Below are 43,422 nucleotides of genomic sequence, written 5' to 3'. Positions count from 1 at the left end.
ATTACTGAAGAATTTGAACTGAATGAATCCCCCTTCAGCTTGGGTGAGGAAGAGGATTCGGAATCTCCTGCCACTCTCTACGTTGAGATGGAGATGACGGAAGTGTCGGTACTAGCTGACGACGGGCTAGACCTGCCAGACTCATCAATGGGCGAGGAAGAGGATTTTGGTCTGGGAGAACTCTCTCAAAGCATTGAGAATGAACTAGAACTCGCCGAGTCAGCCGTAAGCGACGATGACTCCCTAGATTTTGGAGGTCTATCAGATACGAATGAAGATGAGTTTAACCTCGAACAACTGTCTGATGACGACAATGACAATATAGACTTCGGAGATATCTCTGCCAATGGTGACGAAGATTTAAACTTCGGAGACATCTCTGCCAATGGTGACGAAGACTTGGATTTCGCCAACCTATCTACCAATGATGATGAGGACATGGATTTTGAAGGTATGGCTCAAAATAATGACCAAAACACCCAAGACGATCCCAGCTCATTGTTAGAAGATGTCTGGCAAGACATCAATGAAGCAAGCTGGCAGAACAATCAGTACTAAAGACATGGGCGATCGATTCGAGTCACTGCCAAGCGGCTGTTTTGTCCATTGAGATTACGACTGTTGTATTCTTTGAGAACATTTTACGGACGCTGGGACTAGCGTTTATTAGCTGTGGAGGATACTCGGTTACGAGTCCTGCGAAGCAGCAAACTCTCAATCGTGAGTTTGGGAAGCCCTTGGTACAATCTTTGATTTACTGAGGGAGGATGTCACAGAAAGCTCTTAGGCAAGAGTTTTAGACAAACAATGCAGTTTCAGGTGTTAGAAACTTCATCTTCTGAATGGGGCACTTCCCCTATCTGTTGGCGGATGATTTTTGGCTAATTGTTTTTAGCTATGAACAATTAGCCACGAACAATTAGCAAGTCAGTATTCCAATGCCCACCCGTCCCCTTTGGACGCCACTTCATTCCAAGCTGCATCAAACCCTGCGGCACAGGAAATTACTACCACCGCAGCAGCTTGTTCTAATTGCCGTCTCCGGTGGGCAAGATTCCCTTTGCTTGAGCAAACTGTTGCTAGACTTGCAGCCGAAATGGGGTTGGCAACTTGCGATCGCCCATTGCGATCACCGTTGGCAACTTGATACCGGATTAGCCGCCCATGTTGAACAATTAGCTCAACGCTGGGCAGTACCCTTCTATCTGGCAACCGCTACCGAAGTCACCGAAACCGAAGCCGCCGCCAGAAAATGGCGCTATCAAGCCCTAAGCGCGATCGCCTCATCCCATGGCTATCTAGTAATTGTCACAGGACATACAAAAAGCGATCGCGCTGAAACCCTCCTCTACAACCTCATACGCGGTGCTGGAGCCGATGGCTTACAAGCCCTTACCTGGCAACGGCAACTCGCCCCTAGAGTTCAACTCGTGCGCCCCCTCCTAGAAGTTAGCCGTCAGGAAACCTGGCAATTTTGCCAGGAATTGCAGCTTCCTATTTGGGAAGACGCCTACAACCAAAACCTCAAGTATGCTCGTAACCGCATCCGCAACGAGTTACTGCCCTATCTTCAAACCCACTTCAACCCACAAGTAGAAACCGCCCTAGCTCAAACAGGGGAACTACTCCGGGCAGATGTCGAGTATCTTGAACAGGAAGCGCAAGTCCTAAGAGAGCAGGCAATGCCCCCCAATGCTCAACCAGGGCAAATCAATCGCCGCGTCTTACAAGGTGCTCCCCTTGCCCTAAAACGCCGCGCTATTCGCCAATTCCTTCAGGACACCCAAACCACCGCTCCTACCTACGAGCAAATCGAAGCCGTTACCGCTCTAATTGCCGCCCCTAATCGCTCTCAAACCTCATCCTTTCCAGGCGGAATGACAGTCATTGTCGAAGGCGACTGGCTCACCGTGAGGTCGGGGCAGTAGGGGAGTAGGGGAGCGGGGGAGCGGGGGTGCAGGGGTGCAGGGGCGCAGGGGCGCAGGGGCGCAGGGGTGCAGGGGCGCAGGGGCGCAGGGGCGCGGGGGAGCAGGGGATAACTACACTCACCCTTCATACTTCATACTTCATACTTTCTTGCCTACTCAGGACTCAGCACTCAGGACTCAGCACTTTCTAAGAGGCGGCAAACTCTGGCGACTGGATCGCGCTGTTGATGGTTTGCCGCATTTCTGCGATCGCTGTTAACTGATAGTCACCCGTTTCTTGAATGCGATTGAGGGCTTCGGTGATCGCTTCTAGCTTCTGCTGCATCGCATTGAGGTGATCCTGCACGGGTTGGAGCATCTCTTGATAAAGATTGATCTTCCCCCAACGCTCCGCGATCGCGGTTCGCTGATTTTGCCACTCTTGCTCCAACGTTTGCAGTTCGTTGCGTTTTGTCTCCTGTTCAGCCGCTTGCTGATTAATCATCTCTTGGGCTTGTTGAATACTGGAGCGCATTTGTTCAATTTCGCGTTCTAATGACCCAATATCCTCTATCTGCTGCTGTCGTTGAGCTTCTACCTGGCTCAAAACAGGTTCCAAATCAATACTTTTTTGGTTATTGGGAGCGCTACTCTCTGCTATCCCTTGCCGACGACGCAAAACATGCAGGTGTTGATTGAGAACTTCTTCTCGCTCCCGCAGGTTTCGCCGTTGACCAACCAGGGTTTCATCTAGCATCTGGTAACAGTCTTGTTCTTCTGCGAATTCTGTTTCCAGGCTAATGCGGTCATACTCACTGGCTTGGTCGATCTTAGCTTGTATTTCTTCAACCGCCTGACGCTGGAAGGTTAACTCTTCTTCCTGGTCATTGACAAAGCGCACAACCTTTTCTAGATCTTGCTGCAAATTTTGGACGAGTTCCTGTAACTCTCCCAGGGGCATTTTTTCTAGCGCTTCTAAGTCAACCTTCTGAGAAAGCCTGACATCGGCAGACGTCGTCGCTAAACGGGTGAGTTCCTGATACAGTTCCTCCTTATTCTGCAACTGAAGGTTGAGCAGATGCGCTGACTCTTGCTTCATCCCTAGGGCATTTTCCTGCACCCTTAGTTCTGTCTTCGCCTGCTCTAAGGAAGCCTGTGTCTGCTGCACCTCAGAGGAGCGCCTTTGTATCTCCTCGCCTTGTTGATCAACCGTTGCTTGCAACTGCGCCGCCTCATTTTGCTGCTGCTCTAGCTGTTGCCAATGACCATTGAGCGTTGATTGCTGCTCATCGAGCGCGTTAAAGGCTAGGTTGAGTTGTTCGCGGACTGCATCTGTTGGCGCTACCGCCGACGAGAGGCGATCGAGCAGTTCCTGTATCTTTGTCGATTGTTCACCATTGAGTCCGGCGGAGGATTGAACGTCCTCTTTGAGTTCGTCAAAGCGTCGCTGCTCTCCTCTTAGGTGCTCCCAAGCCCCTTCTAGCTCCTGACGGTTGCGCTCAATCTCTTCGTGTAGTCGGGCAATTTCCTCTTGCGTACCATCTAGTTCTTGACGTTGCTGCTCGAGCCGCTCAAAGTCCTCCTCCATGGTTTGCATCTGTTCTAGACGCGCTTCCATTTCCATTTCGCGGCGGTTCAGCTCTTGACTTTGATACGTCAACGACTGCTTCCACTGTTCGATTTCTTCTTCTTGGGTTTTCGACTTTTCTAGCAGACGAGAGAAATTTTGTAACATACTGACTAACCGTCCCCCGGCTAGCTCAATCTCTCCCTGAATTTGCCGATTCCCTCCCAGGTTGACCAAGACGAGCGACCCACCATTAAAGTTGTTGGCTTCGTCGGAGGCAACTATCTCGTCGCCCTGCACGGCACTCCAACTTTGGTCAGTTCGCTGACAAGCCAGCAGTTTGAGTTCGGCTTTACTGCTGCTCATAAACCCAGATTTCTGCTTTTGTACTTCTGCTAGATACAGCACACTGATGGTCCTCGCTTAGGTGTGACTTGCGGCTAATTTTTGGCTAAACCCATAGCTAGAGTTTAGTCGGTTTTAATAAATCCAGTTTAAAAAGACCGTTTTCACAAAACAAGAAAGCTGCTCATAATTTAACTAAGCAACGCTCGCTTCACGATTTCATTACAATCAACGACAAACAGCGATCACTTGACAATGCTTTTAGCAAATACAAACATCCCCAGGAAGCTACCCCTCACCCTCAAGGGTAGCTGTGCTTACCTAGCTGATAGCACCCCCCAAAGGACAAGCGCCAGTTGCTGCCCTTACAGATCGCACCCTGTTTGACTCGCTTCCCTACAACCCCTAATCTCTATGTTATTGCTGTCATCCTAACCTGTGCATACCCGGTTAGGAAAGGGCAGGGCGACAGAGATTAGTCAGATGAGTATTTGCCCAGCCATAGGTTCAAAAGCTGTGATTGGGGGTAGCGGTCGCCTTCCTCAAACTTAGTGACTGATCAGGGGTTGAAGTGTGAAAGAAAAGACAGATACTAGCCACAAGTACCAAATCTTCATTTAAACTACATAATATTGGAATTTCACACGTCAAATATTTCTGTGAAAACCTTGAGCCACTTAAAGCGTGCCTGTAACTCTTTCAACCATTGAGTTTGGCATTGTTTAAATCTTTAAGGATAGAGAATTAAGCAGGGTTGCCGTGAGTTGTGAAAGACATTTTTCGGCAATCAATGGGGGGTTTGACTGCGGATTTACCTCTTGTCAGTTAGAACCGGAAAGTCATTAATTATTCAGAGGAGCGAAATGACGCCAAAACGCACTCTTAAAGATGATACTTGATTCCCTAAACCTCAAGTCAAGGTACGCTTCAACTCGTTCTCTACCACAGCAAGGCATACAGTCTAGGAGGTTTAACCCTCACGAGCATCTAGTTTGATGAGTAATAAGCGCAAATTTTCTGGAAGAATTTTTATGTTAGCCAATTCTAGGCTAAAAATCTGAAGCCATTGACACCGCAGCCAAGGGCTGTGAGTTCAGTCAAATAATTTTGAGGAGCACGTTTTCTTGACATGCAGGGAACGTTAAACGAAATTGATATCCGCAGCATCTTGCAACTGATCGAGCTAGGTCAGAGGACAGGCGAGTTGCTGGTGGAGGCGTATGGCTCCAACGCCCATAGCGCTCTGAGCGAGGTCAGCCTCCAATCAATAAGCCCCCACTCTCTAGCACGGGAGGGAAGCGATCGCCGTCCAGGGCCCTTTTGGTTGGTCTTCTTCCTGAATGGGCGAATTGCCTACGCTGCCGACAGCGAGAGCAGTTTGTCGCGATTGCAAGACCATTTGCGTCGTTACAAAGTGAATACCGCCCTGAACAATCTAGAATTGTCAGCGATCGCCACAACCAACGCCCCAGAATACGGCTACCTCTGGGCACTCCTAGAAAAGCATATCCTCACCCCCGCCCAAGGACGCAGCATTATCGAAAGCATGGTGCGGGAAACCTTGTTTGACCTGCTCAGTCTGCACCAAGGAAATTTTGTATTTGAAGTCAGCCCCGCCCTAGAACCTCAGCTCACCACCCTAGAGATACCCTCCCTAGTCACCAAGATCATGAAACAAGTGCAGGAATGGAAACAACTCCATCCGCACATTCAGTCTCCCCAGCAGTGTCCCTTAATAACAGATGTACCGCAGCTTCAGGCTGCCTTACCGGAAAACATCTTTCGTCTACTCAATCGCTGGCTCAATGGGAAAACCTCTCTACGTCAGCTTTCCCGCTACCTCAATCGTGACATTCTCACGGTAGCAAGGGCGATTTATCCTTATGTCAAACAGGGTTCGGTACAACTACTGAGTGAAACCTCCGACGACCCCCCTGACCTGCGTGGAAGATGGCAACTTACAAAAGCCACACAAGCCCCTCGCGTTGTCTGTATTGATGACGACCTAGCTATTGGCAAGATGGTGGAGTGTATCCTGCAAGCCAAAGGCTACGAAGTGACCTCAATCCAGAATCCCCTCGAAGCCCTCAGCCGAGTCTTTCAACTCCAACCCGACTTGATCGTTTGTGACCTTGCCATGGCTAAATTAGATGGATACGAAATTTGTGGAATGCTGCGCCAGTCTACAGCGTTTCGGCAGACTCCGATTATCATGCTGACCGGGAAAGATGGCTTTATTGACCGAGTTAGAGCCCGGATGGTAGGGTCAACGGACTACTTAACAAAGCCCTTTGGAGAAAATGAGTTATTGATGCTACTAGAAAAATATATTGGTCTGGGCGCAAGCGCGATCGCTAATCCGAATGCCGAGGTGTTAAATCAATAAATTACAAACAGACAAGATCGCTAAGTCAACCCCGGCTTAGGGAAGGATAAGAGATACTTTAATCATTATCAGGTTGAAGCATGAACCCAGCAGGGATCGTTTCCATTCACACCGATCGGCCTTGCCACTCAAGTAAAAAGTTATGAGTACAGTTTTGGTTGTAGAAGACAGCCTTGCACAACGACAGATGATCTCAGACCTCCTCAAAGGCAGCGGGTTGACAGTCACTGTCGCCAGTGATGGTGTGGAAGCCTTAGAACATATTCAACGTTCTAGCCCTGACGTTGTGGTTCTAGATATTGTGATGCCTCGAATGAATGGTTACGAGGTATGTCGGCGTCTTAAAGCTGACCCAAAAACTCAAAATGTCCCAGTCGTGATGTGTTCTTCCAAAGGGGAAGAATTTGACCGTTACTGGGGCATGAAGCAAGGTGCAGATGCTTACATCGCCAAGCCCTTTCAGCCTACCGAGCTGATTGGCACAGTAAAACAGTTACTACGGGGATAAACATTCGTCTTCGTTTCTAGTTTTAGCAATAGACGAATGCCTGAAGGAGAAAAAATGGTTGGTAACCCGGACTTCTTAACTGGTCGTGGTCAAGATCAAGCCCCAGAATTTCAGGAACTAGAAAGCCCTGAAGGTGAATTACACCTGCGCTTTTTTGTCCCTTCTGGTAACGAATTTGCTTTACCTGCGATTGGCATTCGAGAAGTCATTGCTCAACCCCCTGAACGAATCACAGCCATTCCGAATGCATCCCCCTTGCTCTTGGGGACACTCAACATTCGCGGACGAGTGATTTGGGTTTCAGATCTTGGTCAGTTTTTAGGGGATATGGCAGTGTTGAATACAGATAGACCCGACATTTGTATCATTGCCGTTGAAGACCAAGATACGATGCTGGGGTTAGCAATCGACCGAATTGTTGGGATGGATTGGCTAGATGCCGATCAGGTGCAGGCATCAACTAATGTTCCAGACAGTATGGCTCCTTTTTTACGGGGCGAATGGATATTAGAGCCAGAAACCAATAAATATCTACGATTACTCGATCATGTCGCAATTCTTCGGTCAGCGCGGTGGGCAGCATGAAAAATAGACAAAAGTAAAAGGGCAAGTATAGAGAACTTTTTACGTTTGACTTTTTTGGGGAAGGCCAATGGCATCAAGTACAGATTTTGCTCAGGAATACGGACAAGCCGAAAAGGCTTACATGCAGTGCAATTATGAACAAGCCGCCACAATTATCGATCGATTAATTGAGGATTACCCAGACGACCCTAGTGCGCGACTTTTGCGAGGGCACATTTACTGCTACGGACTTCAGCAGTACGATGTGGCGCAAGAGCAGTACGAGTTGGTGCTGAATTTGACCTCTGATACCGAATTCATTAACTACGCCAACAATGGCCTAGAATATGCCCTGTCAAACCAGGGAGAAACTGGGGCTGGCAACGTAGTTGAGGAAGAGTATGCCGAGGCAGATGATTATGGGGATTATGGTAATTATGAGGAGGCGGCTCAGGAGACTGACGACCCCTACGGGTTGAGTAACGATGCTAATTTGGAAGATTGGCAACAACTAGATGCCAATGACGCGGGCAATAATTTGGACTTGGGCAGTCTTGATTGGAACGACAGTATAGAAGAGCCTGATTATACCGCCGGGTTTGAGGAGCCGCTTAACAATCCCTTTGGCACGGCAGCGGAAGACTATGGATTGGTAGAGGAAGAGTCAACCGAAAATCATGAAGACCCCTTTGTCTTAGGTGCAGAAACCGATTACGGGGACTACGAAAATTTAGAGGGAGATTCAGCTAATTTTCAGTTCTCTGACGACATTAATGAGTTTGACCCTAATGCAGGAGCAGACGAATTTTTCCCCGATGCCGGACTAGATGACTCAGAAGGGGCAACCTTTGTGATGCCGCCCCCCAGCAATGAGTTTAATCCAGCCCCAGCTGAGGAAGATTGGGATGGGGACTTTGATCCCCAAGCCTCCGTTGCTGAGGATTATTATTCCTCAGGTGAAGATTACTCGTCTTCTGGAATCGAGACGCCTGCCGCCAGCGATGAGGAGGACGAGCCGTTTCATTCCAATTATCCCGTTTTTGAAGATGAAACGTTGTTAATGGGGTCAGGAGAGTTTGATGAGCCCTTCCCCACCAACGGCAACGACTCCGGGTATAGCAGCACAGGTGGAGTAGAGTCTCCTTCCCCCTTTGAAGTTGAGCATGGGTTTGAGGAGGATGAGCCAAGCCTGGACTCAACCTACGACCAGAATGGCTTCAACTCCCAAGACAACTTCGACTTTGACACCTTTGATAATGACTACAGCAGCAATTCCTTGGCGATGGATGACGTTGCAGATTCTGAAATCGGAACGTCATCGGGAAGCTTCAGCCGTCAAAGCGGGACAGAGGGATTTTTAGAAGAATTTGATGTTTTTGACGACGATTTAGAGAATATCCCAGACTTTGACCTGAGCGATGCCGATGGCATGCCTCTCTCAAGTGGTAGTCCGTCTGAATTCGACTTTGTAAGTGGCACAACGAGTGGCTCAGTAGCCGATAGAGGTCTGGACACTGGCAGTGGCGTTCGTCCTCTGAGCGGTGAAGACGAGATGTTTAGTATTACCGGAACAGCTGAACAAGTCCCGACCTTCACGCAAGGCAGCAGCAAACTGGATGAGCCGGCGGTGAGTGTGGAGCAGGGATGGTTGGCTCCCTTTGAAAATGCCCCGCTGAAGAAGAAAACCTGGATTACGGCGGCAGCAACGGGGATTGTCTCCGCTGTTGCTGTTGCGGTTGTCACCTCTGTCGCCGCCACCACTGCTCCGAGTAATGGGGAAACCGAGGTCAGAGCCCACCTGCGGAATACAGGGGGGTTGATGACCTTAGCCGCTGGACTTGCTAGCTTTGGAACTACCTTATTCCTGGGGCGAGTGACAACCAAACAAATTCAACAGTCTACGGTCGATTTACAAACCCAGTTTGATGCTGTTTCCCAGGGGAATCTGAATGCCAGTGCAACGGTGTACTCTGAGGATGAATTTGGTCAACTAGCAACGGGCTTCAACCAGATGGCACGGGTGATTTTGACCACAACCAGCGAGGCACAACGCAAAGCTGAAGAGCAGGAACAGGCAAAAGAAGACTTACAGCGCCAGGTGATCCGCTTACTGGATGACGTGGAAGGCGCAGCGCGAGGCGACCTAACCGTGCAGGCGGAAGTAACCGCTGACGTGTTGGGAGCCGTTGCGGATTCCTTTAACCTGACAATTCAAAACCTCCGGGAAATTGTGCAACAGGTGAAAACTGCTGCCCGTCAGGTTAACAAAGGCTCGGCAGATAGTGAGTCTTTTGCCCGCAGCCTGTCGAGTGATGCCCTACGGCAAGCCGAGGAATTGGCGGTGACGCTGAACTCCGTGCAAGTGATGACCGATTTGATTGGGCGTGTGGCGGAAAGCGCCCGCGAAGCTGAGGAGGTGGCACGTTCTGCTTCAGCTACAGCACTTAAAGGTGGGGAGGCTGTGGAGCGCACTGTGGCAGGTATTCTGCAAATTCGCGAAACAGTGGCAGAAACCACTCGTAAGGTGAAGCGACTGGCGGAATCGTCCCAGGAAATTTCTAAAATTGTGGCGTTGATTTCTCAAATTGCCTCCCGAACGAACCTGCTTGCCCTCAACGCCAGCATTGAGGCAGCACGGGCAGGAGAAGCGGGTCGAGGTTTTGCGATTGTTGCCGATGAGGTGCGACAGCTCGCTGACCGAGCAGCAAAAGCCCTAAAGGAAATTGAGCAAATTGTGTTGCAAATTCAGAGCGAAACCAGCTCAGTGATGACCGCGATGGAGGAAGGGACTCAGCAGGTTATTGATGGGACGAAACGGGCAGAACAAGCGAAGCGATCGCTTGAAGATATCATTCAAGTATCCAATCGCATTGATGCCCTAGTTCGCTCGATTACGGCTGATACCGTCGAACAAACTGAAACCTCCCGTGCCGTTGCCCAAGTTATGCAATCGGTAGAACTTACTGCCCAAGAAACTTCCCAGGAGGCTCAACGGGTTTCTAGCGCTCTGGGTAGCCTGGTAGGAGTCGCCCGCGACCTACTGACCTCCGTTGAACGCTTCCGCGTTGAAGCGACAGATGGGAAGTAAGAATGAAGTATGAAGGGTGAAGGATGAAGTATGAAGTATGAGGGGTAAGAGGTTAGAGGTTATCACTTCTCCTCATCACCCCATCACCTCACCCCCTCATCCCCTGCTCCGGAACTAAGAAAATGAGTGAAACGACTCCCCGTTCAGGTTTAGGATTGTGGTCTCAGCGCTTGCTGGCAGCGACGCTCCTAGGTGGACAGGTGGTGTTGCATCTGTTGAAGGCAAAAATTCACCGCCGTAATACTCTTGACCAAATGGCAATGGTTGGCCCGGAATCGCTGCTGATTGCCTTGTTGACAGCTAGTTTTGTCGGCATGGTGTTTACGATTCAGGTGGCACGAGAGTTTCTTAACTTTGGGGCAGTCAATGCTATTGGCGGGGTGCTGGCGCTGTCGTTAACGCGGGAACTAGCTCCAGTGCTAACGGCGGTGGTCTTAGCGGGGCGAGTTGGCTCGGCGTTTGCCGCTGAAATTGGCACGATGCGGGTAACGGAGCAAATTGATGCGCTTTATATGCTCAGAACCGATCCGATTGATTATTTGGTGATTCCCCGCGTGATTGCCTGCTGTTCCATGCTGCCGATTTTGACGATTATGTCACTGATTACAGGCATGGCTGGGGGATTGCTGATTGCCACAACCTTCTACAATATTCCTCAAAATGTATTTCTCGATTCAGCGCGAAATTTTACAAGCATTTGGGACTTATGTAGTGGTGCGATCAAAGCGGTTGTCTTTGGCGGGCTGATTTCGGTGATTGGTTGTAGCTGGGGTCTGACCACAACGGGAGGTGCCAAAGGGGTTGGGCAATCAACAACGACGGCGGTGGTGACAGCATTGCTGGCAATTTTTGTGACTAACTTCTTCTTGTCCTGGATCATGTTTCAAGGGGCTGGTAGCGCAGTCCTGCAAAAAATTTGATGTGCAATCGGGTCAATCGGGATACAGGAGGCACAGGGAGAGACGATTTAGAATGGGATCAGAACTGACTGGTGTTTCAGCGATGAGGATTATAAGCTTGTGAACCCGACTGCCTCTACTTCTACACAAACTATTGAGTTGGCACCTAGCTACACGTTACCTTTAGTATTGATCTTCGCTGCTATGCCCCTATTATTGGTACAAATTTGGGCGGCAGGGGCGATCGCACTTTTTGGTTTGTTCCTGTTATTTCAGGCAGTAACGCTACGCCTGCAATTTACCCAAACGGCTTTGGATATTTACCGGGGAGAAACCTTGATTCGGCGCTTTCCCTACCAGGACTGGCTAAATTGGCGGATTTTCTGGACACCCGTGCCAATTTTGTTCTACTTCAAAGAAGTGAAAAGTATCCATTTTTTGCCAATTTTATTCGATCCCAAGGCTCTGAAAACTTGTCTGGAAGAGCGTTGCCCAGTCAAACAAGCCTAAGCGATGAGTTGTTAATTGTTAGTTTATAGATGAATTCCGACGAAGCCCAAGCCCCAGAACAAGAATACGAACAAGACGTAACGATTGACGCTACTGATGATGCGGACGACCAAAACTGGACTGAGGACGCGGCAGCAGAGAACCTATGGGTAGAACCAGACGCCGCCGCTAAGGAAGCCTCGGAAGTTGAGTCAGTGGCAGCCGCCATCGAGGTAACACCCGTAGAACCAATGGCAGCAACCATTGAAACTCCTGCTGTTGAACAAGACGAAGCCGAGCCAGCGGTAGCCGCCGTTGAGGCAACCTTAGTAGAACCAGGGGAGCAGCAGGATGACACTGAGCTAACAGCAACTGTGGCCCAACTGCGCCGTCAGGAACAAGAGCTAAGACAAAAAATTGCCGAACTCCTGGAAAATCACCGCCGGATCACTGACCAGTTGGTAGAAACGCAAGCCAACGTAGGGCAAATGGTACAAGAAGGGCTGAGGGAACTAGAGCAACGCAAGCAGGCTCTGTTGCTGTCAATTGAGCAGCTAGAACGTCGTCGGGAACGGATTCGGACGGAAATGCGAACGACTTTTGCCGGGGCTTCTCAAGAAATGGCAATTCGGGTGCAGGGCTTTAAAGATTATCTGGTTGGGAGTTTGCAAGATTTGGCGCTCTCGGCGGAGCAGTTGGAACTTACTCCCTCAGAAGCACCACAAAAACCAGTGGTTGAAGAAGATGAGCGTCCCCAAACTCCAACTCCATCTTCATCTCCATCTCCGAAATTCACCGAACAGGCTTTTCAAGACCAAGTTAGACAAATTCGCAACATCCTCGATCAATACCGCAAGATGCCGGATTATTACGGCCCCCCTTGGCAACTGCGCCGCACCTTTGAGCCTATTCATGCCGAGCGCGTGTCTAACTGGTTTTTCACTCAAGGCGGTCGGGGGGCACTGCGGTCGATGGGAAGCCGCTTGCAGAACATCTTAGTTGCCTCAGCGATCATTTCGGTATTGCGAACACTCTATGGCGATCGCCTGCGTACCCTTGTCCTTGCTAACACCCCCGAACGCCTCGGAGAGTGGCGTCGCGGCTTACAGGATTGTCTGGGGATATCTCGCAGTGACTTTGGCCCTGAACGGGGTGTTGTGCTATTTGAGGAAGCGTTGCCCTTGGTGCAAAAAGCGGAGCGGTTAGAGGAACAACGTCAACTATCACTGATTATCGTTGATGATACCGAAGACCAAATTAGCTTGGCACTGCTGCAATTTCCACTCTGGTTAGCCTTTGCGCCTGAGCCAGCTCAGATGACAAACTACCTCTACTAAACTCGGCGTCTCGTTAGAAAACTCCACCCCCGTACCACCGAAGGAGAGGGGTGATAATAAGAAGCCCACAGCGGTAAAGTCACTCTTGTATGATTGAGTTCACAACGGCTGTGGCAATAAGATTTACAGCTAAACGTGAAGGGAGGGAAACAATAATGGCTTTGGCATTGACTGTTAGCGGGCTGTTAATACTGACGGCTTACCTACTCGGATCGCTTCCCACGGGCTATTTAATTGGACGCTGGCTCAAGGGAATTGACATTCGCGAGGTAGGGTCTGGTTCTACAGGGGCAACTAATGTTTTGAGAACCCTGGGAAAGGGACCCGCCATAATGGTTTTAGCGGTTGACGCTCTAAAGGGAGCAAGTGCGATCGCCCTCATCAACGGCTTTTATACCTTCGCTCCCCAAGCAATAATTCCCCTGACGTGGAAACCTTGGCTGGTAGCACTAGCCGCTTTAGCCGCCATTGTCGGTCACAGTTGCTCGATTTGGCTAAACTTCACCGGAGGGAAATCCGTCGCGGCGAGCTTAGGTATCTTACTCACCATGTCTCCCGCCGTTGGCTTAGGCACCCTCGGTGTCTTTGCCGTCGCATTTGCCTTGTCCCGCATCGTCTCCCTGAGTTCCATCAGTGGAGCGATCGCCGTTTCTCTATTGATGCTTCTCTTCAAACAGCCCCTACCCTACTTACTGTTTGCCCTTAGTGCAGGAATTTACGTCGTGTGGCGTCACCGCAGCAATATCCAACGCTTACTCACAGGTACCGAACCCCAAATCGGGCAAAACATACCGCAAGAACCAAAGGCTAGCTGAATCACAAGTAGTTGTAATTCTTCTCCCACCCACCTCGGTTGCTCCTAGCGATCTCCGGCATTAACTTCATACTTCATACTTCACCCTTCACCCTTTCTTCCCAACTCCTCAGAGCGTGCCGTCGCTGCTCGTACCGCCTCAATCAACGCCGAGCGAAACCCAGCTTTCTCCAACTGCGCCAAACCTGCAATCGTCGTCCCTCCCGGACTCGTTACCCGGTCTTTGAGCTGTGCTGGATGCAGCCCCGACTTCTGCAAAAGCTGCGTCGTTCCCAACACGGTTTGTAACGCCAACTGAGACGCGATCGCTCGCGGCAAACCGGCTGCCACTCCACCATCTGTCAGCGCTTCTACCATCAGTGCTACATAAGCCGGGCCCGAACCGGATAACCCGGTCACCGCATCCATCAGGTGTTCTGGTACCTCCACCACTTCCCCGACGGCTTGAAAAATCGCCTTTGCCTGTTCCATGTGATGGGGCTGGATGGCTTTTCCAGGCGCGATCGCCGTTATCCCCGCTCCTACCGTTGCGGGGGTGTTCGGCATTGCCCGGATGACTGGCTGACCCACAAATGCCGCCTCTAGCTGGCTTAAGGGCACCCCTGCCAAAATTGAAATGACAACAGGCTGTTGATTGCCTGTTGCCACGGCAGCATCTACGCCGGCTGTTAGGTCTGGGACTACGGTGGCAAACACCTGCGGCTTGATTGCCAGTAACACGACTTCCGATGCTGCCGAGGCTTTTCGGTTATCTGCCGTCACGCAGACACCATATTCCTGAGCCAGAAAATCCCGCCGCTGTAACATGGGATCGCTGACTATGACGCGATCGGGGTGATAAATTTCACGAGCAATCAGGCGGGATAATAGTGCTTCTCCCATTACCCCACCGCCAATCAAGCCCAACTGAATTGACACCCTGACCTCGCTCTTATTAACTGCTACTAACTTACTGGGCCATGCGTTCTTGTTCTGAAGCCCAAGCGGGAGCCGGAGCAGCAGGACGGTTAGGACGCACTTGCGCGGAGGGAGCTTCGTGAACCACTCCCGTTTGGGTGCTGACTTGAACACAGCTTGGTGTAAACAAGAAAATACTTTCGCCAATGCGCTCTTGGTGCCCATCAATGGCGTAGGTTCCACCCGCAACAAAGTCCACCGCTCGCTGCGCCTGGTCGGGGTCCATAATTGTCAGGTTCAAGACAACCGACTTGCGCTCCCGTAGCGCTTGAATTACCTGCGGCATTTCTTCAAACGAACGTGGTTCAAAGACCACTACTTCGGAAAGTCCATTCACCGCTCCAGGCATACCAATTACATTGTTCATTGACGTTGCCCCCATTGCAGGTTCTGATGTCATTACTGTCCGTTCCCGAATCCGACGCCGAGGAGAACGGTCTTCCTCTGGTGTTGGTGCGGGTAGCTCTTGCTGTTGATAGAGATTTTGGTAGGTATCCCCCCCATCCATCTCCTCATACTCGTATTCGTATTCTGCTGGTTCATTGAGACCAACAAAATCTCGTAGCTTGGTAAAAATATTGTTCACAGTTCACGCTCCATCACAATTTTGTTTGACAGCGGGGAAATCAAAACTCTAGAGAGCTTAGAGGGCTTCAGTGGGAGAGTTTTCCGTAAAACGAGTAGCCAAACCACCAAAATGGTAAACTACGGCTCCAAGCTTTTCCTCCACCGCTTAAAATAACGCCAAACGGGTACACTTTATCCTCGGTAGTCAATCGTGGCATCAGTACGCCAAGAAAAAAGGCTTAAGTACAACACGACGACAATACCAATGATATATTTTGTTTTGGCAATATATTAGCCCATGCTTTAACTCACAAGAAGCACTGTAGATAAATTTTGTGTAGCAGTTATGCCCGTAAGGCGAGAATCAAAGGTTAGGGTGTCCGTTCACCAAAAATAGTTCGCCCCAAGCGTATCATTGTTGCGCCTGCTTCCACCGCTAAAGGGTAATCATTAGACATTCCCATTGATAATTCCTGAAGGCATAAATTCGTCTCAGCTTGCTGGTTAATTTTATCAGCCAAGTTGCGCGTGTTCTCAAAGACTGCTAGCGTGTTTGATCTTGACAACCCTAAGGGCACAATTGTCATCAATCCTTGAATTTTTAAGGACTTGCAAGCTTCAAGTTGTGGTAAATCCGCTAACAGTTCCGGAACTATCCACCCGTACTTATCGGGATCGGGGGCAAGTTTAACCTGAAGACAGACTTGCGGTTGACGAGATAACTCAGCGGCAAGTCTATCCAGTCGCTGGGCAAGTTTCAGGCTGTCAACGGAGTGAATCCAGGTAAAAAGTTCCAGTGCTCTTTTTACTTTATTGCTTTGGAGATGCCCGATCAGATGCCAGGTAATATCGGGTAAATCTTGTAATTGGGCAATTTTCTGGTCTGCTTCCTGAATACGGCTTTCGGCGAAATCTCGCACCCCCGCCACATAAGCCTGGCGTATCGCGTCCACTGACACCTGTTTAGTAACGGCAATCAACCGGACATGGGGGGGTAGTTCTTGGCGGATTTCGGTGATGCGTTTTGCTATTAAGCCAGTCATTGGAACGTTTGCTTATGAATAGTCTTAAGCTGCTCAAATTCCGGGGATGAACCAGCACGACGAAGCATCCGGAGACGAGTTTCCACCATAAGGCGAGCGTCTGAACGACTGATTGGTTCAAAAGCCAGACCATTAGGTCCAGTCGTCACCAGAAAAAACAGGCGTTGGGCATAGAGAGTGGTGAATAATTCCTGATTATTTTCGATCAGGCAAACTCGATAAAGAAGACCAAACGTCGGGTGATCCAGGTAGGTTTCAGTGTTCATCAACATCCACGCTGCAAATACCCATCCCTAGTTAGGGGAGTGAAAAAAGAAGTTGCCTATATATTTTGCCTCGCAGGCTCCGCATACGAGGAATTTCAAATTATGAAAGGCTGACTAAACCATTTAAGCACTTGTTTACAACCTGAAGTTGTTAATAACAGAAATGTTGCCTCAAAAACTGGCAATAGTTTGAAAAATCTACCGTTATTAAAAGCCACTGCCGAGTCACTTACCCTGGAGTTATATGGTATAGGGAAATTTGCGGCGACAAAAAAATATAGATGATGCCCGCTCGTAGTCAAACTTGCTCGTTTGCCTTGTCTTTACAGGCTGAAAATTTTGAGTGCTGCCAGTTGAGCCTGAGCTTTGTGGAGTGATTCATACCACTCATGTTCTGGATCGCTGTCGGCGACAATTCCCGCTCCTACTTGACCCCAAACGTTAGCTGTAGGTCGCTGATCCGTTCCTGATTGCCTGACATCGTGAGGACTAAAAAGGAGAGTGCGAATCAAAATATTTAAGTCTAGGTTGCCGCGAACATCCAAGTAGCCGCAGGAGCCATAGAACAAGCTGCGGCGCACGGGTTCAAGTTTTTCAATAATTTCCATACAACGCACTTTAGGACAACCTGTGATTGTCCCACCGGGGAAGAGGGCGCGGATCAGATCAACGGCGTCATATTCAGTACAGAGAGTCCCCCTGATGTTGCTGACGAGGTGCATAACATGGCTGTAATGCTCAAGGGTGAATAATTCGTTCACTTCCACCGAACCCCACTGGCACACCCGTCCTAAGTCGTTGCGCTCTAAATCTACGAGCATGATGTGTTCAGCTCGTTCTTTGGCATTGGTAATTAGGTCTTCTTCCTGTTGTCGATCCGCTTCGGTGGTGGTGCCACGCGATCGCGTTCCAGCAATGGGTCGAGTTTGTGCCTGATTGCCTTGTATCTGCACCAATCGTTCGGGAGAGCAGCTGATTACGTCTCCCCACGGCGTCTGCCAGTAGCTGGCAAAGGGAGACGGGTTAATCTGCTGCAAGGCGCGGTAAATTTCCCAACTTTCGGCGGTAGTCGTTGTCTCAAAACGTAGGGAAAGATTGGCTTGAAAAATATCTCCTGCCTGAATATAGTTTTTTGCCTGCACAACGGCGGCTTTATATTCAGCTTGGGACGTGAGGAATTTTGGGGCTGGGGAAGTGGGATTGGCGAGGTGGGATTGGCGAAGTGGGAGGAAGTTTTCTAGGCGTTGCTGGAGATGGTCGAGTTCTGCTACATCGGTAGCGGCTAACCAGAGGAGTTGTTGCTGGTGATCGAGGATGGCAAAGGCGGCGGGTTCGTACCAGAAGGCGACGGGGAATGGTAGGAGGTCGGATTTGAGATGGGGTAGGCGCTCAATTTCCCAGGCGAGGTCGTAACCCAACCAGCCTAACCAACCGCCGAGAAAAGGCAGGTGAGAGGGTGGGGTGACATTCTCTCTATCCCCCCATTTCCCCATCTCCCTATTTCCCTTCGAGGCAAGTAGGCGACGCAGGAAGGGCAAAATTTCCCCAACGGCAGGCGTCCACATCTGCGAACGTCCCTGTCGATTTCGGGGCATTCCGGCACAGATAGAGTAACGAGCTAGCTGGGGTTGGTCTGGTGGGGGTGGGTCGGGGCTTTCTAGGAGGGTGGCGATCACCCCTTGATTGCGAAACAAGCAGTCGAACACCTCGGAACCTGTGCGATTGTTTAGAGGCAGCGATCGCCAAGACCAGGGTTGTAAATCCTTACTCATTAATCCTTAGAGAAGGCTAATCTGAATAGTGCCATCAGCTTCAATTATTTTGCAAAGCTTGATCAAGTATTGATTGAACGTTGGACACCGGACAAGCTCTAAATCGTTCCTCCCCAACCAAACCGCACGCCCCAGAAGACCGCCAAACTCACAAGGGCAACCCAATCGATACCCCGCAGGCGCAATTGATGCCACTGTACTCGATGTTGGTTAGGGCTAGTAAAGCCGCGCACTGTCATCGCACTGGCGATTTGTTCGGCGCGTAATAATAAATTTTCTAGCAGCTTTTCTGCCACCATTAACCAGATTTGCAAGCTTTTACGAATGCCTAGCTTTTTCCAGTTAATGGCTCGGGTGCGGATAGAGCGGGCAAGGTTCTGGACTTCTTCTAGCACTAAAGGAATGAAGCGCAAGGATAAAGTCAAGGTAAGGGTGATTTCCGTGACGGGCCAGTTGAGTCGCCGCAGGGGTCGCATTAAGCTTTCCAGTCCTGCTGTGATTTCTTCCGGTGCCGTTGTCAGCAGGAATAAGTTGCTGCTGTAAATCAAGGTGAAGAGGAGGGTGCTGATGCGAATTGCCAAATCAAGGGAATGGCGAGTCACCGTAACGGGTCCTCGCTCAAACAGTATGTAGTTATAGTCCCCTGGCTGGGGAAGGTTGAAGTCGGTGGGGGGGAGTCGCGGTTGATGGTTGGCAGCGAGTCCATCGGGAGCGAGTGCAGTTAAGATAAACACAAAAAATGCCAGCATTAACAGCCAACCCATCTGCTGACGCCACACCCGTAAGGGAATAGCCGCGCTGAAGGTCAAAACAATCAGCATCACCACCAGCAGGATTCGCCAGACCGGAGGAGCTAGGAGGGGAGCCGCTAGAAAGCTCATTAACCAGGCAAATTTGACTCGGGAGTCGAGGTGATGCAGCCAGGTTACAGGTTGTTCGAGATACAGCCCTAGAGGAAGCGATCGCAGTAAATCCATTGTTTGTCAATTTTCCGTTGTCAGTTGTCCATTGTCATGGTTAGTTAACAAAGGACCTAGACGTGGTAGTTAAGTGATTAGTTACGAGTCGGTTCTGTAGGTACGGCTTTCACCTGACCTTTAGTAACCTTCCTCAACCCGCTTTCTTTGATTCCCCAAGTCCCTATTTACACGCGAGTTGCTCGGTTGTTGCTGTGATCCTCAGCATCCCGCGCTTTTTTGCCCCGCCACAACAGTCTAATTGGCGTTCCGGTAAAGCCCAACTGTTGACGGAACTGACGCTCAATATAGCGGCGGTAGTTTTCGTTGAAGCGTTGCGGCTCGTTAACAAATAACGCGATCGTTGGGGGCTGACTTTTGACTTGGGTGCCGTAGTAAATTTTGCCCTGTCGTCCTTGACGGTTGGTGGGAGGCGAGTGCCAGCTGATCGCTTCCTGCAATACTTCATTAATTACAGAAGTACTCACCCGCCGTTGGTGCTCCTCAGCGGCACTATCGACTAAATCGAAAATCTTTTCGACTCGTTGTCCCGTAAGAGCGCTGACAAAAATAACTTCTGCCCAATCGATAAAGTGCAGGCGGTCTTTGATTTCTTTTTCGTAATCGTAAATGGTGTAGGAGTCCTTCTCAACCGCGTCCCATTTATTGACGACAATAATAGCGGCGCGACCATCCTCTTCAATTCGTCCTGCTAGTTTTTGGTCTTGTTCCGTCACCCCATCCACCGCATCAATCACTAGTAAAACGACGTTGGAGCGACGAATTGCTTTGAAGGCACGATTGATCCCAAAGAATTCTGGGCCGTACTCGACATTTTTCTTTCTGCGAATGCCTGCCGTATCAATTAATCGGTAAGTTTTGTCCTGTCGTTCTACCACCATGTCAATTGCATCACGGGTAGTTCCAGAAATTGGGCTGACAATCGCGCGGCTTTGACCTGTAAATGCATTCAATAAACTGGACTTACCCACATTTGGGCGTCCAACAATTGCTACTTTCGTTTCTGGAACTTCTTCAACATCTTCCACGGAGGGGATGAGAGTAATCAGTTCATCCAATAACTCTCCCGTTCCGCCACCATGAATACCAGAGACGGGGTAAGGTTCGCCTAACCCCAGTTCCCAAAATTGTGACGCCTGAATCATTCCTTGTTGGGGGGACTCGCATTTATTGACGGCAAGTAACAAGGGGATGGATTGTTGTCGCAACCAAGCGGCAATTTCGGCATCAGCCCCCGTAGGACCTGTTTGTCCATCAACGACAAAGATGGCAGCGCTGGCTTCTGTCAGGGCGGCGGCGGCTTGTTCCCGAATTAGAGGTAAAAACTCGGTATCATCATCAAATACTAGACCGCCTGTATCGACAATCTGAAATTCACTGTCTTGCCAGAAAGCTAGGCGATAGGTGCGATCGCGCGTTACTCCCGGCTCGTCATGCACGATCGCATCAGTCACGCCTGCCAACCGATTGACAAGAGTAGATTTGCCCACATTTGGGCGTCCAATAATAGCAACAATTGGCAGAGCCATAACCGTCTTCCTTCAAGCAGGGAAAAGTGCCAGACGTAACTATTACGCTGGTACTCTTTAATTGTAGCTAGCAGCTGCGATCGCCACTGCTCCAGATCGCTCAAAAGCACAGGAAGATTTTCGGTCACATCCTTATTGAGATTAACCGAATGAGTCGGTACTCTGATTCAGCATCATTAAATAGCGTTCACTTTACTAGCTTCATTGACTTTTAACTTAGTTCACCAAAGAGAATCAAGGCTGCCATCGGTAGAATTTACATAGCACTTCGTAGTTATACCCAAGCTAGCTGTACAGTATTCAACGGAGTGACTCGCATAAGGATTTTAACTGTGACCTTGCAAGAATTTGGTCTGCTGCTTATTTCGCTTCTTGCTAGCGTATCTGGGCAATTTTTGTTGAAGGCAGGAGCCTTAAAGTTAGGAAAGGTCACTACTGATAACTTAATTAGTCATGTATTAAGTATTGTTTTCACGCCAGAGTTAATCGCAGGTTTAGCTTGTTATGGACTAGGGGCAATCTTTTACATTCTGCTGCTGACTCGTGTGAAGCTCAGTATTGTTGGTCCTTCAGTCGCTGTGGTATATGTCTTTTCAGTTTTACTTGGCTATTTCGTATTTCACGAGCCAATTCCTATAAGCCGTGTGGTGGGCTTGGGATTTATCGTTTGTGGAGTAGTTCTAGTAATTTGGCAGCGCTGAAAGTGGGCTGAAGTTGACACTTTGCTGTAACTTAATCATCCCCACAGTGTAATAGTGTTGGATTTAGAGATATTGCTGAAGAACCTTTGCAGTAGCTGTTCCGGTTTTTTCCCAACTAAATTGACTAGCACGGTTGAGGCTGAGGAGGTGGAGACGCGATCGCAAATCCCAATCCCTCGCTACAGCTTGCATCGCTTCAGTAATTTCCCCTGTGTTGTAAGGATTAATCAGGATTGCGGCGTCACCTGCAACTTCCGGTAAAGAAGAGAGATTAGACGTAATTACAGGAGTACCACAAGCCATTGCTTCCAATACGGGAAGACCGAAACCTTCCCAAAGACTAGGGAAAACCAGAGCAATGCTTTGGTTAATAATTATCGGTAGCTGATCGTAAGGAACGTAATCCAAAAACTTTACCTGATTTTTTAACCCTAGTTCATTGACTTGTGCCTGTAGTGTTGGAGTGTAGCGTTTGTCAGTGGGTCCAGCTATCCACAACTCATAGTCAACAACATTGGGTACAGCAGCAAAAGCCTCTATCAATCGGTGCAGGTTCTTGTATGGGTCGTGGCGTCCAATATACAGGAAGTAATTACTCATCGGTAAATTGAGAAAGCGAAATTGGCTAGCGTCGTGCGCGAGTAGAATTGGCGTAATTTTTGCCCCTGAAATCCCGAAGAAATCAGTAATATCCTCAGCAGTAGCCTTAGAGTCACAAAGGATGTGCTGTGCTTGGGTTAATACTTGAGGGACGTAGTAGCGGTAGTAGGACGTGAGGGCTGAGAAGCGTTTGGGAAAACGCATCGGGATGAGGTCGTGGACGGTAACGATGTAGCGGCAGTTAGTGTAAAGAGGCGCTTCGGGGATGGGGGAGAATAGGAGATTAGCTTGCCGTTGTTTGTAAATACGCGGTAACTGCCGCTGTGCCCAAATCAGACGACGCAAATGACCTTTTGCACCTTGTTCTGCGGTTTGGTTTGGGGGAACCCCATGATGGTTATAGGAAGGAATTGGTTTAGATAGGAGCAGTGTTGGCACCAGGAAGCGTAAGTGAGGGAGAAGGTTAAGCGCGTAAGTCGTGGTGCCTGTCGGTTTGTCTAGGAGGAACGAAAGATTAATAAGTAACTGATTTGACTCGATCAAGTTTCTTTACTGAAATTAGGTTTATGCAAACTTAGTCCAGCTACCCAGCCTACCTGAATACCTTCAATAGACTGTTTAATGTAGTTCAACAATATTGAGCTAGGGACATTATGGGTAAATTTAAGGCGGATAATTCTTAAGAAGCAGCGGCGGGTTAGTAATAAACTTAGGCGTGTCACTAAACTTAGAAAATTAGTTCGTTTAAAACCATGTTTTAAGGCAAAGTAAGTGGTATTTTTAGCCAAAGAATACCAGCAAGTTAAATGCCTTTGGTCTTTCCGATTATGATTTGGCTGGATGTAATGCTCTACCGTAACATCAGAATGATGAATTTCGTAGCCTGCCTGGATCAGGCGTAGGCAGAGATCTGTTTCATCTAAAAAATATTCAAAAAACTCATCGAAGCCGTTGATTCTTTCTAGCGCTTCTTGACGATAGGATGAGTTGGCACCCATTAGTCCGTTATACCAAAAACCCTGCGGTTGATTGTAATCGGAAGCATCTAAAGAACGGACAGAAATCGTGCTACTGATAACATTTGTAATTCCACGACGAAATTGTAAATGATAATCAGGACGAGTCATATCTCTGACTGCGCCACCCACTCCCGCACAGCGATCGCCATAGCGCGAGTAAACTGATAGTAGCTGTTCTATCCAATCCGGTGGAGGAATAGCATCATCATCCAAAAAGACGACAACTGAGCCTGATGTTAATTTTAAGCCGACATTACGAGAGATATTTATATTTTTTTGTTTAACCGTTGTAAACTTTATCGGAAAACAAAAACTACTTGTTATTGCATCAATTAATTCAGCCGTTTCATTGGTTGAGGACGCATCAACCACAACAACTTCAATAGTTCGATAGGTCAGTTGCTCTAAAGATTGAAGCGTTTTTTTCAAAGAGGTAGGGCGGTCAGATGTACAGATAAGGATAGATACTAGCTCGACCATACTTTATAAGTTCTCCCATACAGACTTTGCGCCTCAGATCCCCGACTTCTTCAAGAAGTCGGGGATCTGAATTTAGCTTATTTTAGTGCTATTCATCTATAACACCTTCTTCTTTGTGTCTTTGCGTTCGACGCTTCGGCAAGCAAAATTTCCCGTCTATCCGGTTCAAAAACATCAACATACTTCACACCCCATGAGAACGCCTATATACCTGAATTAGCTGATAAAAAGTTTGGAACATCGCTCTAAGCAAAGTTATAGCGTTAACCTTAGTTAATACATAGCCGCTTCCTGTAAAAATATAGACTTGTTTAGCCAAATTCATTCCATAAAGATTGGGATGACGGCAGGTCACTATTGCTATATCGACAGGCTTCCAGAACCAAGATGATAGCCATAAACCCAGCTTAAGTACTACATTTTCACTCCCTTTCCAATGCAGCAGTTTTTTGTCTGATTGAAGACGCTGAAGGAGGAAACTTTGATTTTTATCTTTATAAATATCGGCTTGAACGAATACTTTTAAGGGAGTATTAATAATTTCTTCTAAAGCATATTCTTTATAGGGCAGTACCCCTGGCATCTTACCACGAACGCCTTTAATGAAATCTTCAAAGCCTCTAGTAGAAACTTCAGCCCAAAACGCTCTTCCTGTAGCTGCATAGTAGGTTAGTCGTGGCAAACTTACTAGAACTCGTCGGGATACAAGTTCTGGTCTATGTTTTTGCCAGCAGTAACACAAATTGCGCTCATCATAATAGCTAATCCAGGGTCTACATTTGAAATCGGGGGAGGCGTGCCAAACAATTGACGCGGGATTAGCTGCAACTACCCAGGATGCTTGCTTTGCTCGCAAACACCACTCTACATCATCGAAATGGATAAAGAAGTCTTCCCATACTCCAATTTGCTGCACAACTTCACGACGTACCAACAAAGAAGCCGCCGCACAAGCATCGACAGAAAGGTAGGGTTTCCCTTGTAATATTTCTGATGTTGAGATTACAGAAGCATTACCAAAGTTGATTTTGAGATGCGCCTTCTTAGGATAGATAAAACTACCGATTTCTTGAATCGTTTGAGGGTCATCTAGTTTTCTGATTTGAGAACCGACTAAACCTACTTCAGAATAGGTTTGTAAGGTTTCTACTAATGCACATAAACTCTGAGTATCTAGACGAACATCATTATCTAGCAGCCACAGGTAATCATACTCAAGTTTGCTAACGATCTGAAGACCATAGGAAAAGCCGCCAGAACCACCCAAGTTTTCTCCTGTTTGTAGAACCTTTACTTGAGGATAGTGCTGTTCTAAATACGCTGGCGTCTCATCTGTAGAAGCGTTGTCTACTACATAAGTATCAAGCTGGATATTATCAATGTTTAGCTTGGCGACATCCGCTAGCAATAAACAAACATCATTCAGTTTATTCCAGGTGACAATAATAGTTGCTACTTTAAGCATTCTCTATGTTGTCGCTATTGACTGATGAACTCCCCTTGTTACACCTGGCTCTATTATTTTTACAAACGTTCATTTTTTTGCTTCTTAGCTATATCAAGCTTCTTGCCTACACTCAGTTTGCGAACCAGAGCCATACCATAGTTAAAAGGACTTGTTTTTATCTCAACGAGATCAAAATGAGGATTTCCTTTAATATACTTACCGATGACGTATCTGGAATCATCCCAACCTACACACTTCAGGATAAATATGGTAGAACACGATATATCCACCATTTAATTTAAGCTTGAGCGTGAATAATTAAGTGTTTCAGAGCAGCAATTAAGTATTTCAGCAACTTTATTCTACTTTAGCTTATTTCAAAGAAGTTAATTATTTTCCGGATACTTCGTTAAACTCACTGTAAGTAGTTTTTGCAGAAAAACCTCTGCTGTAGCTCAGGTAGTATTTTTTCGCTCAAGTTCCCTTGACTCTAAAAATTTAAAGGAGAGTTTTCTTAGCGGGGCAAAGTTGGTGCATTTTAGAGTAATATTTGTAAAATAACTGTACAGCTAAAAGGTTACAACTATGTATGATGCGGTGTTAAGTCCAGTAAATGCACTCCTTTGGTTAAATAAGTATAAAGGTATTAAATCTGAGCTAGCCAATCTAGTGTTAGATATAAAGACTGATTATTCTTATAATGAACGCTTAGTACATGCAACCGATGGAAGCTTGAAGTTTTCGGATGCCTACGTGCTTAAGAGCCTTCTTTATCAATACAAACCAGCTAGAATACTAGAAGTTGGAAGTTTTCTCGGTTTTTCTACACGGTGGCTACTTGAAGTTTCATCACAATGGGGTGCGGAGGTAACAGCAGTCGATCCAAATGTTCGTCATAGAATTTTCGACGACCCTCAGTCTATTTTAAAAAAGCTCAATCAAAATTTTTATCCAGAAAATCTAGAAATAGTGCAAGGCTTTTTCGGCAACTATGGTGACTGCACTTACTTTGATTATGAAAACTATGAACCAAAACTGAGCAAAAGCGATATCGATAAACTAATGAAGGAAAGAAAAATTATTGATGAAAACTGGGGGAGAAAGTTCGATTTTGTTTTCATTGATGGCGATCATGAATATAAAGCAGTGATGGAGAATTTTGCAATTGCTCTTAACTTGCTTAGCGATGGAGGATGCATCGCTTTTCACGACGTTCTTACTTGGAAAGGTGTAAACGATGCTCTTCAGGAACTGAGTTTAAAATACCAAAGTAAAGCAGAAGTTAAAATATATGGAAAGCTTGACAAACAAGTTTTAGAACGTGTATTTAACAAAAGCAACGATGGTATCGGTTCTTTTAGATTATTGTAACCAGCAGAATTTTAGGATTAGTTAATTTTTTAGCCAGAGAAAGCTATAAAGACTTTACAAGTAGCTCAATCAAGCATTGGCTAAATATCTATTAGAGCTTACTAATCCGATTTTCAAATACAGACAGAGCGGCAGCAACAACCTGATCCATGTTGTAATATTGATACTGGGCTAATCTTCCTATAAAAGTCACCGACTCAAGTTTTTCTGCTTCTTGTTTATATTGTTGAAACAAGGCACGATTTTCAGGTCTAGGAACTGGGTAATAAGGATCGCCCTCTGCTTGAGGATACTCATAGTATGTAGTTGTTTTGTGATGTTTTTGTCCCGTAATATGCTTAGACTCTACTATACGGGTAAAGTCGTATTCATTCGGATAGTTGACTACAGCAACAGGTTGAAAATACTCCTGGTCATGAGTTTGAAACTCAAAGCGTAAAGAGCGATAGGGAAGTTTGCCGTACTTGTAGCTAAAGAATTGATCGATTGGTCCGGTGTAGATTAGATGATCGAATTTTAGCCAAGACTCAACTTCTTGGAAGCTGGTGTTGAGCATGACTTTGATGTTGGGATGAGCCAACATTTTTTCAAACATCCGGGTAAAACCATGCAAGGGCATTAGCTGATATTTATCGCCAAAGTAACGGTTGTCTCTGTTAGTTCTTACCGGAATCCGAGCGCATACGGAAGCATCGAGTTCGTGAGGCCAAAGTTCCCACTGCTTATGGGTGTAATTCTTAAAGAACTTTTCGTATAAATCACGACCTACTTTACCAACGACAGCTTGTTCTGAATTTTCAATGCGATCGTACTTTTCTCTAACTTCTGCATAAAAATTTTGAAGCTCTTGGCTACTAAGATTTAAAGCATAAAGCTTGTTAATAGTATTAAGATTAAGCGGAATTGGATACAAATCACCATCTACAGCAGCAAGCACTTGATGCTGATAAACTCGCCATTGGGTAAACTGTGAGAGATAGTCAATGACTTTTTTGCTATTAGTATGAAAAATATGAGCTCCATAATTATGGACTAGAACTCCGTCAGGGTTATAAGAATCGTAAGCATTACCACCAATATGATTGCGAACATCAATTAACAAAACTCTGCGATTCAGATTGGTGGCTATGCAATTGGCTAGAGTACATCCGGCAAAACCAGCACCGACAATTAAAAAGTCAAACATTTTTTTGATTACTGTATTTATCTACTTCTAAGTAATTTTCCCAAAAAGCCTTGTTGGTGAGTTCAGGTAATGTCTGTCTGTAAAGACTACTGATTGTCGGAAACTTAAACAGTAGGATAAACGCTAATACGACTATATTTTTAAGAATTTTAAAAAATTCTCCTCTCGCTAACTGAACTACAAAACCTTCTTGAGTACTTAAATTGTAATACAAAACTTTTTTAGCTCTAAAAGCGTTGATAGGACGATACCCCTGTATTGGAGCAATTTTATATCCCTTCTCAACTAACCTTTGATCGCTGTAGAAAAAAAACGAAGGCAAAAGATGACCGTTTAATGTTATTAATCTAAAAAGACGATGAATGGAGTTTTCAGATTCATGTATACTGTCACTATATTTCCCATAAATAAAGGGCATATCAGGATTCTTTACTGCTTTTTCTCCCATTTTTAAAATTTCTAGATTTTTTTCTTCTGGGTTTGTATTTTTTAAATAATCAGGACCCTGTAAGAAATCAGAAGCCGCCTTGAGAGCCAGTTGTGCGCTTTTGTATCTATAGCATAAGGCCTCTCGAAGACTCAATTTAACTAAATGCTTTACTGCATCTGTTTTGCTAAACACTTCAGGATACAAACTACCAAGAATTAATTCATTTCTCCGGAAGTAGTAATTAAGACTAGGGGAATATTTGCTTTCTAAAGGTTCATGCCATACACATATTCCGTTGAGAGTTGTAATTTTTTGCTTTAGCCTCATAGGAAATTCCATGTCATCCATTTTGATGAAAAATGGATAAGGTAGATTAAACTCATCTACCGTTGACAGAGGAAAACAAAAAAGCCACCAGCCATTATAGTTAATGTATTCTTCGATTTCATTAATTAAAACATTTTCTAAAGATCTTAAGTCTAGGTTGGCTTTTAGGCTAACTACTCCACTGTTCCATATAGCACCATTTTCCTGCTGAATATACTGAGTATCTAACTTTAACATGCTACCCCCAACGCAGAGGCTTTGATCGCTACTTGCTCTCAGAAAGTAATAAAATCTTTGAAAGACTTCTGGATCTACTACCACATCATCATCCATAAAGATGATGTGCGAAAATTCGTTTTTTTTGTTTAAAACTTCTATGAGCCCTCTAGTGTAACCTCCACTTCCACCTGCATTTTTATTTCTGATTAAATGAATTTTGGAGTTACTAAATTTTTTTAAGGTTCTACCATTGTCAATGATAAATATTTCAAAGTTAGCTGCCACATCTGAATTGTTAAGTAAATAATTTTCTATTAAATGAATGTTTTTTTCAATGTAGAGTTCTCTTTTGTAGGTACATATAACAATAGCGAACTTTAATAACTCTGTTTCGGGAAGATTAGTAGGAGCGTAAAAATATCCACCACTTAATTGACAATCATCTTCTAAAACTTCAATTTCAACATACAATAAGCCTTCATAGGAAGATATATCTATGTTTGTTATTATATTTTCTAAAGTTTCTTCTTTAAAAGAAATGACTTTTTGATCTACCAATTTTACGCTTTGAGAAAAATTAGTTTTATTTAAAAGCTTAACTTTAAATTTACCTTTTAAATTTAAAGCAACTCCCAAACTTTTAATTGTAGTATATTTTTTCCACTTGCTTACTGAAAATAAATTAAAGTAAGTACTAAAAGAGACAACTTCACCCTTATAAAATTCCAATTTATTGTTTTGGTAATTAAAAAAACTTTTTCTATTTCCTCTAAAAAACAGTTTATCAACAGTACATGTTCCCGACCTAGGTAGTGCTAAATTTTGTAATTTAACTATAGTAGTTGTGTCAGGAATAGCTTTAGCTGTTGAATTTAGTAATCCTGTCATATTATTTTCCTTATAGCCTATTAATGTGGGTTTTTAGTTAATCCCAAAGTTCGTTTAATGATAAACCATTGCTTCCTAAATTTCCAGAATTTAGAGGATTCCATAGCCTGTATTCTTTGGGCTAGTTGCTTGGATTCCAACACTGAAGTATTTTTCTCTTGCTCTAGAGACTTTTTCTGCTCCCATAACTCTCGATTTTCCCAGAATAGTCTCCCCTGTTCTTGCTCTAAGTGTAGATATTCCACGGCTAAGACTAACATTTCCTCTGCCATTGCTGAATCAATCACTGGTTGAGGGTTGTTTTTATGGATTTCTAATGCCTCTGCGAAAATAGCTGACATTTGTTCAGCCATTGCTTGTAGTGGAAACAACTCAACTACTCGCTGGCGAGCTAGGGAACCAACTTTATGGCGTAAGCCTGCATCCTGGATTAAAGGAGTTAGAACTTTAAGGTATTCCTGAACTTCCTCGATACCACCTTTAGCCTTAGGAACTAGAAATCCCGTCTCCGGTGTCACTAACTCCCTCTGCCCTCCAACATCTGAAGCTACTATTGGCAACTGCATTGCCATAGCTTCGTAAATTGCTACAGCAATTCCTTCATACTCTGTTGGCAATAACAAAATATCAGCAGCAGAGTAGAAACTCAGCATTTCTTCTGGCTCTACGGGTGGCAAGACATGAAAAACTGAATCCAAATTAAACTGCTTAATTCGCTCTTGGAATTGGGAAAGTAAGGAACCGTTCCCTAGAACAACAACCTGAATAGGCAAAGATTGATTGACTAATTCTTTGACAATGTCTACTAAAAAAAGGGGGCGCTTTTGAAACTCTAGTCTCGCTGGAAATAAACAAACTACTGCATCTTCAGGAATTTCAAGCTTACGTCGTAATCTCTTTCTTTCTTTTAAATTGAATTGCCACTTATTGCTGTCTACATTTGTACAACAAATCCTCAATTTATCTTGTGTGTTAGGATTAATGGTTTGATAATACTTAGCCAGATACTTAGAAGTTACTACTTGGCAATCTAGAAATTTACTGAGTTGACAGGAAATTCTGGGAAAACCTATACCACGCCAGCCAGGGTCATCTGTATGAACAAAATCAACAAAAGCTACATGAGGAAATTCAGCTCGAAGTAAAGGCAGAAAATAGTAGGCTATGTAAGAGTTAGCAATTAAGACAGTGTCAATCTGACGAGATTCAATAATGTATTTTGTAAATGCAAGCCAGTGATGCTCACGTAAGAAATTGGGTAAGTGAAATATATCGGGAGTGAGGGCATCAAAATGCTTGTGCCAAGGATGGTTAGAACCGACAGTTGTAGCAATAGTAAATTTGTAATTTTGCTTTGTTAGCAAAGTAACTAAATCTAGATTGAACTTGTTGGCTCCATCTACTTCAAGCCAAAAAAAGAAACAGAGAATTTTTTTAGAATTTTGATTGCATGGAAGCTGATTCTGAAGCAAAAAATTAAACTTTATTTTATTTGTATCAAAATAAGATCTTTTTAAAAGGTAGTTAAGTATATTATCTTGCAAAAAAGAATTTTTATACTGCGATTGAATAAGTTTAGCAGTGTGTTGTTTTTCAATAATACTGGTACCTGATTTTTCTAATATACTTGAATGATTGCGGTAATAACATAAATATTCAGGTATCGTCCACCCCTTTTGATCGCTTGTTATTGCTCTTAACCATCTCTCCCAATCTTCATAAAACTTTAAGCCTTCATCAAATCCACCCAAGGCATCAAAATCTGCTTTTCTATACAGTAGCATTGAAGCGAGCCATTCCTGTTGAATAAATTGAGTGGATCTTGTAAAACCTTCATTAGAATAGTACTCTTCATCGTGAAATCCAATTTGATAAGAATTAACGAAGGAAAGTTCAGGATGAGTTTCTAAAAGTAAAACACACTTTTCTATATAAGTTAAATCAACTAAATTATCAAAATCTAAAAAAATTAAGTACTTACCTACAGCTTGAGCAACAGCTTTGTTACGAGCAGCAGCTAAGCCTTTACTTTCCTGATGATAAATGGTTTTAATCTTCAAAGAGCGGTGAGGCAGAGAATCAAAAATAGAAATTGCTGCTGGCTCGGTCGAGCAGTCATCAACAATAATCCATTCAAAGTTTTGAAAGCTTTGGTCGATTACTGACTTATAGGTTTCTTCAAAACAGATGTGAGCGTTGAAGAAGAAAGAAATTATAGAAACAACCGGACTGGTAGAAGTTGAGGAATTATAAAAATTATACTCTCTCTGTTTGAGTTTATTTATAAAGGTATTGAATTTTTCGCTGGGTTGAACTAGGGACATAAAACGAAACTTTCTAGATGGTAAAATTGTTCAGTGATTTTTGAGGAAATTACCAGCCTTTTCACAAGTTTCTAAGTTAAGTACTGTCGCTTCTTTACTCATTTTTTCTTAATCCGGCAGATTGTTTCAATCGGAACCATGCTTTTCTCAACTGCCAAAACTTACTACTCTGCATTGCGACAATCTGCTGTTGCGATCGCTCTAAGTTTACCTGAGTTTGCTGGAGTTGGGATTGCGACCAATCGAGTTTTGTCTTAAATTCCTGAATATACCCACCTAGCTTTGAGGCAGCAAGGGTTAAATCTCGATTTCTTCCACGCCAGCCATCCAGAAATTTGCAAATTTGTAGCGTATAATCCAAATCTAGGAAATTCCGAGAAATAAAATAATTAAATAAACCCAATACGACTCTATCTTCTAGATTACGTTGCTCTAAATCTGCTAGGTCTAACTTATTAATAATGTCATCCCAAACCTGGCTAACTTCTGTGAGGTAATATAGATCGTCATATTTTTGACTCTCGTTACTTTGGTGCCATCTGTAATATCCCAATACTTCCTGAAGAAAGTAGACATCGGCAACCAGACCCACTCTCAGCCACATTTCAAAATCGCCAACATAGGAATAGCGGCAATTAAATAGTCCTACTTTCTCTATAACTTGTCTTCTCAAAAAGACAAAGGGACAACAGATGTCATTGTTCGGGGTAACTTTATTAATCACCCACTCTCTTGCTGGTTCTAAAACATCTTCAGAATACTTTGCCCACGGCCAGTTCAGTTGATTATAATCATCATCAATGACTTCTACTGAAGACGCTACTAGACCAACACTAGGATAAGAATCTAGAATATTAACTTTTTCTTCTATGTTTTTGGGTAACATGACATCATCCTGACCCAGAACATTGATGTATTCGCCAGACGAGCGTTCAATACATTTATTGAAGTTTGCAAATAGTCCTACGCGGGTTGGATTTTTGAAGTAACGAATTCTTTGATCCTTAGCTGCATAATTAGCGACAATTTCAGGGGTTTCGTCTGTTGACGCGTCGTCTGAAATGATCAGTTCAAAATCCTGAAACGTTTGATTAAGAACGCTGTCTATGGCTTGAGAAAGAAATTTTTGCGAGTTATAGGTGGGAATTCCCACGCTCACTTTAGGCATATTGTCAATATTCTATTTGGGGCAAGAGAAACTTAATAGGTAAGTTACATGATCTGGATTTGGCAATCGTCGCCAATCATAAACCTTAAAGCTTTGGGGCGTCTGGGAGCAACAGTTAGGGTGGCGCGTTGTCCAATGACGCTATCAACAATGCGTTGATGAATGTCCGCGACTTTTGCGTCTTGTAAGATAACGCTATGTTCCAAATCAGTATCAATCAAGGTCACTCGATCGGCGATGCTGCTGTAGGGACCAATAAAGCAGTTTTCTAAGTGGCAGTCTTCTCCAATAATTACTGGGCCGCGAACGGTACAATTAATCAGTTTTGAGCCAGAACCAATTTGGACTCGTCCAATTACCTGAGTCTGGTCATCAACTTGACCCAGTATACAGGGGGTAAGTTGGGTATCCAGGATGATTCTGTTGGCTTCTAGCAGGTCGTCTTTTTTCCCGGTATCCAGCCACCAACCTTCGAGTTTGCAGGCTGCTACTTGCTTTTGCTGGTCGATTAGGCATTGAATGGCATCAGTGATTTCTAGTTCGCCTCTAGCAGAGGGTTGGATGCAGGCGATCGCATCATGGATGATCGGGGAAAAGAAGTAAACCCCAACTAAGGCAAGATTTGATGGGGGAACGAGGGGTTTTTCGACTAACTGCAACACGCGCCCTTTTTCATCTAACTTGGCGACACCAAAGGCGCTGGGATTGAGCACTGGACGCAGGAGGAGCAAAGCGTCGTGGTTTTCTTGGATAAATTCTTTAAGAAAGTAAGTGAGGTCGCCTTGTTGGATTAAGTTGTCGCCTAAGTACATGAGAAAGGGAGAATTTTCCAAAAAAGACTGGGCGACTTTGACGGCGTGGGCAAGTCCGGCGGGTTGCTCTTGCAGAATGTAGGTAATCTTGGCTCCGAAGCGATCGCCTGTTCCGGTTTTGGCTTGCACTTCTTTGCCCGTTTCGGGGCTGATAATGATGCCAATGTCGGTGATGCCAGCAGCGACGATCGCTTCAATGCCATACCAGAGGATTGGTTTGTTGGCTACTGGTACTAGTTGTTTAGCACCAGTATAGGTAAGAGGTCGCAGGCGCGTGCCTTTACCGCCGGAGAGGATAAGCGCTTTCATAGGTACGGGCGTAAAGTTCTCTGAGCATCTGCCTTAGTCCCTGTCGCCAGTGAGGGGGATAAGTTCCTAAAATCGTTGATATTTTCCCACAGGAGAGGACAGAATAGGCAGGGCGACGAGCGGGAGTGGGATATTCTGCTGTGGTGATGGGGACAACCTGCTGAACTTTCAAAGGAAAGCCTAGTTGTTGGGCTTCTTCAAAGATAGCAATAGCGAAGTCGTACCAACTAGCAACACCGCTGTTGGTGTAGTGGTAGGTTCCGGCAAGTTCTGAGGTCAGTTTGGGTACGAGTTGGGCGATCGCGTTTGCTAAGTCTCCTGTCCAGGTAGGGCTGCCAATCTGATCGGCAACGACGCGGAGTTCCTCCCGTTCGGCACCCAATTTGAGCATGGTTTTGACAAAGTTACTCTTGCCGTGGGTGCCATAAACCCAGGCGGTTCTCAGGATGAGGTGATGGAGGCAGTTTTCCCGAACGGCTTGCTCGCCTGCGAGTTTGGTTTTGCCGTAGACGCTTAGGGGGTTGGTTGCATTGCTTTCTCGGTAGGGGTGGCTGTGGTTGCCATCAAACACGTAATCCGTGGAGATGTGAATCAGGAAGGCTCCCAGTTTTTGGGCTTCCTGGGCGAGGATGCTGGGTGCGATCGCATTAACCGCTTTGGCAAGTTCCGGTTCGCTCTCAGCTTTGTCTACAGCCGTATAAGCAGCAGCGTTAATAATTAGGTCAGGTTGGATTTCGTCAACGAAGGAGCGGAGGTTGTCTGGTTCGGCAAAATTAACCCTTTGGCTACCTACACCAATTACCTCTCCTAAGGATTGAAGAGCGGGCTGTAACTCCTGTCCGAGTTGACCTGTGCTGCCAAGCAGTAAGATACGTTTCATGGAAAGACTTCAGCCGTTTTGAGCAGTTTACCAGCTTGGTCTTTGGCGGATAGGATGGGTGGAGAGTCTAGCGGCCAATCGATGGCGAGGTCTGGGTCATTCCAAAGAATACAGCGATCGTGTTGAGGGGCGTAGTAGTCGGTCGTTTTGTAGAGGACTTCCGCTGTTTCTGAGAGGGTGAGGAAGCCGTGGGAAAAGCCAGGAGGTATCCAGAGTTGGCGTTTGTTTTCCGCACTAAGAATATAGCCAACCCACTGACCGCATGTGGGGGAGCTTTTGCGGATGTCTACTGCGACATCAAAGATGGTTCCCGCGATCGCTCTTACCAGTTTCCCTTGAGGTTGTTGAATCTGGTAATGCAGTCCTCGCAGGACGTTTTGCCGGGAGCAGGAGTGGTTGTCTTGGACGAATTGAGCTGTGATGCCAGCTTTTTCGCTGAAGGCTTTGTAGTTGTAGCTTTCGTAGAAGAAGCCGCGATCGTCAGCAAAGGCTTTTGGCTCAATGAGTAAGAGATCGGGAATTGCAACAGAAATAATATTCATTATTCACGATCGTCTATGATAGTAAGCTAGTACAAGTTAATACTTTATCTTGTTTATGAACCCAGAAGAATATTTATCAAAGCTCTATGCTAATCGCTTTGACTACAAGCAAAGAAAAACTAAGCTTACCTTATGGAAAGTTCTGGTTAACTTTTTTTTACAAAACCATGTAGGACGAGACTTAATTGTTCTAGATATTGGAGGAGGATACTGTGAATTTATTAACCAAATTCAAGCCAGAGAAAAATACTTAATTGATTTAAATCCTGACTCTAAAGAGTTTGCAAACTCTGATGTTAAAGTAATAAATATTGATATTTTAAGTATACAAAATCAAGATTTTATGCCTAATTATTTTGAGGTAATTTTTATCTCAAATTTTTTTGAACATTTAAATAGCAAAGAAGAGTTAATTGAGGTTTTACGATTTTGCTTTAACCATCTTAAGCCTGGAGGTTCGCTCTTAGTGATTCAACCAAACTTCAAGTACTCGTATAAGGAGTATTATGATTTTATCGATCATAAGCTACCGATAACTCACATTTCTCTTCAAGAAATCATGCAAACGATTGGCTTTTTCATTAACGTAATGATACCAAGATTTTTACCGTTTTCTACAAAAGGCAGACCTGCTTCACCCGCTTTACTTAAGTTGTACCTTAAACTACCATTCCTTTGGAACTTTTTAGGTGGACAGATGTTTATTAAAGCATCTAAGCCCGTTTAGTTACCTAGGATTTATAAATCTCGTCAAGTATATTTTTAAAACTTTAGGTGTGATGCTCTGTATAGAGAGCGATCGCCAATATCAGCATCATTATTAGTAACAGTGACTACCATACCTGTCCTTTAGAAATTTGCACTTCCCTGTAGTTGATGCTGATTTACTAAACTTGAAAGCAAACAGAGTTAAAAGTCTTATTGCAAAACTGAGCTAAGAATCTCTTCATGTTCAAATATCCACTGATAAATATCCCGTAAAGCAGCCTCAGGATTGATTGTAGGTTGCCAGCCAGTTTTTTCAATGACTTTAGAACAGTCGGTAATGAAAAGAGGAATGTCTCCTGGTCTTCCTTCTGGTAATGGCTTAATCTGGGTAGTTTTTTTAGTGATGGCTTCGCATAGTTGGGTAGTCTCAACTAAAGAAAGACTGTTACAAGCTCCACCACCAACGTTTAGTACCTCACCATCCAGAGCAGAAAAATTTTCTAACTGATAGTCAACAAGCCTTAACAAGTCTTCGACGTGCAGCAAGTCTCTAACTTGCTTGCCTAAGCCACCATAGCCAATGTAGCTAAGTGGTTTTTGAAAATAATGGGCGGCGACCCACAGAACAAAAACGCCCTGATCTACTTTGCCCATTTGCCAAGGTCCTGTGACTACTCCGCATCGGTTAATAATCGCGCCAAGGTTGTAGGCTTGCCTGTATTCCTCAATTAATAGTTCAGAGGCTAGCTTTGTCGTTCCATAAAGCGAACGATAGCCTTGCAGCGGAAAATCCTCAGAAATGCCTAATTGTGAAACTCCAGGTATAGTCTGGTCGGGTGCAATTTCAAACCTTGTCGGCAATTCTCTTGAATTTAATGACTTAAGCGTGGCAATTGGGTATACACGACTGGTAGATAGAAACAATAAACGAGCCTGTGTTTGTCTTGCTAATTCCAGGATGTTGATTGTCCCCAGTAGATTCGTCTGAAGCACATACTGCGGTGAAGTAAAACCAGCTAATACAGAAGGCTCGGCAGAGCAATCTATGATAGTTTCCACATTAAGAACGCTTGGGTCAAGGTCAGAGGGAGAGCGGATATCACCATGAACAAATTGAATTCCCAGATTTTTTAGTCTGGGAAGATTTAATTCAGAACCTCGACGCCGCAAGTTATCTAGGCAGATTATTTGCCAACAAGGATGAAGCTGCTTTAGTCCAATTGCTAAAGAACTACCAATGAAACCTGCTCCACCTAAAACTAAAACTTGCTCAGACATTCGATCTCAACCCAACTATATTTTTGCTTCGGTGGTAATCTCCACGAGCTAGATGCTTTTCTATCCAGACATAAAGAACAATAAACAGATATCGGCTGCCCATTTCTTTAATTTTTAGTTTAGAAATCCCCGTTTTGCGGTTATACCATCTTATGGGAATCACTGTATGAGAAAACCCTCTAATTATTGCTTTCAGAGGCAATTCTACTGTCAAATTAAAATGATGGCTGAGAAGGGGCTGTAGTCCATCAATAACTTCTCGGCGATACATCTTAAAAGCATTAGTAACGTCATTGTAACGAAGACCAAATAGGACTTTGATAAACCAGTTAGCTAGGCGATTAATTAACAATTTGTGGCGGGGATAATCAACTACTAAGCTACCTTTGACAAATCGTGAACCGAACACGCAATCGTATCCTTCTTTGAGTTTGTAGTATCCTGCTACCAAGTCTTTGGGCTCGTCAGAAGCATCAGCCATCACAATGGCAACGGCATCGCCCTTGAACTCAGCTAAACCACGTCGTACGGCGAAACCAAACCCATTGGGAGGCTGATTGTCAATATATCGAACGCTATTAAACTTATGTGACAATTGCTGGCAGAGTAGCAAGGTGTTATCTGTACTGTTGTCATTGACTATGAGGATTTCATGGGGTATTTTTGCCTGCTGGAGTGTATCAACAATATTACTAACTGTTCCATACAAACATCCCTCTTCATTATGTGCAGGTATGACAACTGAAATCTTCATCACTCCTCCTCGATTGCTTTTCTAGAGATTGTACCTTAGCAGGTACTGGCAACTCACTTCGTAAAAAGCCTAACGAATTTCCACCTGATAGGCATTACCAAAAGGGATGGCAGTGTTTTTTGTTGGTTCATATATCCATGCCTGTACCTCATGGATACCTCTCGGCATCACTTCTGAGCTAAATTCTACTCTCCATCCAGAGTTCACAGAATTACTGTTCTCAAGAGCTTCAGCAACATCTGGTCGAGATTGGCCAGTGCCCGTAATTGCTACTGGAGTATTACTTAAGCCATACGTTAAAACAATCCAATGCTTCTGTTTTGTTTTTAATGTTAAAATGGCCCATCCGCTAGCTGAAACTGTATCTCCTCTTTGTATAGACTTATCACCATCATTACTTTGAACAGCATCCAAATACCCCACATACTCAGGGTTTGATTTAGAAAGAAACTGTATTGATTTTATTGGTGAGTTATCACTTATAATATTTACTTTAAACTCCCCATTCAATTTAATAAACTGATTTTTTTCTGGATCGTGAATCCAGGATTTTATTTTAGTTTCTCCCGGCGGAAGTGACTTTAGTAAAATATTTGCCTCCCATGTAGCTTTTTTGTACTTACTTGAATTAAAAGTGTTTTCTTCAGTTGAGCTATCTGAATGCACAATAGTATTCGCAAAGAATGATTGGTTGCGCCCCCATGAAAACAGTACTGTTTGAGGGATTTGGTTATGAGTTGGTACAGTAACCAATCCAGATAGGTTTACGCCGCCACTTCTGGATAAAGTAATAGACTGATCGTTTGCTGAGGGAACATTCATGTGCCCATAATTATTAATTGGTTGAGTTACGAAAGCAATGTTTTTAAAGTCCCTAAAGCCTAAATTTTGAAGAGATTTAGTGAAATCTTTTAACTCGGCTGGTTTGGGGTAAAGCGGTAAGCAGCTATCAGGCAAATCAGTAACTGAATCATCAAAAAAATACACCCATTCTAAGCAATTTTTAGCACTATTCTTTGCTAGCCAAATCTGCTGTCCTTGTGTAATAGCATTAGTAGAGACAGATATAAAAAGTGCTGTCAAAATACCAGCAACAAAATAATTTGCTGGAAGAATATATGAATTATTTTTGAGCCATTTTTGGTTATAGCCTATTAATAGCCGCCACATTTGCAAGCAGGCAATAACTAATAAGATAAGGACGGTTGTATATCTTGACGAAGTAGATTGCTCAATGCCAAATCCAGCTCTACCTAGAGTCGTAACTAAAGCAAACAGGGTAGCAAACCAACCTAATGATAACCAGGGAGCAGCATCATAAGCAAATCTTGACTTATAGTTTTTGATCCAGTAGATGTTAAAAGATAGAAAGGTTAGTAAAATAACAAATCCAGTAACAGCAGCAGACCAAACTAGCCTGCTTAGGGGAGATCCTAAAATCGATAAAAAGTAAAGCCCAGTAGTTAAAGGCTGCTTGAGAAAGAATAATGTATCAGGATGATGACTTGGTTTTTGATAACCAATGCTGTAGATAGCACTAGACAAAGCAAAAAGCATTATCCACAACAAAAGCCTAATTCTTTTCTGTGTGGTTGTGCTTTCAATAGAAGCTACTGAAGGAATGACAGCTAGCCAAGAAAACAAACCATGAGCTAAAGAGAAGCTAGCCGTAAAACAGCATATCGCTGAAAGGCTTAGTCTAAGGTAAGGAGGCCAGGTTTTAGGTACACTCAATATAAAGACAGTTAGGATCACGCAAGTATTAACAAAAAACCAAGGAATTTGAAATCCCCACAGCCAATTTTCATACTGAACCAAAGAAAAAATTAAAAGACAAGTCAGAATATTAAACAAGTGGAATAAGGATTTATTTGTACTCTTACTGGCAGATGCAATTTTGTACATTAACCAGAAGTTGACGACAGCGAAAACAAAACTGAAGTATAATTCAAGTTTTATATTCCATCTTGAAGAAAAAGCGAGAAGAGCAAATAATATTTTTGGGAAGAATATTCTATGTTCATTATGTTGAATAAAAAAATCTACAAGATTAATATTTTTTGATGCAATTTTTTCAAAAAAGCTTACTAGTTGAAACTGATCCCAAACAGGTACATTTACACTGTAACTGGTGATGAACCACACAAGAAGAATAACGGGTATACAATAAGCAGTAATCAAATATTTATAATGACTAGAACGTAGCACTATACTTACCTTTTGTACTGTAACAGTAGCTTACAATTGCTCTACATTAATAATTTGGGGATGCACGCAATCTTTTTTTCACTCAATTTCTGAAAAGCCGATTGTCCGCCGTAAGCGAAACCACTGTTTCCTCAGTTTCCAAAACTTGCTGCTCTCCATTGCCGCAATCTTAGTTTGTAAGCGATGAACTTCAAGGTTAAGAAGGTGCATCTGATAGTGTGATTTTTCCAGTTCAGCCGAAATATGTTGCTGATGTAATTGCCCTGGCTCAAGTTCTATATCAATTGCAAATCCAAAAACTTTATCTAAATCATTATATCTATTAACAAGAGCAGCGAATTTATTCTGAAAATATTTTGCTACGCTTGCTGTATATTGATTCATAGTATGAATTTGAGACGAATTATGCACTCTATAAGCACCTACAATTTCAGGAAGTAGCTTACAAATATAATTGTACAGTCCTAGCTTTAACCACAGTTCGTAATCTTCCCATCCCAACCAGCCATATTCTATTAATTCGTTGGAGTAGTACCCTAGCTTAATTAGCACCTTTTTATCAAACATTGCCATAGCATCAATATATGGCGCTCTGACTAACTCACGAACATCCCACTCAAAGCAGGAAAGAAAACCAATTCCTTCTTTAGTATTATTGTCAAATTTATTTATTATGCCATATACAGCTGCATAATTAGAATTGTGAATAGCATTGTATAACTTGGTTAAACAATGTGGATAAATCCAATTATCAGCATCCATTATGAATACATAGGGCGCACGGGCAAGCTTTATTCCTGTATTTCTTGCATCGGTTGTACCAGTATTAAAAACCTTACTAACTAAACAAATTGGAAAGTCTGATTCGGCAAGATACTCCTTAACTAGGTTCTGAGAATTATCTGTGGAACAGTCGTCAATGACGAGAATTTCAAATCCTCCTGGTAATCCAGAAGTATTTGATTTACAGATGCTACTTAAACACTCGTATATGTAGTTAGAATAGTTAAAAAGTGTAATTATTATAGTTACAGATGGTGCTGTTAATTCCTTATATGCAGAGTTGGCTGTACATACCCAAGGATTGGTGCCTAAGAATTCCGATAGCTTTGCTATATGTAACTTGGTAATTATCGAACTTCTGCGTACTTCCAAACTGTCGAATTGCATCGTTAAGTTCCTCACGTTTCATCGGCTTAATTTACAGACTACAAATTGCTTAACTTATTAAGCAAAGAGCTGCAAAGTATTTGTGCAGTATAGTTGTTAATAACAAAGTCGTAAGCTTGTTCTGTTAAACGATACATTTCGCTTTCATTTTCCAGATAATACTGACACCTACAAATAATATCTTCAATTTCCGTCGTTACAAAATGTTTTCCATTCACTAATGGTTCAATATAATTACTAGGCTCAGAAATCATTAAACAATGATTACCAATAGCCATCAATATCCGATGCCATTCAAAATAAGTTCTCTCAGCAAAATGAATATTTATGATGATTTTGCTAGACTTTAATAATTCATTACGCTTCTTGCCTGAATAAAAACCAGTGCTACTCGGCAAGTTGGGTTTATCAATTCTAGTCATCACAAAGTAACAATTGTATTTACTGAAAAAATCAGCGTTTTTAGACAAAAACATTTCTCGTCTTTGTGAGTGAGAACCTATAAACAAAATATCTATTTGTTTTGATATATTCCGATTGAAATTTTCAGCTTCAAAAAATAAAGCTTCATATCCTAAGGGTGTGTGAAGTGCTGGAACATCTCGTTTATTAAACTCGTTAACTCCTTGCCAATTTATGTCAAACACACCTTTGGCATTTTTAGCTGTTTCATACGCAATTTCAAACCAACTGCTCCCGGGTTGTTCGACATTTAAAACGTAAATATTTCGCGAAACTTTTAATACTTCAGATGGTGTAAGTTCTTTTTCAAGATATAGAGGATAAAATTCATGAGGAGCAACAACGATTTGAATTAAATTATCTTCTACATTTATTTCAGGTATTTCATCTGCAAGCAATTCTACTGAGACACCATTTTTTCTAAAGCCTTCAGCAAATATTTCGGCAATTTCAAACATAAATTGATTGCCTATAGCTGTGACAAATAGCCTGACAGTATTTAGAATTTTATAATTTGACATTTTTACGAACCTAAAGCTAATGTAAAATTGCAATTGTACTTTCAGCTACTGTTATGTACTTAACACTACCACTTCCAAAAGCTTAAGCCTTAATGATGGAACTGGAGTTAATATAACTGAGGTTAAGTTTACGGTAGTTGCAATTATGATTGCCCGACTCAGCCTGAGATGATTAACGTTAAATTGCTGTCGCTACATCCTATTTTTGAGCCTAGTAACTGCCATTTCGGATAGTAGATTTTACATAAAATCCCTCTAGTTTTAGACGCGTAACAGATAAGCGAAATTTTCGTGATAGTTTGTATTTCTGATTGATAACATTATAGTTCTGTTTAAAGCTACTACTGGCCTATTTTACTCGTCTGTTTCTAATCCCAGCATCCGTTTCATGCGAAGCCATACCTTTCTGAATTGCCAGAATTTACTGCTCTCCATTGCTGCAACCCTTTGTTGAGAACGCTCTAATTTTGCCTGAGTGTGTTGTAGTTGAAACTGTGATTGCTCTAGTTCTGCCTGAGTGTGTTGCTGTTGAGACTGGGATTGCTCTAACTCTGCCTGAATGTGTTGCTGTTGAAACTGTGATTGCTCTAGTTCTGCCTGAGT

General features: G+C 44.2%; 35 protein-coding genes and 2 pseudogenes. 13 read left to right on the top strand and 24 right to left on the bottom strand.

Annotated features, from left to right (window positions below; genetic code table 11):
• Together AC5JR3_RS09715 and tilS are read left to right on the top strand one after the other, a co-directional pair.
• The coding region (locus AC5JR3_RS09715) for a hypothetical protein (RefSeq protein WP_495845362.1) at nt 1–558 on the top strand (558 nt) is incomplete at its 5' end.
• Nucleotides 559–938: 380 nt separating this feature from the next.
• The gene (tilS, locus tag AC5JR3_RS09710) at nt 939–1,928 is read left to right on the top strand and encodes a tRNA lysidine(34) synthetase TilS (RefSeq protein WP_495845360.1); all 990 of its coding nucleotides are present in this window, start codon (nt 939–941) and stop codon (nt 1,926–1,928) included.
• Between the two features lie 187 nt (nt 1,929–2,115).
• Here tilS and hmpF read toward each other — a convergent pair whose 3' ends face one another.
• On the bottom strand, nt 2,116–3,882 hold the full coding sequence (gene hmpF, locus AC5JR3_RS09705) for a pilus motility taxis protein HmpF (protein WP_495845358.1): 1,767 nt from the start codon (nt 3,880–3,882) through the stop codon (nt 2,116–2,118).
• 1,066 nt (nt 3,883–4,948) lie between these two features.
• Between hmpF and AC5JR3_RS09700 the strand changes: the two genes are divergently transcribed.
• The 8 genes from AC5JR3_RS09700 to plsY all read left to right on the top strand — a co-directional run bounded on the left by AC5JR3_RS09700 (nt 4,949) and on the right by plsY (nt 13,905).
• Nucleotides 4,949–6,205: a response regulator gene (locus AC5JR3_RS09700; RefSeq protein WP_495845357.1), complete on the top strand. Its 1,257-nt coding sequence runs from the start codon at nt 4,949–4,951 to the stop codon at nt 6,203–6,205.
• Nucleotides 6,206–6,347: 142 nt separating this feature from the next.
• Entirely contained in the window at nt 6,348–6,713 is a 366-nt protein-coding gene (locus AC5JR3_RS09695) for a response regulator transcription factor (RefSeq protein ID WP_495845355.1), read from the top strand.
• A 54-nt stretch (nt 6,714–6,767) separates the two neighbouring features.
• Nucleotides 6,768–7,298 (top strand): chemotaxis protein CheW, encoded by a 531-nt coding sequence (locus AC5JR3_RS09690; RefSeq protein ID WP_495845664.1) that lies wholly within the window; start codon nt 6,768–6,770, stop codon nt 7,296–7,298.
• Nucleotides 7,299–7,365: 67 nt separating this feature from the next.
• Complete coding sequence (locus tag AC5JR3_RS09685) at nt 7,366–10,365, top strand: methyl-accepting chemotaxis protein (protein WP_495845353.1); 3,000 nt, start codon at nt 7,366–7,368, stop codon at nt 10,363–10,365.
• 122 nt (nt 10,366–10,487) lie between these two features.
• The gene (locus tag AC5JR3_RS09680; RefSeq protein WP_495845351.1) at nt 10,488–11,285 is read left to right on the top strand and encodes an MlaE family lipid ABC transporter permease subunit; all 798 of its coding nucleotides are present in this window, start codon (nt 10,488–10,490) and stop codon (nt 11,283–11,285) included.
• A gap of 99 nt (nt 11,286–11,384) precedes the next feature.
• On the top strand, nt 11,385–11,774 hold the full coding sequence (locus AC5JR3_RS09675; protein ID WP_495845349.1) for a DUF3119 family protein: 390 nt from the start codon (nt 11,385–11,387) through the stop codon (nt 11,772–11,774).
• 29 nt (nt 11,775–11,803) lie between these two features.
• Nucleotides 11,804–13,090 (top strand): DUF3086 domain-containing protein, encoded by a 1,287-nt coding sequence (locus AC5JR3_RS09670; RefSeq protein WP_495845348.1) that lies wholly within the window; start codon nt 11,804–11,806, stop codon nt 13,088–13,090.
• Nucleotides 13,091–13,245: 155 nt separating this feature from the next.
• A complete protein-coding gene (plsY, locus tag AC5JR3_RS09665) occupies nt 13,246–13,905 on the top strand; it encodes a glycerol-3-phosphate 1-O-acyltransferase PlsY (protein ID WP_495845346.1) in 660 nt (219 codons plus the stop codon).
• A gap of 80 nt (nt 13,906–13,985) precedes the next feature.
• Here the strand turns inward: plsY and proC are convergent, their stop codons facing one another.
• From proC to der, 7 genes are all read right to left on the bottom strand, one after another.
• Nucleotides 13,986–14,822: a pyrroline-5-carboxylate reductase gene (gene proC / locus AC5JR3_RS09660; protein ID WP_495845344.1), complete on the bottom strand. Its 837-nt coding sequence runs from the start codon at nt 14,820–14,822 to the stop codon at nt 13,986–13,988.
• Nucleotides 14,823–14,853: 31 nt separating this feature from the next.
• Complete coding sequence (locus AC5JR3_RS09655; protein WP_495845342.1) at nt 14,854–15,447, bottom strand: cell division protein SepF; 594 nt, start codon at nt 15,445–15,447, stop codon at nt 14,854–14,856.
• A 352-nt stretch (nt 15,448–15,799) separates the two neighbouring features.
• The gene (locus AC5JR3_RS09650) at nt 15,800–16,471 is read right to left on the bottom strand and encodes a YggS family pyridoxal phosphate-dependent enzyme (RefSeq protein WP_495845340.1); all 672 of its coding nucleotides are present in this window, start codon (nt 16,469–16,471) and stop codon (nt 15,800–15,802) included.
• A complete protein-coding gene (gene pipX, locus AC5JR3_RS09645; RefSeq protein ID WP_495845662.1) occupies nt 16,468–16,737 on the bottom strand; it encodes a transcriptional coactivator PipX in 270 nt (89 codons plus the stop codon). The genes AC5JR3_RS09650 and pipX overlap by 4 nt, the downstream gene beginning before the upstream one ends.
• 323 nt (nt 16,738–17,060) lie before the next feature.
• Entirely contained in the window at nt 17,061–18,509 is a 1,449-nt protein-coding gene (locus AC5JR3_RS09640) for an anthranilate synthase component I (RefSeq protein ID WP_495845338.1), read from the bottom strand.
• A 98-nt stretch (nt 18,510–18,607) separates the two neighbouring features.
• Nucleotides 18,608–19,486, bottom strand: coding sequence for an energy-coupling factor transporter transmembrane component T family protein (locus AC5JR3_RS09635; RefSeq protein ID WP_495845336.1), 879 nt, complete (start codon nt 19,484–19,486; stop codon nt 18,608–18,610).
• Between the two features lie 167 nt (nt 19,487–19,653).
• Nucleotides 19,654–21,015, bottom strand: a complete 1,362-nt coding sequence (gene der, locus AC5JR3_RS09630) for a ribosome biogenesis GTPase Der (protein ID WP_495845334.1) — start codon at nt 21,013–21,015, stop codon at nt 19,654–19,656.
• 332 nt (nt 21,016–21,347) lie between these two features.
• Here der and AC5JR3_RS09625 point away from each other — a divergent pair, with 332 nt between their 5' ends.
• Nucleotides 21,348–21,716: an EamA family transporter gene (locus tag AC5JR3_RS09625; RefSeq protein WP_495845332.1), complete on the top strand. Its 369-nt coding sequence runs from the start codon at nt 21,348–21,350 to the stop codon at nt 21,714–21,716.
• A 63-nt stretch (nt 21,717–21,779) separates the two neighbouring features.
• On the opposite strand, the gene AC5JR3_RS09620 is transcribed toward AC5JR3_RS09625, so the two are convergent.
• From AC5JR3_RS09620 to AC5JR3_RS09610, 3 genes are all read right to left on the bottom strand, one after another.
• Nucleotides 21,780–22,856 carry a glycosyltransferase family 4 protein gene (locus AC5JR3_RS09620; protein ID WP_495845660.1) on the bottom strand — a complete coding sequence of 359 codons (1,077 nt, stop codon included), beginning with the start codon at nt 22,854–22,856 and terminating at the stop codon, nt 21,780–21,782.
• Nucleotides 22,856–23,815 (bottom strand): glycosyltransferase family 2 protein, encoded by a 960-nt coding sequence (locus AC5JR3_RS09615; RefSeq protein WP_495845330.1) that lies wholly within the window; start codon nt 23,813–23,815, stop codon nt 22,856–22,858. The genes AC5JR3_RS09620 and AC5JR3_RS09615 overlap by 1 nt, the downstream gene beginning before the upstream one ends.
• 184 nt (nt 23,816–23,999) lie before the next feature.
• A complete protein-coding gene (locus AC5JR3_RS09610) occupies nt 24,000–25,280 on the bottom strand; it encodes a glycosyltransferase family 2 protein (RefSeq protein WP_495845328.1) in 1,281 nt (426 codons plus the stop codon).
• 567 nt (nt 25,281–25,847) lie between these two features.
• Between AC5JR3_RS09610 and AC5JR3_RS09605 the strand changes: the two genes are divergently transcribed.
• The gene (locus AC5JR3_RS09605; protein WP_495845326.1) at nt 25,848–26,633 is read left to right on the top strand and encodes a class I SAM-dependent methyltransferase; all 786 of its coding nucleotides are present in this window, start codon (nt 25,848–25,850) and stop codon (nt 26,631–26,633) included.
• A gap of 91 nt (nt 26,634–26,724) precedes the next feature.
• Here AC5JR3_RS09605 and glf read toward each other — a convergent pair whose 3' ends face one another.
• The 7 genes from glf to rfbC form a co-directional block, all read right to left on the bottom strand.
• Complete coding sequence (glf, locus tag AC5JR3_RS09600) at nt 26,725–27,819, bottom strand: UDP-galactopyranose mutase (RefSeq protein WP_495845324.1); 1,095 nt, start codon at nt 27,817–27,819, stop codon at nt 26,725–26,727.
• Entirely contained in the window at nt 27,812–29,683 is a 1,872-nt protein-coding gene (locus AC5JR3_RS09595) for a glycosyltransferase family 2 protein (RefSeq protein ID WP_495845322.1), read from the bottom strand. The genes glf and AC5JR3_RS09595 overlap by 8 nt, the downstream gene beginning before the upstream one ends.
• A 20-nt stretch (nt 29,684–29,703) precedes the next feature.
• Nucleotides 29,704–32,007 (bottom strand): glycosyltransferase, encoded by a 2,304-nt coding sequence (locus AC5JR3_RS09590; protein ID WP_495845321.1) that lies wholly within the window; start codon nt 32,005–32,007, stop codon nt 29,704–29,706.
• Nucleotides 32,008–32,101: 94 nt separating this feature from the next.
• On the bottom strand, nt 32,102–33,175 hold the full coding sequence (locus tag AC5JR3_RS09585; protein WP_495845319.1) for a glycosyltransferase family 2 protein: 1,074 nt from the start codon (nt 33,173–33,175) through the stop codon (nt 32,102–32,104).
• A gap of 44 nt (nt 33,176–33,219) precedes the next feature.
• The gene (locus AC5JR3_RS09580) at nt 33,220–34,296 is read right to left on the bottom strand and encodes a glucose-1-phosphate thymidylyltransferase (protein WP_495845317.1); all 1,077 of its coding nucleotides are present in this window, start codon (nt 34,294–34,296) and stop codon (nt 33,220–33,222) included.
• Nucleotides 34,268–35,176 carry a dTDP-4-dehydrorhamnose reductase gene (rfbD, locus tag AC5JR3_RS09575; RefSeq protein ID WP_495845315.1) on the bottom strand — a complete coding sequence of 303 codons (909 nt, stop codon included), beginning with the start codon at nt 35,174–35,176 and terminating at the stop codon, nt 34,268–34,270. The genes AC5JR3_RS09580 and rfbD overlap by 29 nt, the downstream gene beginning before the upstream one ends.
• The gene (gene rfbC / locus AC5JR3_RS09570; protein WP_495845313.1) at nt 35,173–35,718 is read right to left on the bottom strand and encodes a dTDP-4-dehydrorhamnose 3,5-epimerase; all 546 of its coding nucleotides are present in this window, start codon (nt 35,716–35,718) and stop codon (nt 35,173–35,175) included. Before rfbC ends, rfbD begins: the two co-directional genes overlap by 4 nt.
• Before the next feature lie 55 nt (nt 35,719–35,773).
• Between rfbC and AC5JR3_RS09565 the strand changes: the two genes are divergently transcribed.
• Nucleotides 35,774–36,445 carry a class I SAM-dependent methyltransferase gene (locus AC5JR3_RS09565; protein ID WP_495845311.1) on the top strand — a complete coding sequence of 224 codons (672 nt, stop codon included), beginning with the start codon at nt 35,774–35,776 and terminating at the stop codon, nt 36,443–36,445.
• Between the two features lie 191 nt (nt 36,446–36,636).
• Here the strand turns inward: AC5JR3_RS09565 and AC5JR3_RS09560 are convergent, their stop codons facing one another.
• The 6 genes and pseudogenes from AC5JR3_RS09560 to AC5JR3_RS09535 all read right to left on the bottom strand — a co-directional run.
• Nucleotides 36,637–37,704, bottom strand: a complete 1,068-nt coding sequence (locus tag AC5JR3_RS09560) for an NAD-dependent epimerase/dehydratase family protein (protein ID WP_495845309.1) — start codon at nt 37,702–37,704, stop codon at nt 36,637–36,639.
• A pseudogene (locus AC5JR3_RS09555) lies at nt 37,697–38,461 on the bottom strand (glycosyltransferase family 2 protein); the annotation flags it as partial. The pseudogene AC5JR3_RS09555 and the gene AC5JR3_RS09560, both read right to left, overlap by 8 nt.
• 66 nt (nt 38,462–38,527) lie before the next feature.
• Nucleotides 38,528–40,666 carry a hypothetical protein gene (locus AC5JR3_RS09550; RefSeq protein WP_495845307.1) on the bottom strand — a complete coding sequence of 713 codons (2,139 nt, stop codon included), beginning with the start codon at nt 40,664–40,666 and terminating at the stop codon, nt 38,528–38,530.
• 78 nt (nt 40,667–40,744) lie between these two features.
• Nucleotides 40,745–41,836 carry a glycosyltransferase family 2 protein gene (locus tag AC5JR3_RS09545; RefSeq protein WP_495845306.1) on the bottom strand — a complete coding sequence of 364 codons (1,092 nt, stop codon included), beginning with the start codon at nt 41,834–41,836 and terminating at the stop codon, nt 40,745–40,747.
• 38 nt (nt 41,837–41,874) lie between these two features.
• Nucleotides 41,875–42,819: a glycosyltransferase family protein gene (locus AC5JR3_RS09540; RefSeq protein WP_495845304.1), complete on the bottom strand. Its 945-nt coding sequence runs from the start codon at nt 42,817–42,819 to the stop codon at nt 41,875–41,877.
• A 354-nt stretch (nt 42,820–43,173) separates the two neighbouring features.
• Nucleotides 43,174–43,422: pseudogene (locus AC5JR3_RS09535) on the bottom strand (methyltransferase); the annotation flags it as partial.

The sequence above is a fragment of the Kastovskya adunca genome, from assembly GCF_059505785.1.
The sequence above is the reverse complement of the archived record's forward strand: the minus strand, read 5'-3'. Positions and strand labels throughout refer to the sequence as shown.

What these genes read in the sequence shown, in the direction of transcription:
- tilS (WP_495845360.1), top strand. Translation starts at nt 939, where the DNA reads ATGCCCACCCGTCCCCTTTGGACGCCACTTCATTCCAAGCTGCATCAA.
- AC5JR3_RS09700 (WP_495845357.1), top strand. Translation starts at nt 4,949, where the DNA reads ATGCAGGGAACGTTAAACGAAATTGATATCCGCAGCATCTTGCAACTG.
- AC5JR3_RS09695 (WP_495845355.1), top strand. Translation starts at nt 6,348, where the DNA reads ATGAGTACAGTTTTGGTTGTAGAAGACAGCCTTGCACAACGACAGATG.
- AC5JR3_RS09690 (WP_495845664.1), top strand. Translation starts at nt 6,768, where the DNA reads ATGGTTGGTAACCCGGACTTCTTAACTGGTCGTGGTCAAGATCAAGCC.
- AC5JR3_RS09685 (WP_495845353.1), top strand. Translation starts at nt 7,366, where the DNA reads ATGGCATCAAGTACAGATTTTGCTCAGGAATACGGACAAGCCGAAAAG.
- AC5JR3_RS09680 (WP_495845351.1), top strand. Translation starts at nt 10,488, where the DNA reads ATGAGTGAAACGACTCCCCGTTCAGGTTTAGGATTGTGGTCTCAGCGC.
- AC5JR3_RS09670 (WP_495845348.1), top strand. Translation starts at nt 11,804, where the DNA reads ATGAATTCCGACGAAGCCCAAGCCCCAGAACAAGAATACGAACAAGAC.
- plsY (WP_495845346.1), top strand. Translation starts at nt 13,246, where the DNA reads ATGGCTTTGGCATTGACTGTTAGCGGGCTGTTAATACTGACGGCTTAC.
- AC5JR3_RS09650 (WP_495845340.1), bottom strand. Translation starts at nt 16,471, where the DNA reads ATGACTGGCTTAATAGCAAAACGCATCACCGAAATCCGCCAAGAACTA.
- pipX (WP_495845662.1), bottom strand. Translation starts at nt 16,737, where the DNA reads ATGAACACTGAAACCTACCTGGATCACCCGACGTTTGGTCTTCTTTAT.
- AC5JR3_RS09640 (WP_495845338.1), bottom strand. Translation starts at nt 18,509, where the DNA reads ATGAGTAAGGATTTACAACCCTGGTCTTGGCGATCGCTGCCTCTAAAC.
- AC5JR3_RS09635 (WP_495845336.1), bottom strand. Translation starts at nt 19,486, where the DNA reads ATGGATTTACTGCGATCGCTTCCTCTAGGGCTGTATCTCGAACAACCT.
- der (WP_495845334.1), bottom strand. Translation starts at nt 21,015, where the DNA reads ATGGCTCTGCCAATTGTTGCTATTATTGGACGCCCAAATGTGGGCAAA.
- AC5JR3_RS09615 (WP_495845330.1), bottom strand. Translation starts at nt 23,815, where the DNA reads ATGGTCGAGCTAGTATCTATCCTTATCTGTACATCTGACCGCCCTACC.
- AC5JR3_RS09610 (WP_495845328.1), bottom strand. Translation starts at nt 25,280, where the DNA reads ATGCTTAAAGTAGCAACTATTATTGTCACCTGGAATAAACTGAATGAT.
- AC5JR3_RS09605 (WP_495845326.1), top strand. Translation starts at nt 25,848, where the DNA reads ATGTATGATGCGGTGTTAAGTCCAGTAAATGCACTCCTTTGGTTAAAT.
- glf (WP_495845324.1), bottom strand. Translation starts at nt 27,819, where the DNA reads ATGTTTGACTTTTTAATTGTCGGTGCTGGTTTTGCCGGATGTACTCTA.
- AC5JR3_RS09595 (WP_495845322.1), bottom strand. Translation starts at nt 29,683, where the DNA reads ATGACAGGATTACTAAATTCAACAGCTAAAGCTATTCCTGACACAACT.
- AC5JR3_RS09590 (WP_495845321.1), bottom strand. Translation starts at nt 32,007, where the DNA reads ATGTCCCTAGTTCAACCCAGCGAAAAATTCAATACCTTTATAAATAAA.
- AC5JR3_RS09585 (WP_495845319.1), bottom strand. Translation starts at nt 33,175, where the DNA reads ATGCCTAAAGTGAGCGTGGGAATTCCCACCTATAACTCGCAAAAATTT.
- AC5JR3_RS09580 (WP_495845317.1), bottom strand. Translation starts at nt 34,296, where the DNA reads ATGAAAGCGCTTATCCTCTCCGGCGGTAAAGGCACGCGCCTGCGACCT.
- rfbD (WP_495845315.1), bottom strand. Translation starts at nt 35,176, where the DNA reads ATGAAACGTATCTTACTGCTTGGCAGCACAGGTCAACTCGGACAGGAG.
- rfbC (WP_495845313.1), bottom strand. Translation starts at nt 35,718, where the DNA reads ATGAATATTATTTCTGTTGCAATTCCCGATCTCTTACTCATTGAGCCA.
- AC5JR3_RS09565 (WP_495845311.1), top strand. Translation starts at nt 35,774, where the DNA reads ATGAACCCAGAAGAATATTTATCAAAGCTCTATGCTAATCGCTTTGAC.
- AC5JR3_RS09560 (WP_495845309.1), bottom strand. Translation starts at nt 37,704, where the DNA reads ATGTCTGAGCAAGTTTTAGTTTTAGGTGGAGCAGGTTTCATTGGTAGT.
- AC5JR3_RS09545 (WP_495845306.1), bottom strand. Translation starts at nt 41,836, where the DNA reads ATGCAATTCGACAGTTTGGAAGTACGCAGAAGTTCGATAATTACCAAG.
- AC5JR3_RS09540 (WP_495845304.1), bottom strand. Translation starts at nt 42,819, where the DNA reads ATGTCAAATTATAAAATTCTAAATACTGTCAGGCTATTTGTCACAGCT.